Here is a 55,420-nt window from a genome sequence, read left to right as displayed (position 1 = left end):
TGCCTTCGAACCTCGTGTCTATATGCGGAATATCTTTGATATCCATAGTTTAGAATAGCTACCACTATGCGATCATAATTGAACCGAGACCAGTGAACCACCCGTTCAGAGCGTGTTGAACCACTCGATACCCGCTTCCAGCGGAGTATATTCACGTGTAGAACCGTTTTGCGTGATCGGTGGCCTCATTGATCCCTGCACTGGGACGCCACGATACCAACGAGCGGTCTTCACGCCATCCTCTGCAATACAAACTCCACCTTCCACTTTGGATACCAGTGTCTGGGCCGGATCAGACAACGCTTTTCGAAGGAGAACAGCAATAGCCGCTCCATCCGATCTACTACACATGGAGGCGACACTTATCGATGGGATCCTCGAGTCGCTCCGGATCGGCTTCGGGTTCCTCTGGACGGCGGCGTGGGCGATCATCATGGGACTCACGATCACGAGTCTCGTTCAGGTGTACGTCTCGAAGGAGCGAATGGCGAACGTTCTCGGGGAGAGCAACCTCACGAGCCTCGCGAAGGCGACGGCGTTCGGTGCGGCGAGTAGCGGCTGTAGCTTCGGTGCCGTCGCCATCGGTAAAGGACTGTTCGCGAAGGGCGCGCACGCGGTGAACTTCCTCGCGTTCATGTTCGCTTCGACGAACCTCATCGTCGAACTCGGATTGATGATCCTGATTCTGCTGGGCTGGGAGTTCCTCGTTGCGGAACTCCTCGGCGGACTCGTCCTCATCGCGGTCATGGCCGTTATCGTCCGCGTGACGCTCCCGGAGACGCTGTTCGACGAGGTTCGCACGGAACTCGAGCGACACGACCGCGACCACGGCGATATGACGGATCCGACCTGCGGCATGGAGGGGACGGACGAACACGCCATCGTGACCGACGGCGGCGAGACGCTGCGATTCTGCTCCGAGGGCTGTCTGGAGACCTATCGGCAGCAGACGGCGAGTAGCGGCGAGTGGTACGACGAACTCCGGTCGTGGGGCGGCTGGTACAAACTTGGGAACCAGTATCGCAAGGAGTGGTCGATGATCTGGAAGGACGTCGTCGCGGGGTTTCTCATCTCGGGCTTCGTCATCGTGTTCGTTCCGCAGTGGGTCTGGAACGCGCTGTTCCTCGAGGGCGATGGCCTGCTCGTGACCGCCGAAAACGCGATAATGGGCGTCGTGATCGCCGTCATTAGCTTCGTCGGGAGCATGGGGAACGTCCCGTTCGCGGTCGCCCTCTGGGGTGGTGGTATCAGCTTCGCCGGCGTCATCGCGTTCGTCTACGCCGATCTCATCACGATCCCGGTGTTGAACATCTACCGAAAGTACTACGGCTGGAACGTCATGCTGTACATCCTCGGCGTCTTTTTCGTGACGATGGCCTTCACCGGCTTTCTCATGGAACTGCTCTTCGACGCGCTCGGAATCGTCCCGAACTTGGCGGGCGGTGAGACGGCGACCGAGCAGCAGTACTTCGAGTTGAACTACACCTTCTATCTCAACCTCGTTGCGTTCGGGCTCTCCGGGTTTCTCCTGTACGTGTACCGTCGCGGCCTCGGTGCCCCCGGCCGGTACCGTGATCCGGTCTGTGGTATGCGAACCGACGACGACGGCCCGAACGCCACGTACGACGGCGAGACCTATTATTTCTGTTCGGCTTCCTGCAAGCGGGCGTTCGAGGACGCACCGGACGACTTCGCGGCGCACCCGCCACGGGTTTCGGACGCCGGCTCGTCGCACGACCATCACTGATCCAGGGCCCAAGGAGCGGCCGGCAGTGGCCGTTACAATACGAGTTCACCCGCTGCTCGAGTTCCGTCTACGCCGTTGCGTCGTAACCGGCGTCATTGACCGCGCTGACGAGATCCGCGGTCTCTGCATCCCCCTCGACTGTCGCCTGCTCTGCGTCGCGATCCACGTCGACCGACTCGACGCCCGCTACATCCTCGAGCGCGTCTTCGACGGTCTGCTCGCAGTGTTCGCAGGACATGCCTTCGACGGTGATCGTCTGACTCATACGAGAACGGAGGGGCCCCCGGACTTTGTGCGTTTCTGCTTTCGATTCTAGGACGATCGGGAACACGAGTTTCGATTCCAAAGGGGGAGGGCGGCACGCTCTTTTCACTCGAGTCCGAACGGGACGTATGCGCGACCTCGACGAGACCGACATGGAAATCCTGCGACTGCTGGGCGAGAACGCCCGCCGGCCCTTCAGCGACATCGCCGACGAGGTGGGACTCTCCGGACCCGCGGTCTCGGATCGCGTCCGACGACTCGAGGAGACGGGCGTCATCGAGCGCTTCACCGTCGACGTGGATCAGTCACAGCTCCGGGCGGGGGTGCCAGTGTTCGTCCGGGCGACCGTTCCTGCGGCCGACATCGACGACTGCAAGGCGGCGATCGCGGACGCCGACGCCGTCGAGCACGTGTTCGTCACTGCCGACGGCGAGGTGTGGTTCTACGCTCGCGCCCAGGTTCAGCGGGTTCGCGAGTGGCTCGAGGGCCTGCTCCCCGACGCGGACGGCGTCGACTACGACGTGACGCTGATGGACGACGCCGAGTGGACGCCCTCGCTCGACGGGACGCAGTTCGCCCTCACCTGTGCGGAGTGTGGCAACACCGTCGATAGCGAGGGCGAGTCGAGCCGCATCGGTGGGGAGGTTCACCACTTCTGCTGTTCGTCCTGTCAGAGCCGGTTCGAGGACCGATACGACCGCCTCGAGGAGGGGGTCTGAGTTTCGATCCGAAGCTACGCACCGCGCTGAACTTTGGATTTCGACCAGTAAAGGGGGTAAGGCGGGGTCACCTAGAGGTCACTAATGAGCACCCGGACCGCACACCTGGCCATCCGGGGCATGAGCTGTGCGAACTGCTCGCAGACGATCAGCGATGCCCTGGAATCCCTCGACGGCGTGGACGAGGCGAACGCGAACTTCGCCACGGACGAGGGAACCGTCGAGTACGACCCCGACGAGGTATCGCTGTCCGAGATCTATGCGGCGATCGACGAAGCCGGCTACGAGGCCGACCGCTCGAGTCGCTCGATCGGGATCTCGGACATGACCTGCGCGAACTGCGCGGAGACCAACGAGTCGGCCCTCGAGTCCGTCCCCGGCGTTATCGAGGCGGAGGTCAACTACGCGACCGACGAGGCGTCCGTCGCGTACAACCCGGCCGACGCCTCGCTCGGGGACCTCTACGCGGCGATCGAGGACGCCGGCTACACGCCCGTCCGCGACGAGGGTGGCGAGGGCGATGAGTCGGATCAGGAGCGCCGCGACGCGGCCCGACAGGCCGAAATCCGCAAGCAGCGTCGGCTGACGATCTTCGGCGCGATCCTGTCGGCCCCGTTCCTGTTCTTCCTCGCTAATAGGTTCCTGCTCGGCGGAGCGGTCCTGCCGGAGACGATCTTCGGCGTCGAATTCGGCTGGGTCGAGTTCCTGCTCGCGACGCCCGTCTACGTCCTGCTGGGCCGGGAGTTCCTCGAGAACTCCTACACCGCCCTCGTCAGGAACCGGACCGCCAACATGGACGTGCTGATCGCGCTGGGCTCGTCGACGGCGTACTTCTACAGCCTCGTGGTCCTGCTGGACCTGCTGGCGGGGAACCTCTACTTCGACACCGCCGCGATGATCCTCGTGTTCATCACGCTGGGCAACTACCTCGAGGCCCGCTCGAAGGGCCAGGCCGGTGACGCCCTGCGGAAACTGCTCGAGATGGAGGCCGAGACGGCGACGCTGGTCGACGAGGATGGCAACGAGACCGAGGTACCGCTCGAGGACGTCTCGGTCGGCGACCGGATGAAGGTCCGGCCGGGCGAGAAGGTCCCGACCGACGGCGTCGTCGTGGACGGTCAGTCGGCGGTCGACGAGTCGATGGTGACCGGCGAGTCCGTCCCCGTCGAGAAGGAGTCCGGCGACGAGGTGATCGGCTCGACGATCAACGAGAACGGCGTGCTGGTCGTCGAGGCCACCAAGGTCGGCGAGGACACGGCGCTGCAGGGGATCGTCCAGACCGTCAAGGAAGCCCAGTCTCGCCAGCCGGAGATCCAGAACCTCGCGGACCGTATCTCGGCGTACTTCGTCCCCGCGGTCATCCTCAATGCGACGTTCTGGGGACTCGTCTGGTTCCTCTTCTCCGGGACGCTGGCCGGCGTCGTCGGCGCGCTGCCGCTGTGGGGACTGGTCGGCGGCGGTCCGGCCGCCCTCTCGACGTTCGAGTTCGCCGTCGTCGTCTTCGCCTCGTCCGTGCTGATCGCCTGCCCCTGTGCGCTCGGGCTGGCGACGCCCGCGGCGACGATGGTCGGCTCCACGCTGGGCGCGCAAAACGGCGTCCTGTTCAAGGGCGGTGACATCTTGGAGCGCGCGCGAGATGTCGACACCGTCGTCTTCGACAAGACCGGGACGCTGACGACCGGCGAGATGACCCTGACCGACGTGGTCGCGCTCGAGGACGAGGGCGACCGAGCGGCCGCCGACGGCGGCAATGCCGCGGCCGATGGAGGAGCGGTGGCCGCTCGAACGAGGCTCGATCGGGACGAGGTGCTCCGACTCGCCGCCAGCGCCGAGCGCGACAGCGAACACCCGCTCGCCCGAGCCATCGTCGAGGGTGCCGAGGAGCGCGGCCTCGCGCTCTCAGACCCCGAGTCGTTCGAGAACGTCCCCGGACAGGGCGTCCGGACGACCGTCGACGGTCGCGAGGTGCTGGTCGGCAACCGGCGGCTGCTCGAGAGCGAGGGCGTCGATCCCGCGCCCGCCGAGAGCGAGATGGAACGGCTCGAGCGCGAGGGCAAGACCGCGATGCTGGTCGCGGTCGACGGCGCGGTCGCGGGCGTTGTCGCCGACGCCGACACGGTCAAGGAGAGTTCCGCCGAGGCGGTCGGCGAACTGCGCGAGCGCGGACTCGACGTCATGATGATCACCGGCGACAACGAGCGAACGGCCCGCGCCGTCGCCGAACGGGTCGGGATCGATCCCGACAACGTTCGAGCCGGCGTCCTCCCCGAGGACAAGGCCGACGCGGTCGAGGACATTCAGTCGACGGGTCGCAAGGCGATGATGGTCGGCGACGGGGTCAACGACGCGCCTGCGCTGGCCGTCGCCCACGTCGGCACCGCAATCGGCTCCGGGACGGACGTGGCCATCGAGGCGGCGGACGTGACGCTGATGCGCGACGACCCCTTCGACGTGGTGAAGGCGATTCGCATCTCGGAGGCGACGCTGGCGAAGATCAAGCAGAACCTCGTCTGGGCGCTGGGATACAACACCGCGATGATCCCGCTGGCCTCGCTCGGGCTGCTCCAACCGGTGTTAGCGGCCGGCGCGATGGCGCTGTCGTCCGTCTCGGTCCTCTCGAACAGCCTGCTGTTCCGCCGGTACACGCCGAACCGCGACTACGAACTGCTCGGTCGGCTCCGGCGCTGATCGGCGCGGGACGATGGGCTGATCGGCGCGCGACGACGGGTTCCGACCCGTCGCGATCGTCCGCCGCGCGGTGTCGCTGGCAACGGCGTCCGTCGCACGGCGTCGGTCACGTTAATTTCCGTCCGCTCCCTCGCTGACGTCGCGAATCTCGACGTCGTCGCCCGTCCCGCTCTGGCTGATCACCGGTTTCAAGATGTACTTTCCGCTCTTGCCGGCCTTGTGGGGCGCGATGTCGTAGACGAAGTCGACCCGCTCGCCGTCCCCGACGGTGAACGTCGTGTGAAGCTGGAGCTTCTCGCTCGGCAGTTTCACCCTCGTCTCGCTCCCGTCGGTCAGGACGCCCTCGGTATCGCTGACGTAGAGGAACACCGTCTCGTAGTCGCCGGCGGGGAGATCGAACTCGTCGACCACGGACGCGTTCGCGCCTTTCAGTTCGGTGAGGTCGACCGTGCGTTCGTCGACGTCGTACTCGATCCAGCGCTCGTCGCTGCCGTCTCCGTCGTTTCCGTCGTCGCCGTTCTCGTCCGTTTCGGTCGCCGACTCGTCGCCGTCGTCGGACTCGTTCCCGCCGGCGGTCTCGTTCGCGTCACTGTCGCTCACCTCACCGGTCCGCTCGAAGCCGACCGCCGTGATCGTCACGTTGAGGTGTTCGAAGTCGTCGATCGCGTTCGGTTCGTCGCTGAGGTAGAACGCGACCGTTCCCGTCCCCTCGCTCGAGGAGCCGTCAGTCGATTCGTCGGTGCCGACGTTCCCACCCATCCCACCGGTACAGCCGGCGGTGACGACGAGGGCTGCAACGAGTACCAATCGGGCCGCACGTCTGTTCATGTGCAGTGACCGTCCGCTCACGGAGAAAAGGGCGACGACGATTGGGTCCGTTTACGATCGTTCATTCCCGGAAAACTAGCCGAAACGGCACGTCTGCTGCTGGGCGGAGTGACGGTCAAGCGGCGGTACTCATCCCCTCGAGTCGCTCGGCGAAGAGGGTCTCGAGGAGAACGGGCGTGACGAAGGCCTCGACCAGAGCAGCGACGACGAGCAGTAGCCAGCCGGCGAGGACGAGGAGCCCCGTCCGGTAGAGATAGGGCCTCGTGAAGACGGCGTCGCGGGTGCCGCGAATTCGCTGGCCGAACCGATAGAGGAGTCGGAAACCGACGCCGGCGGCGATGAACAGCGCCGGAAGCTCGAAGATCCCGTGGGGGAGCAGCCCCACGAGGATGTAATCGAGACCGACGTCCCTGGTGACGTACGCGCCGACGTTCCCGACGATAACGCCGTTGAACACCATCGCCCAGGCCGTCAGGAGGCCGAGGCTCAGCGCACCGACGATCGATAGCAGGAACGCACGGGTGTTGTTCACGAGCAGAAAGCGCGCCAGATCGACGTTGCTCTCACTACCGATGTCCGGGAACAGCGGTTCTCCGACCATCTCCTCGATGATCTCGAGCAGGTTGTAGCCCGCGAGCATGAGGAGGACGCCGACGACGATCCCGAACGCGAACAGACCGGCGGCGAACCCGACGTAGCGACTGTGTTCGTCCCAGGCGTCCGCGAGCGCCTCGCGGGGCGGATAGCCGCCGGCCCGGCGCTCGTGGTCGTGCTGTAGACCTGAATCCATATCGATACGTCTTCGAAAGAAACCATAAACCCGGCGACTCGTCTCGGCGCACTGACCAGTGTATCGACAGTATAAGGCCGCCTGAGGAGAACCCTGAGCCAATGACGACGCTCGCGATCATCGACGGACAGGTGCTTCGCTCCGATCTGACGGTGACGACTGCGGACGTACTGATCGATCAGGACAGCGGCGAGATCCGCGAGATCGGGGCCGATCTCGCGGCGGCGGCCGACGAGACGCTCGACGCGGCGGACTCGCTCGTCACGCCGGGGTTCGTCAACGGCCACTGTCACGTCGCGATGACGCTCCTGCGGGGGTACGCCGACGACAAACCGCTCGACGCGTGGCTGCAGGAGGACATCTGGCCCGCCGAGGGGGAGCTGACGGCCGACGACGTCCGTATCGGTGCCGAGCTGGGGCTGCTCGAGCTGATCAAATCCGGCGTCACCGCGTTCGCGGACATGTACTTCCACGTGCCCGAGGTCGCCGCCGCGGTCGAAACCGCCGGTCTCCGGGCCCGCCTCGGCCACGGCATCGTCACCGTCGGCAAGGACGGCGAGACCGCTCGCGAGGACGCGACCACGAGCCTCGAGATCACCCGCGAGTACGACGGCGCGGCCGACGGCCGAATCTCGACGGCGTTCATGCCCCACTCCCTGACGACCGTCGGGAGCGAGTACCTCGAGGAGTTCGTTCCCAGAGCGCGAGAAACGGGCGTTCCGATCCACTACCACGCCAACGAGACCGCAGACGAGGTCGCGCCGATCGTCGACGAGCACGGGGTCCGGCCGCTCGAGTACGCCGCCGATCGCGGTCTCCTCGAGCCCGAGGACTTCGTCGCACACGGCGTTCACGTCGACGAGACCGAGATCGACCTGCTCGCCGAGGCCGGGACCGGCGTGATCCACTGCCCGGCCTCGAACATGAAACTCGCCAGTGGGATGGCCCCAATCGAACGGATGCGCGAGGCAGGCGTCACCGTCGGTCTCGGAACGGACGGCGCGGCCTCGAACAACGACCTCTCCATGCTCGACGAGGCCCGCGACGCGGCCATGCTGGGTAAGCTCGCGGCGGACGACGCCAGCGCGGTGCCCGCCGAGGCCGTCGTCGAGATGATGACGCGGGGCAGCGCCGACGCGATCGGCCTCGAGTCCGGCCGCCTCGAGGCGGGCGCGCCGGCCGACCTCGCGGTGATCGACCTCGAACAGCCCCATCTCACGCCGCCGCACGACCTCGTGAGCCACCTCGCCTACGCGGCCGCGGCGGCCGACGTTCGCCACACCGTCTGCGACGGCCGGGTGCTCATGCGTGACCGCGAGGTACTGTCGCTCGAGGAAGCGGCGGTTCGAGAGCGAGCGCTCGAGGCGGCGGAATCGTTGGTCGAGCGGGCCGATGCCTAGTCGGTCCGTCTGACTGAACGAACAGTCGGACGGTCGGTGATAAACGTTCAGAACTCCCGATAAACGCTAAAAACGGTTTTCGGAGCGTCTACGCGGAGTGAAAACGGCGAGAACGTCCGTCGGGGTTTATTCAGGTATCCGTGAATATCCTGACTGGATGAAACATCATCGACTACTAACGATGGCACTGGTTGCCGCGATGCTCCTGTCCGCGCTCGCACCGCTGGGAACGGCGGCAGCGCAGACGGACGACGGCGACCTCGATATGGACGTCGACTACGAGGGCGATGACCTCGTCGTCACGATCGACGCGAACGAGAGCGTCGAAAACGCGACCGTCGACGTGACGGCGTTCGACAACGAGTCGTACGCGGGCGAGGGTAACTACACGACCGATGAGAACGGCACCGTCGTTCTCGACGCCCCCGAAGACTCGGTCAACGTCACGATTACCGCGTCGACCGACGACGGGAACGAGACCGACGGCGACTCGACCGACACGACGGTCACGATCGACGAGGACTCGGTCGAGGAAACGGAGTCTCCCGAGGAGGAGACTGAGGACGAACTCGCGGACAACGAGACCGCCGACAACGAGACCCTCGATAACGAGACTGAGGACAACGAAACCGACGACAACGAGACCCTCGACAACGAGACCGAGGACGAGCTCGAGGACAACGAGACTCTCGATAACGAAACTGCGGACAACGAAACTGACGAGAACGAGACCGACGAGAACGCGTCGAACTTCGGCGCGCTCGTCTCGGAGTTCGTCGAGGACGCCGACAACGAGTCCGACGGACCGGTCGGCATCTCCGTCGCGACCTTCGTCGTCGCGAACAACCCGGGTAACGCGCCCGACCACGCCGGACCGCCGGCCCACGCCGGTCCGCCGAGCGATGACGACGACCTCGAGGACAACGAGACCGAGACCGAGGATAACGAGACTCTCGACAACGAAACCGAGGACGAGGACGACCTCGAGGACAACGAAACCGAAGACGACGCTGACGACAACGAGACCGACGACGGCGACGACGATAGCGATGACGAGTCCGCCGGCGGTCCGCCGGCCCACGCCGGCCCGCCGAGCGATGACGACGCCGACGACGAGGACGACAGCGACGACGAGGAGACTGAGGACGACAGCGGCGAACAAGGTCCGCCGGACCATGCTGGCCCGCCGAGCGACGATGAACGAGGTCCGCCTGAAGACGCCGGTCAGTCCGGCGATGACGACGGCGACGCTGAAGACAGCGAGGAGGAAGCGGAAGACGACGCTGAAGACAGCGAGGAGGAAGCGGAAGACGACGCTGAAGACAGCGAAGAAGAAGCAGAAGACGACGCTGAAGACAGCGAAGATGAAGAAGACGACGACGCTGACGACAGCGAAGACGAAGAGGACGACGATGGCAACGATAACCGCGGAAACGGTGGCGGTCCGCCGGATCACGCCGGACCGAACTAACGGCCACCGCACTGATCCGTTTCGACCGGAACCGATCCGCGTCCGAGAGACGCCGCGATGATACCGGGTTGTCAGAGGCACGGTCTTCGACGGCGTCGCGAAACGGTCACAGCGCGACGATCGGCAGCGGGCCGCCGCTCGCGCCGCTGACCGGCGCGGACTCGATCGCTCTCGATTTTCACTTCCGTTTCACGCCGTGACGCGATGGCTTCGGTAGCGTTTTTGCCGCGCTCGCACTCAGTCGATCCATGACCGAGACCGAGTACCCCCCGATCAGCGAGCAGTTGGACGACCTCGAGTCCGCTCGCGAGGAGGGACGCCGGAAGATGGACTGGGCCGCTCAACACATGCCGATCCTGGAGCACGTCCGCGAGGAGTTCGTCGCCAACCAGCCGTTCGAGGGCGAGCGCATCGGCATGGCGATGCACGTCGAGGCCAAGACGGCGATCCTCGTCGAGACGCTCGCGGAGGGCGGCGCCGAGGTAGCGGTAACGGGCTGCAACCCGCTCTCGACCCACGACGACGTGTCGGCGGCGCTCGACACCCACGAGAACATCACCAGCTACGCCAAGCGCGGCGTCGACGACGACGAGTACTACGCCGCGATCGAGGCCGTCATCGCCCACGAGCCGACGGTCACCGTCGACGACGGGATGGACCTCGTCGCCGCGATCCACGAGGACTACCCCGAACTGATCGACGGCATCGTTGGCGGGGCCGAAGAGACGACCACCGGCGTCCACCGCCTGCGCGCGATGGACCGTGACGGGGCGCTTGACTATCCCGTATTTGCTGTGAACGACACCCCCATGAAGCGGCTGTTCGACAACGTCCACGGCACCGGCGAGTCCTCGCTGGCCTCCATCGCCATGACCACGAACCTCTCGTGGGCCGGCAAGAACGTCGTCGTCGCGGGCTACGGGTACTGCGGCAAGGGCGTCGCACAGAAGGCTTCGGGCCAGAACGCGAACGTCATCGTCACCGAAGTCGAGCCCCGCCGCGCGCTCGAGGCCCACATGGAGGGCTACGACGTCATGCCGATGGCCGAGGCCGCCGAAGTGGGCGACGTCTTCCTGACGACGACGGGTAACCGCGACGTCATCGTCGAGGAGCACTTCGAGAAGATGCAGGACGGCGTCTTGCTCGCCAACGCGGGCCACTTCGACATCGAGATCGATCTCGAGGCGTTAGACGACCTCGCGGCCGACCGCTACGAGGCCCGCGACGGCGTCGAGGCCTACGAACTCGAGGACGGCCGCAAACTGAACGTCATCGCCGAGGGCCGTCTGGTCAATCTCGCCGCGCCCGTCTCGCTGGGCCACCCAGTCGAGGTCATGGACCAGAGCTTCGGCATTCAGGCAGTCTGTGTGCGAGAGATGCTCGAGAACAGTGACGCCTACGACGCCGGCGTCCACGACGTTCCCGACGACCTCGACCGCGAGATCGCCGAGATCAAACTCGAGGCCGAGGGCGTCGACTTCGATTCGCTGACCGAGACCCAGCGCGAGTACATGGACTCCTGGGACCACGGGACGTAAGCGCTCCCGGGCGGATTTCGTCGAAGCGTTCACGCTGACGGCGCCGCGGTGGCGCGCGCTGCGCCGACGTTCGCCGCCGGCGAATCCCGGACCAAATCTGCCGTGCAAGCGAACTCTCGCTCTCCGCCGCCGATTCGACGGACAGCGACAGTCAGTCCTCGAGCCCGCTGCTTTCCTCGGCCTCGTCGACTACGACCACTAAACTTCCATCCTCGAGGCCGCCGAACTGAACCCGTGCCGCGAACGTCGCGCCCGTGGTCCGTCGACCGGTGCAGGTGCCGGTCCACCGCCACCCCTCCGCGATGGTCGGAATCGCCGTCGACTCGAGTCGCTCGACGGCGTCGTCGGTGAACAGGTCTCGCCACGAGACGCCGTGGAGGGCGTCGTGCTCGTAGCCGAACTGCATCGCGAACGAGCGGCTCGCGAACTGGATCTCGCCGTCGGGATCGACGATCGCAACGCCGTCACCGGCGAACTCGACGCTCGCGAGCGACCGTCGCGACAGCGCGGTCAATCGATGGCGCTCGAGGAGGTCGGAGACGCGGTCGGCGAGCCGGGCGCGCGTTTCGTCCCGTTCGATCACGACGGTCCAGTCGTACGACCGGACCGCGTCCGCGAGTTCGGGCGTCCGCTCGTCCGCGAGGACGACGACCGGCAGGTCCGGCGCGGCGGCTCTGACCGTTTCGAGACGCTCGTCCAGCGTTTCGACGTCGGTCTGCACCGGCGTCTCCGCGTCCGCCGTCGCCGCGGGCGGCGACGAGAGGACCAGACAGTCGGCCGCGTCGGTCTCGCGGTCCGCGACAGCGTCCGCGAGCGTGGGGGCAACCTCGACAGTGATCTCGATCTCGTCGTCAGCGAACGCCCGTTCGATGCGGTCGCGTATTCCGTCCTCGCCGACGACCGAGACGGTCAGCCGCGTCGGTCGCAGTCGAACGGCCGGTTCGGAGACCGCAGTAGGGAGCGTTAACATCGATACCGCCCTCGTTCGCGAGTCGGCCAGTAGACACACCGCTCGCGGTGACTCGAGCGGCCGGACCGCCGGGTCGGGTCGCCACGGTTCATCGTCGGCACCGCCTTGGGTCGCCGGCTATCGATTGCCATGGACTGTCCCGTCGACCGTGACGGTGCCGTCGCTTCGAACCCCGACGAGCAGCCCGTCGTACTCGAACTCGACGCTGACGGCGGCGCTCGAGTCGGACCGGAAGAGTTGGTCGAGCGCCTCGGGATCGACGACGTTGTACAGCGGCTCGAGTTCGTACGTCTCAGTGTCGGTCGCGTCCGCGAGCGCCTCGACGACGCGCAGACTGATCGAATCGCTGTGGTAGTCCAGTGTAGTTTCGGTCATCTTAGTCGGTGAAACGCGAGCGACCTGTATCGGCTTACCCGTTATACACGTTATCTCGTCCCCGACGAGACACTACGTGTATAGCGTCGCGGCGAGATCGCCCGCCCGCGTCGCGTTCTTTCTCGACGTCCGACGGTCGAACGGCTCGAATCCGATTTCGGCCGGCGGCCCGGACTGTACACGTGGTGTCCGATCCGCCGATCGCTTCTCGAACGGATCCGCCGACTATATTCGAGCCAATCACAGTGGAAGTAACCGCGCGTATCATTGCCGGTCGTTCCATAGGAGGGGCATGGTCGTTGCCGCGGTCTTCACTGGAACGCTCGCGGATGCCAGGAGGGCGGTCGCAGTACTGCTCGGGACGATCGTCGCGGTCGTCGGCGTCGGGATGGGGTTCCCCGACACGGCGACGCTCGGACTCGAGCTGGGGCCGGTGCCCGGATTGTTCGTCGGGCTCGCCGCGCGGAACGGCTCTGATCGGTCGGACGACATCGAACGACTGACCGATGAGCTCCGTCAGTTCGTCTCGCGTCTCGACGGCGACGCGCCCGCGTCGTTCGCCGATGACCCCGATACCGCGGACAGCGCCAATTCCATCGATTTCATCATCGATCGAGACGACGAGATCGGCCGACTGTCCGAGGCCGTCGACGAACTGGCGGCGACGGTGCGCGACCGAGAACGGCGACGCGCCGAGAGCGAACGCTACCGTCAGGAGCTTTACCGAATTACGTCGGACCCGGACCTCCGTGGCGAGGCGAAGATCCGCCGACTGCTCGAGCTCGGCCGCGACCGGCTGGGGGTCGAGACGGGGCTCGTCTCCCGGATCGACGAGTCGGCGGACCGGTACGAGATCGAGACGGCCGTCGGCCGCGAGAGCGATCTGGAGGGTACCGAACTCGATCTGTCGACGATCTACTGCCGAGACGCGATCGAGTCGGACGACGTGCTGGGGATCTACGACGCGGCCGCGACGGGATGGGAAGCGCATCCGGCCGCCGAACGCGGGCTCAGCTGTTACATCGGCGCGAAGATCGTCGTCGACGACGAACTCTACGGAACGGTCTGCTTCCTCGACCGCGACCCCCGGGACCGACCGTTCACGCCGGCCGAAAAGTCGTTCGTCGATCTGTTGAGCCGCTGGATCAGCCAGTCGTTCGAACGGCGGCGGTACGTCCGGACGATCCGAGAGCGGGAGCGTCGCCTCGAGCAGGCTCGGGCGTTCACCGACGACATGCTCGACGCCGTCGACGACGTCGTCTATCTGCTCGACGAGGACGGCGAGATACAGCGCTGGAACGAGAGCCTCTGTGCGGTGACTGGCTACTCGGACGACGAGATCGCCGGGATGCACGCGGCGGAGTTCTTCGACGAGTCCGACCGAGAGTTCATCTCGGACGCGATCGCGGATTCGATCTCGATGACCGATACCCGAACCGAGGCGGCGCTCCGGACGAAGTCGGGCGAACGGATCCCCTACGAGTTCGTCGCCTCGCCGCTGGAAGATCCGTCGGGCGAGACGGTCCTCGCCGGCGTCGGCCGCGATATCAGCGACCGCAAGGAGAAGGAGCGACGGCTCGAGCGTCACGAGGTGTTCATGAACGACGTTCTGGACGCGTTAGACGACGTGTTCTACATCCTCGAGGAAAACGGCGATCTCCGGCGGTGGAACGAGACGCTGGTCGAGGTATCGGGATACTCGGACGCCGAGATCGAGTCGATGGACGCACTGGAGTTCTTCGACGAGGCGAACCGGGCGGTGATCCGCGACTCGATCGTGGAAGCGTTCGAGACGGGCGACACGCACGTCGAAGCGGAACTGGAGACGAAATCGGGGGAGCAAATCCCCTACGAGTTCATCGCGTCAGTGCTCGAGGATCCGGACGGAAAGCCGGTCGAAGTCGGTATCGGTCGCGACATCAGCGACCGCAAGGAAACCGAGCGCCGGCTTCGGGAGCGCGAGGCCCGCCTCGAGCGGACCACGCACATGCTCGAGCAGTCCCAGCGGCTGGCGAACGTCGGTGCCTGGGAACTCGACGTGAGCGAGGAGCCGTACAAGCCCCGGTGGACGGCCGAAGTCCACCGGATTCACGGCCTGTCGCCCGACGAGGAGATCGATCTGGATCAGGCGCTCGAGTTCTACCACCCGGAGGACCGGTCGCTGATCGAGGAGGCGGTCGAGCGCGCGATCGAGGACGGTGAACCGTACGACCTCGAAGTCCGTCTGCTCACCGACGAGGGAGAGCTGCAGTGGGTCCGAACGATAGGCGAGTCCGTCGAGGAAAACGGAGAGGTCGTCAAACTTCGGGGCTCGTTCCAGGACATCACCGAGCGCAAGGAGCGCGAACGCGAACTCGAGCGGTCCGAGACCATTATTCAGGCGCTGGACGAACTGGTGTACACGATCGACACGGACGGGCGCTTTACATTCCTGAACGACGCCCTCACGTCGATCACCGGCCACGAGCCGGACGAGCTGATCGGTGAGCACGTCTCGACGGTGATGGCAGAAGGGGACCTCGAGACGGCCCGCGACCGGGTCCGCGACCTGCTCCGCGCCGGCGCTCCCTCTCAGACGTTCGAGATGGATCTCGAGACCGTCGACGGCGACGTGATCGATGCCGAGAACCACATGGCGCTGTTACCGATGCCCGAGGGCGAGTTCGCCGGCACCGCGGGCGTCATCCGGGACATCACCGAGCGCAAGGAACGGGAGCGCGACCTCGAGCGCTTCGAGACGATCGTGCAGGCGTTAGACGAACTCGTGTACACGCTGGACGAAGCGGGTCGATTCACGTTCTTGAACGACGCCGTGACACCAATCCTCGGGTACGAGCCGGACGAGCTACTCGGCGAGCCCGCGGCGACGGTGATACCGTCTGACGACGTCGAGCGGGCACAGGCCACGATTCGCGAACTGCTCCGGTCCGAGGAACCCTCTCGGACCACCGAAATCGTTCTCGAGACCGTCGACGGCGACGAAATCGACGTCGAGAATCACATCGCGCTCCTGCCCATGGCGGACGACGAGTTCGCCGGCAGCGCGGGCGTCATCCGAGACATCACCGAGCGCAAGGAGCGCGAACGCGAACTCGAGCGGACGACGGAACTCCTCAAACAGGCCGAACGACTCGCCGGCATCGGCGGCTGGGAGCTCGACGTCAGCACCGAGCCGAATGCGGTGTCCCTGACGGACGGGTTGCGTCGACTGTACGACCTCCCGCTGGACGCGGACGTCGGTCCCAGACTGGCGTCCTCGTTTCCGCATCCGGACGACCGGCAGGCCGTCCTCGAGACCGTCGACGCGGCGCTCGAGGACGGCGAGAGCTACGAGATCGAACACCGCATGCGGACGGCCGAGGGAGACGAACGATGGGTCCGTTCGATCGGCGAACCCGTCCGAGAGGCCGGCCACCGATCCGACGGCAGTCCCCCGTCCGCCGACATCGTCGGCGTCCGCGGGACGATTCAGGACATCACCGAGCACAAGGAACGTGAACTGGCGCTCGAATCGCTCCATAGCGCCGCCCGCGACCTGCTCGGGTCCGAGACCCACGAGGAAGTCGCGGAACTGGTCGTCGACACCGCCGCGGAGATCCTCGAGGCCTCGGGCGTGGCCGTCTATCGGCTTGATTCCGACGTGAACCGGCTCGAACCAGTCGCCTATACGGACGGGTTCGCGACGCTCTGTGACGGCCCGCCGTCAGTCGCCGTCGGTGACGGCGACTCCGTCCTCTGGAACGCCTACGTGACGGGAACGGGGACCGTGGTCGACGATCCGGCGTCGTTCGATCGGTCGCAGGTCTTCGGTCCGACCGTCGAGAGCGGAATCGTCGTTCCGATCGGCGATCATGGCGTCTTCGCAGTCGCGTCGGGCGAGAAGCCGATCGACGCCGACGCTCGGCGGCTGATCGAGACGCTCGTCGCCACGACCGAGGCCGCGTTCGATCGCCTCGAGAGCGAGGCCAGCCTCCGCGAGCGGGAAGCGGAACTCGAGGAACGGAACCGGCGGCTCAACCGCCAAATCGAGAGTACGGAACTCATTAGACGGATCGACCAGTTGCTCATCGGAGCCGACAGCCGGGAGGAAATCGAGCGCACCGTCCCCGAACGGTTGCTCGAGGCCGAGAACATCGCGTTCGCGTGGATCGGGACTCTCGACGCCAGCGGCACGCGACTCGAGCCCCGCACCTGGGCCGGGCAGCGACAGGCGTATCTGGACGACGCGTCGCTCGCGTACGACGCGTCTACAGAGCCGGCCGTCCGGACCGCGCGGAGCGAAACGACGACGGTCGTCTCGAACGTCGTCGAGGGGTTACAGAGCGAGGGGTGGCGGCGACACGCCCTGGATTGCGGATTCCAGTCGGTCATCAGCGTCCCGCTCTCCTACGCCGAATACACCTACGGCGTTCTCACCGTGTACGCCGACGAGCCCGACGCGTTCGGCGACCTCGAGCGGACGGTGATAACGGAACTCGGGGAGGGGATCGCGAACGCGATCACGGCGGTGAAAACGCGGGAGGCGCTCCACGCCGAACGGCTGCTCGAACTCACGCTCCGGATCGAGGACGCGGACGACCTCCTCTCCCGGATCGCGACGGCGACGGGAGCCCGCGTCGAGTACGAGGGGCTCGGCTCTCACTCCGGCGACGAGACGCTGTTGTTCTTCGAAACGAGCGGCGTCCCGGCGGACGATGTGCGGACGGTCCTCGAGGACCTCGTTTCGGTCACCGAGTACCGCCTCCTCAGCGAGACGGACGGAACCTGTCGCTTCGAGGCGACCGTCGCCGGCGACGTCGTCGCCTCGCGGCTGGTCCGTCACGGCGCCAGCCCGCGCTCGATGCACGCGACCGGCGACGGCATGGAGGTCACCGTCGACGTCCCCACGGGAACCGACGTTCGTGAGTTCGTCGAGACGCTTCGAGAGCAGTACGCGACCGTCGAACTGAAGGCTCGCCGACACGTCGAGCGCTCGATGGGAACCCGAAGCGAACTCGTCACCTCGCTGTTCGACGTGCTCACCGACCGGCAACTCGAGGTGTTGCGGACGGCCTACTTCGCCGGCTTCTTCGACTGGCCCCGGGAGAGCACCGGCGAGGAGATCGCCGCCATGCTCGGCGTGACGCAGCCGACGGTCAACCGGCACCTGCGGATCGGCCAGCAGCGGCTACTGGCGCAGCTGTTCGAGGACGAGCTGCCGTCGACCGCGGGGTGAACTCTTCGAAACGGGGACTCGCCGTCGGCCGACCCGTTTCGGGGAGAGGAACGCCCAAGAGGCCGGTGGTCGTAGCCCCGTTCATGGAAACAGCAGACCGGCAGCGTCAGGACGGGCCGCTCCGATCGACACTTGTCGCCGTCGGGCTGACGGCCTTCGGCCTCCTCGCCGCGAATTTGGCCACGCTCCCGGCCTTCGCGCTCGATCCGTCGCTGATCGAGTCGCCGGCGGACGCGTCGATCACTGCCCGAACGGTGTTCATGATCCTGAACTTCCTCGGGTTCGCCCTCGCCGGCGGGCTCTATCTCGCCGTGACCGATCGCGGTTGGTCGTACGTCGACCTGCGGGCCCCGACGAAACGGGGCTGGGCGTACGTCCTCGGCGGTATCGTCGGCATCATCGCGTTCTACATCCTCGTCAACGTCGTCGTCCAGACGCTCTCCCTGCCGTCCGCGGACAATCAGGTCATGTCGCTCATCGATAACGACCCGCAGATGGTGCTGATCATGATCGGCATCGTCTTCTTCTTCAACGCGCCAGCCGAGGAGTTCCTTTTCCGGAATGTCGTCCAGAAGCGGCTCTACGACGCCTTCAGCCGGTCGAGTGCGATCATCATCGCCAGTGCGATCTTCGCGCTCGTCCACCTGCTGTCCTACGCCCTGCTGTCCGGGTCACTGCTCGCAACCGTGGTCCCCATCGTCGTCGTCTTCGGCGGCGCGATCATCTTCGGCTACCTCTACGCCGAAACGGACAACCTCTTCGTTCCGATCGCCGCCCACGCCGCGTTCAACGCCCTCCAGTTCGGGCTGCTCTACATCGCCCTTCAGTACGACATCCAGGAACCGGAGGCCGCTACGTCGCTGCTCGTCGAGTTCCTCGCGACTGCCTTCCCGTAATCGCCCACCGGGATCGGGTCCGATTCTTTAATATCGCCGGACAGTGAGGGAGTGGTATGTCCCAGGCGAAGGGTGACCGTCGCGAGCGGGAACTCGTCAACGAACTCGACGAGGCCGGCTTCGCGGTGATGCGTGCGCCCGCCAGCGGCTCCGCGACCGAGCGGGAACTCCCCGACGTGCTCGCCGGCGACGGCGAGCAGTTCTACGCGATCGAGGCGAAATCGAGTTCGGGCGATCCGATCTATCTCACCGGCGAGGAAGTCGAGGCGCTGACGTTCTTCGCCCGGAACTTCGGCGCGAAACCCCGCATCGGCGTCCGCTTCGACCGCGAGGACTGGTACTTCTTCCATCCCGGCGACCTCTACGTCACCGACGGCGGCAACTACCGCGTCAAGAAGGAGACGGCGCTGGCGGAGGGAACCGACTTCCCCGAGTTCACCGGCCAGTCCGAGAAGGTCACGCTCGAAGAGGTCGGCGACGACGACCGCAACGGTCCGGACGAAGAGATCGTTCGAGTCCTGAACGCGGTCGAACAGGGCGTCATGGACGTCGACGAAGCCGCGGGCCTGCTCGAGTGACCGCGCGACGCGGCCCTGAGCTGAGTGACAGAACCCATTTCGTCCGCGCTCGAGCGCCTCGTTCCCGTCACCTAATCGGTTAATTTATTGGCTGTAGTTGGAAGTCCTACGTATGTCGACGGAAACCGGATGGGGAGCACCGGTCGTCAGCGCCGTTTCGGTCGTGGCGTACGCGCTCGCGATGATCGGGGTGGCTGTGGCCTGCTGGATCGGGATTTTTCTCCTGTGGGGCGTCGCGATCGGTCCCGATTCCGCGCTGGCCGCGGCGACCGCGATCGCCGCCTGTCCCGCACTCGCGCTCGGCTATGTCGCCGTCTCGATGGATGGGAACCCCACGCTGGCGATGGCCGCCTACGTGGTCTGCCTCGCGGGTGCGACGGCTACCTTCCTCGCGGCCGTCTGGGCGACGGTGTTCCTGTTCACCGTGATTCCGCTCGGGTTCGACGCTGCGGCGACCGTGGCGGGGCTCGTCACGCTCGCACTGGCGGCCACCGCCGCGGCGGTCTCGGTGGGAGCGCTCACTGCGGTCGGGGAGGCGACGGACTGGACGCTCGCGTTCCGAATGGCCGTCGCGATACTCCTGCTCGTCCTCATCACGATCGGCTTCCTCGCCGCGATCTGGCTCGTCGCGTTCGTCCTGTCGTCCCTCTTCGTCGGACCGATCCTCGGGGTGTACGCGGCCGGCGGGATCACCGTCCTCGCGACGGCCGTCCTCGGTTACCATGAGTACACACAGGTCGCGTCCATCGAGCAGCGGGCGGACGCGACGCCGACGACCGCCGACGACCTGCCCGGAATCCACGCGACGACGACGAAGGTCGCCGCCCAACTCGGCGTCCCGATGCCGACGATCGCCATCTCCGAAACGCACGCCCCCGAGGCGATGGTCGTCGGATTCCGACCGAGCGAGATGCACCTCATCCTCTCCTACGGTGCCGTCACGGCGCTCACCGACGCCCAACTCGAGGCGGTCATCGCTCACGAACTCGCCCACGTGGCGAACAGGGACGCGATGGTGATGACGGCCGTCTCGGCGCCCGTCGTGCTCGCCGACGGCCTGCGAGCGCGGGTCCGCGACGACGTGTGGCTCCACGGCGGCCGGGAGCGAGACGACGAGGAATGGGAGCCGCCCGCGGAGAGACCTGATCCGGACGAGGAATGGGGCGACGACGAGATTTTCGGGCCGAACGACGAGTGGCGGACGATGACACAGCCGTCGAAGTCAGACGATGACGACGCGAACGAGAGCGACGGCTGGCTCATCAGTCTGGTCCTCTTCGTCGTCGCGACCGTCGCATGGGTCGTCAGCCGGGCGATCACCGCCGTCCTCTCGCGAGCCAGGGAGACGGCCGCCGATCGCACCGCTGTCGAGGTGACCGGGTCGCCGGCCACCCTCGCCGGCGCGCTGCGGGCGCTCGACGACCGCATTACGCAGACGCCGACCCGGGATCTGCGCGAGGTCGCGAGCGTCTCCTCGCTGTCGATCCTGCCACTCGAGCCGATGGCGACCGACCCGGGCGACCCCGATTCGATCTTCGGCAGGGCTCGGAACCGGCTCCACCGGCTTCGCGTCCGGCTGTTCCGATCTCACCCGCCGACCGAGCGACGCCTCGCCGACCTCGAGACCCTCGAGCGGGAGCGCCGCTGACCGGTCGATCGACGGTGGCGAGTCGGAATCCCTCGAGAGGACCTGTCTCGGCTTCCGATTGGGCTCGCGCTCGAAGACAATACTTACCTTACATATTCCATTCCGACACCGTATGGACGAATCCGCGATCGTCGCCCGCCTGAATCTCATCATCGCGCTCCTGGCGGTCATCATCGTGATACTGGTCTGGCCGATCCTGCCGACGCTGCTGTTCTACGCGTTCCTCGTCCTCTTTTTCGGCCCGCTCGCCGTGCTGATCTGGGTATGGATACGGTCAGTCTAAATACGGTGACGAAGTGCTCGCAGTGGGAGTGCCGACGATCACGCCGAGTCGGTGACTCGTCGCAGCCGCGTCCGCGGGAAGACGTAAACCTTCAGCGACGAGGGGACGACGCCGTTCCTGGCCACGGTGGCGTGATGGTAGACCGCGCCGACGACGGGCACGTCGGGATCGTAGTCCTCGTTCGTCCCGTACTCGGCGACGGTACAGTCGGCCGCCTCGAGTTCGACGGCGTCGGCCCGCAGTTCCGAGACGTCGACCACGGTGAGGCGGTCGCCTGTCTCGCGGTCGACGACGGTGTCGCCCGGGACGATCGCGTGCTCGTCGCAGTAGAACGGCGCGGTCGCGTCCTCGTCGACGAAGATCGCCTCGTCGCAGTCGTGACACGCGACGGCGACCTCGCCCGGTGGCGGGGTCCGTCCTTCCGTGATCTCGATCGCGACCCGCCGAACGTGCTTACAGCGGGCCTCGCGGAAGACGTGATCCGGACAGGTACACCTGCCCGCCTCGAGATCGACGAGGTAGGTGTGGTCGCTCGCGGACTCGACCTCGTAGAGGCCGTCGCCCAGCGGAAGCACCGACATCGGCTCGGTGCGCGCCCGGCGTGATCGCTTCGTGAGGTGGTCCGGAGACGGTACTGGCAGCGGTGCTTTCGGTGACGCTGTTGTTTTCATCGGTGCGTCGAAGGGGAAATTCGCTAATCGGCTGGCTATTCGACATTGGTAGGTGACCGAGGGCAATAACGCCCTCGCCTGCAGACGCAAGTAGACCGTTTAACGGCGGCAATCACTGTGACACGATCGGTTCCGGCCGCCGCTCGAGGCCCCCTTCGAAGCGCTTTTCACCGGGCCGAAGAAAGCGATCAGTCAATGGTCGAACGCGAACAGGTCATCGAAATCGTCGCGGCCGTCGGTGCCGTCGCCATGATGCTGGCGGCCATGGTCGCCATCGGATCCTCCTACGGAGCCGAGAACAGCACGCTCTCGCCCGAAGGTGGGCAGATGCTCGTCGGCGTGATCGTCGGCTTTATCCTCCTGATGGTCGTGGTCGGGATCGGGCTGGCCTACACCCTGAACGAGTCCGAGGACGACCTCGAGACGAACGACGACGACGACAACGGAGACGCCCAGGGAACGTTCTGAGACCGTCGGTACGCTTTTCTAATTGGGAAGTTGACATTCGGTATGGAGCGTTCCCACGACACTTCGACGCGACGATATCGATCCCGACTCGGCCGAGTCGCCACCATTGTCACGGTCGTGTTGCTCGGTTCGTCACTGTTCGTGCGATCGACATCGATCGTCGACCCGGTCACCGTCATCGGCGGGTTGATCGTCTTCTCGGCGCTCGCGATCGGCCTCGAGTGGCGACGAGCCGCGACCGACGATCCGTCGTCCGCTGACGAGTCCGATGACGAGGATCGCTCGAACGTCTGGGACGCGATTCCGCCGTGGCAGTACGGGGGCCGTCACGTCGAGTCCGGCGGTATCGCCCGCGGCGAACAGGAACGGGCGCTGCGGGACATTCAACGACGAGCCGACGAACTATCCGAGGAGTCTCCCCAGGAGTGACCGATCGGTGCCGTGTCCGATTCGACCGCGAACGGACCGTTCGCGTGCTCAGTCGCCGCTCGCTGACTGGCCGTCGTCATCGCTCTCTCGCCAGTCTTCTAGTTCCTCGTCGTCGGCGTCGTCGATCCGCTGCTCGTAGTACGCCATCGGGTGGGGAATGCGCTCACAGAGGTCGTCCTTGTTCACGCAGTCGCCGTAGGATTGCATGGTCGCACAGGAGGGCGCGGAGTACTCCGTCGGCGAACTGTCCCCGCGGATATGATCCGTCTGATAGCGGGTCATCTCCTCGCCGAACGACGAGTTGACCCGGTAGAGGTCGACGATCTCGTCGGTAGTCATGCCGATGCTCGTCAGGAAGGCGGTGATCGCGAAGCGAGAGTGATGGGGGAGGTGTTCGCCTTTCTGAATCTGGTCGAGCAGCGCCGTCATACACGGCGGGAAGAGATCCGGAACGACGGTGTCGATGTCCTGGGTCATATCGAGATCGGCCAGTACCTCGCGGATCTCGTCGGCGTCGTCCTCAAGCGCGGTCGCGATGGCCTCGGGGACCTCGAACGGAAGCCCGTCCTCGATACGGCCCCGAATCGCCTCTCGCAGGAGCGTGAGGAGTTCGTCCTCGTCGACCGGCACTTCGCCCGCCTCCAACGGCTGATTAACGAGCCGCCACTCGTCGTCCCACAGGTCTTCGGCCAGCGGCAGGTAGGTGCCGACGTCGATCCGATACTCGTCTCCCGTTTCGCGGACGTCGTCTCCCAGGTCGAACTCGGTGAGCAGGTCCTCGAGCGCCAGCCCCGTCGTCTCGACGCTCTTCAGTTCGGTGGTGTCGGTCATGTCCGCGGTGAACCGCTCGTAGGCCGTCGCGGCCTCGGCGCGGGCGTACTTGCGGACGAGCACGCGTTCGCCGACCATCGAGACGAGCACCCGGGCGACCGGGTAGGAGAGCAACTCGATGCGGGCGTCACGGTGTTGGTCTCCGGTCTCACCGCCCTCGAGCGCGGTAATCACTCGCTGGCGCGCGCGGTCGACGACTGCCCGGTCCTGCTCGACGACCGTCGCTAAATCGACCGCCTCCGTCGCGACGGACTCGCGGGCCGCCTCGAGAAACGGGTACCGGGCGTGGAGTCGCTGCATCGGTAAGACGATTTTACTCCGGCGGGATAAACGCGCTGATTATCCCAATCGTCTTTTATCAGCGGCGTCCGGTCCACCGATCCGATATCGAAATCGGTCGTCGCCGTCACCGCCGGCTCCCGGCCGCCGCGACGGGGGTAAAATCGTATTACCGACGATCGGGGACCGCTTCGACTGTCGCGAGGATCGATTTCAAGGGCGTTCGACACGTCATCCGGAGTATGCCACAGGCGACGAGAGACGGCGTGTCGATCTACTACGAGTACGAACGCAGCGACGGTGACGGTCGGTCGCCCGTCGTCTTCGTGCAGGGACTCGGATTCGGGCGGTGGATGTGGCGCTGGCAACGCGAGGCCGTCGCCGACGAGTACGACGTCGTCGCCCCCGATAACCGGGGCACCGGCCGCTCGGACACCGGCCTCCCGCCGCTCGTTCCGCGGCTTCCCGGGACGCTCCGCGGTCTGGTCCTCCTCAAATTGGCCGGCTACTCGATCGGCGGGCTGGCGGCCGATCTCGAGGCCGTCCTCGACGACGCGGGGATCTACGACGCCCACGTCGTCGGCGCGAGCATGGGCGGGATGATCGCCCAGCGCTACGCGATCGAGTACTCCCGGGCGAAGTCGCTGACGCTCTTCTGTACGAGCCACGGCGGCCCCGACGCGGCACCGGTGCCCGACGAGACCCAAGAACACATGTTCGACACGCCCGACGGGGCCAGCGAGCGAGAGACGCTCCGCCACCGGATGCGGCCCGCGTTCAACGAGCGGTTCACCAACCGGAACCCGCACCTGATCGACCGGATCCTCGAGTGGCGACTCGAGCAGGACGCCGACGACCCCGCCCGCGAGGCCCAGGCCGCTGCCGTCCAGAACTTCGACGTCAGCGACCGCCTCGACGGGCTTCGGGTGCCGACGCTGATCCTCCACGGAACGGCCGATCAGGTCGTCCCCGTCGAGAACGCGCGGCTGCTCGAGGAGAAGATCGCGGACAGTCGCCTCGAACTCGTCGAGGGCGGCTCGCACCTCTTCTTCATCGAGGACGCCGATCGGGTGAACGAGACGCTGCTCGAGTTTCTCGAGGAGCGGGACTAGAAGGCGAGTCCGTCGGCGGCTCGACCCGGCGCAGACCGACTCGAGTGCGATTCCGTTCGCGCTCAACTGGCGACGGTCGCGTTCCGGATCCGGATCTCGCCGTCAGTTCTGACACCGACGTCGAACCCTTCGTAGGTGAACCACACCCGGTGGGTGCCGGCGTCGGCGGCCCGCTGGGCGTGCTCGACGAACGAGTCGAGCGCGTCCGGATCGACGACCTCGTACAGCGGCGGGAGCTCGGCCGGCTCCGATTCGCACAGCGTCGCGACGGCGGTGACGACGGCCTCGCTCGGCCGGTCGTCGTCGGGATCGAACGTCGAAACGAACCCGGCGTCTCCTGGCTCTGACTCCGACTCGTCCGTCGAATCGTTCGGGGAGGGCATGAGGTGGCATACGACGAGTCGCCGGGTAGCCACTCACCTTCCTATATCGTATTTTTAAATAGTCGCCGACGCTGACCGCTACTCGCTCTGGATGCGCGGTGCGAGCATGTAGGTGACCTGTCCCTGTCCCTCCGCGAAGCCGAAGTAGATCTTGACGGGGAACTCCTCGCCGAGATCGAGGGTGACCTCGGTGTCTTTCGGAATCGCCTTGTTCATGTCCTTGAGATAGTCGAGCGAGAACAGCGAGTGAGCGGGACCGATCTGGATATCGATCAGATCCTCTTGGGTGAGCTCGAGGTGGACGTCGTCGGTGTCGCCCTCCGCGTCGACGTAGAAGTACTCCTCCGTCTCGTCGACGCCGAGCGCGATGTGATCGGAGACCATGTCGGCCGCGGTCACCGAGCGGTTGACGTCGTTCCCCTCGAGGACGACCTCTGCGGGCAGATCGAGATCCGGAATATCGGGTTCCTGGCGGATCGAGTCGGGATCGATGAGCGCGAGCGTGTACTCGAGCCCGTCGATCTGGATGTGGAGCTTGCGGGTCTCCTCGTCGAGCTCGAGCTGGATGAGCTGGCCGGAGTCGGCCATGCCCGCGATATCCTCGAGCCGCGAGAGGTCGACACCGATCAGCCCGCCGTCCGCTTCGTAGGACTCGAAGGCAGCCGCATCGAGCGAGAGGTCGACCATCCCGACGTTCGCGGGGTCGACGGCCCGGATCTCCAGCCCGTCTTCCTCGAGGTGGATCTTGCACTCGTCGACCAGAACGCTCACCGAATCGAGCGCGCTGGTGAGCGTTTCGGCGCTCACGATGGCCTTGAACATATAGCTCGGCGTACGGACGGTTGCCATAAAAAGCCACCCTTTACGCGCGACCGGGGACTCGCGGTCGGCAGATTGCGGGCCGTTTCGGTCGGTCGTTTGACAGCGGATCGGTTCCCCGTTACTACTCACTACTCTCCGCGCAACCGGATCTCCTCGTCGGTGATCTCGCCGATCGCGTCGGTCCGGAGCGGGTACCCGCTCTCGGTGTCGCGCCGCGAATCGTTTTCAGCAGGTCTTTCCGCTTCTGGTCCGTATCCGTGGTACGAATACGACGACCGTCCCGAGTGACGGAACCCGGTTCGGGTCGTCAGCGATCTCCGCTCGGAATCGCGAGAGACCGCGACCACGTGAGGAACGACTCATGGCAAAAGATCACTACTACAACAAGGCGAAACAGGAAGGCTACCGCTCTCGAGCGGCCTACAAACTCAAACAGCTCGACCAGCTCGAGAACGTCATCGATCGCGGCGACACGGTCGTCGACCTGGGCGCGGCCCCCGGCGGCTGGCTCGAGGTCGCCGCCGAGGAAGTCGGCTCGGACGGGAACGTCATCGGTGTCGACTTCCAGCGGATCAAGGAGTTCGACGACCACGACAACGTCGAGACGCTCCGCGGGGACATGACCGAAGACAAGACTCGCGATCGGGTCATCGACGCCGCCGGCGGCTCCGTCGACGTCGTGATCTCGGACATGGCACCCAACATGTCCGGCGAGTACTCGCTCGATCAGGCCCGCTCGCTGCACCTCGCGCGGCAGGCCTTCGAGACCGCCGTCGAACTCCTCGACAGCGGCGGCGACTTCGTCGTGAAGGTCTTCGAGGGCCCGGACGTCGACGACTTCCGGGCCGACGTCGAGGAGGAGTTCCAGTACGTCCGCGCGACCTCGCCGAAGGCCAGCCGCGACGAGTCCTCCGAAATCTACTTCATCGGGAAGGGACGGCTCACCGCCCCGGTGCGGTCGGGCGACGAACTCGAGGTCGAGATCGAAAGCGTCGGGAACGAGGGCGACGGTATGGCCTCAGTCGACGGCTACCGACTATTCGTCCCCGACACTGCAGAGGGCGAGACCGTCACCGTCCGCGTCGAGGACGTCAAACCGAACTTCGGGTTCGCCCAGCGGATCGACCGGGACTGACTGACCGACTACTCCTCCGTCTCGAGGCGGTCGTGACGTTTGTCGATCTCGTCTAAGATATCCAGATTCTTCCGGATCGACGAGCGGATCGCGTCGCTGCGGTTGACGAACTTGCCGTCCTCACCGACGTGATCGTCCAGATCGTCGAGGAGTTCCTGCGGGATTTCGACGCTGATCTTGGGCATCAGTCTAGGTAGTCGTTCGCACGTCCCCGACTTAAGAGGGTTGATCACACGGTTTCGATCAGGGCTGTCGCCTCGGGACGGTCCCCGAGTCGGCCGGGATACCAGCCAGGCGAACGACGGTTCACTCCGGACGGGTCGACTGATATGTGATAGTGCGTGCTGTCGGCGAGGAGCGACTATCGTGAGACCGTCACTCACCCGTGCCGCCAGCGCAGCGGAACACGCTCCGTTACCGCGCGCTTCGTTAGTCACCGATCCGTTCTCACTGTCCGAGCGTGACGACGGCGTCCGTCGCTGGACGATCGTCCCGTAACTCGTCTATCAGTTCGAGAACGGGCACCAGTTCGTCGAACCGAGGTCCTTTCGTGACGACGTGATCGTCTCTGTTCCACTCGATGAAGCGGTCGTCAGCGAGCTTTGGGATGTGAACGAGGTGCATACTGATGCGTTCCGTGTCGCCCGCGCTGTTCTCTCGAGTGGTGGACAGGTACTCGCGGAGGAACCCCCGGTTCGCTTCAGCGATTTCCTGAGAACTGTCGGACAACTCTGGAACGTCATATCGGCCGGATCCCAGTACTTCGACTAACAACTCGCGTCGCTGACCGTCGGCCAACGCCTCGAACGCTTCGTCGTTGCGCATCATCGAGCGGTCTTCACGTGTCAGTGTTCGCGTCATTCGCAGACACCGCGCGGCGTAATCAGTGCCCGCAGGTCCGTGTCCAGTCCGCCGGTCGCGGTCCGAACCTGACCGGTCTCGGTGTCGTACGCTATCAGTCCGGAATCCTCCAGCTTCGGGAGATGGATGTGGTGGAGTGCTGTGCGGACGCGCCGTCGCCGTTCGTCGTCCGGCACCTCTCCGTTTCGAAGCGCTTCGGCGACCCGGTCCGTGAGCGCGCTGACCGCTATCGCGTTTCCATCGGTACGGTCCAGCGATCGAAGCACGGCCCGGCGGTGTTCGCTGGTGATTGCCGAGAGAACGCTATCGGAAGGGATCGACGTCCGCTGTTCGGCTGTACTGTCCGTCATACGTGCTCTCCATTGACGACTCGTCCTCGTCCCTGTTTCCGGCTCATATTCACTGATTACTTTGCGAGCCCCGTGTGGATTCGCCTTGATACACAAGGGAACGAGACGCTTCAGACCGCTGATTCGGAGTGGACGAGCGTATACGTGACGAGCGACGCGATCGCACGACGGAGCCGTTCCGTCACGGCCTGATCCGAAATCCCGAGCTCGTCCGCGAGTTCCTTGGTCGTACAGTCTCTCGGGATGTCGTAGTATCCCATCTGTACGGCGAGCATGATCGCTTCGCGTTGGAGTTCGGTCAACCCGTACCACGGACCCGCGTCGGGTTTCGTCGGGTTGTACACGCGCCTCACCTCCAGTGAAATCTGCGCGTCCTCACAGTGTGTTTTGAACTCGCTGAGGGCGTCGTGATCGGGAAATCGCAACTCGAACTCCCACGTCTCGGGCGTTCCGACGGCACTCAAGAGCTGTCCCCCGCTCTCGCTGATCCCTTCGAAAAGGTGATCGTGGTTCGCGTCCCAGTCGAGGGTGACGAGCGTCCTGTCGTCGAACACGTCTACCTCCGCCGCGCTGGTGACGGCTGGGTGGCGTTGGACGGACTCGAGAAACGAGTCTCGCGTCGAGTTGTGGATCCAGAAGAGCGGAACGGTCGCCTCACCGATCGGGACGAGATTCTCGAGTTCGATGGATGTGATCCCCTCGACGTCGAGAATCCGTCCGAGTTCGAAATCCGCAGATGGTATCCGAAATTCTGCAATCACGCTCATTACTTGCTCTCGCTTCCTTGGTAGGCCACTTTCTGATAAAACGAGCCGGCATGGTCTACCATGCCCGTACGAAATCGGACGGGTGTCACTCTCTCTCACCCTTGCGCGGCGGCTTCGAGCGCGGGACGTGACCGTCGGTGCTTGGTACACCACCCACGCGGGTTATCGGCCTTCGCGGCGAACCGTCGGTATGGCCACCGTGATGGAGTTCACGAGTCCGGCGGACGAGTTTCCACTGGGGACGGTCTTCGAAACCCTCCCCGAGGTAACGATCAGGATGGAGCGACTCCTCCCGCAGGAGGACCTGATAATCCCGTATTTCTGGGTCCGCGGCGCGGCCGCCGAGGACATCGAAGCCGCGTTCGAAACCCACGCTGGACTGGCCACCACCAAACTCATCGACAGCGTCGACGAGGAGTATCTCATGCGTGCAGAGTGGGAACCGGAGTACTTCGGCATCTTGAGCGCCCTCGCCGAAACTAACGTCTCCGTGCTCTCCGGCGTCGGGACGAAAGACGGGTGGGACTTCGAAGTCCGCGGTGAGAGCCGCGAGGCGATCAGCGAGTTCCGCACCGAATGCCAAACGCACGAAATTCCCATCGAGATCACCGCAGTCCACCAGTTGCTCCCGATACAGGGTGACGACTACGAGCTGACTGACGCCCAGCGAGAAGCGCTGGTGTTGGCCTACGAACACGGCTATTTCGATTCGCCGCGCGAGGCCTCGCTCGAGGATATCGCCGCGGAGATCGGAATCACGCAGCAGTCGCTCTCGTCTCGGCTCAGACGCGGTCACCGGCGGCTCATCGGTGGGACGCTTATCAATCAGTAACCCCGAGAAAACTCTGTGGTAGTATTAAAACCTCCTGTATAATCAGTAGCCGTGTTAAACCGACGCAGACCGCTAGAGGAACATAGATATCTATGACTGCCAGTTTAGCAAGTTCCGAGTTAGAATCGCTGGAATTCGACCGGGAGTCGGGCACGTATCGCGCCCAGTACGATCGGGACGCGACCGCTGCGAGCATGGCCGTCATCGCCGCAGTGTCGAACGTTCTGAGCGTCGATCCGGTCGAACTGGACCCACTCCACTACACGGTCGATACCGATGCTCTCGACGAGCTAGTCCGACGTCGAGACACGCCGCACGGATCGGTCGACGTTTCGTTTACGATCGAAGGGTGCGAAATAACCGTATCCAGTAACGAGGTAGTGACGCTCTCCCCACCGGACTCCGAACGGGCAGCCAGCGAGACCGCCGGAATCACACGCCGATGACCTCCGGCGAGACGCCGCCCTCGTCCGAAGCGGAGTTACGTGCCGAACTGAAAGCGCTCCTTCGTCGTGCGTACGACAGCGATCTCGAGATCGAAGGCGGATGGGACTGTCGGAACGGAACCGACTACCCGGACTGGGACGTGATCGTTACCGAAGTACGAAAGAACGAGGAGTCGGAGATTCCGCCGACGAACGAGTGAGAGAGGACACGTGCCGCGTGTGAAACGGTTTCTCCGAGCGGTGATTGAGTCAGCGGCTTCTTCGGGCGGGATCAGGTGACGAAGCGTCCCCATCGCGGCAACAGGCAATCGCCACGTCCTCCCCAGCCGATTTCTCCTGAGAGGGGTCGAAGACCCGTCTGCTCACGGCGGCCATGAGGGTTGGCGGTCTGAGCGGGTAATCCCCTATACGAAGCAGCTGCAAGACTGAGCGAACGACGAAACGCCGGTGGAGGAGCAGTGAACGTGCGGTGAACACCGTCACTCCGTCGCGCTCGCACCGGTATCTTCGGCGTCCGGTGGAGCCGCCGAGCCGCCGCCACCGCCGAACAGCCGGCCGCCGCCGGTGAGGACGTAGAGGACGGCGAGGCCGAGCAGGTAGGTGAGCGAGATCGGGATCGCGAACATGAGCATCATGAGGATCCCCTTCGGGCTGAAGAAGGCGGCGACGACGAAGATGCCGACGACCAGCGGCCGCCAGCGCTCGAGCATCGAGCGGTAGCTGACGATGCCGCCGACGTGGAACAGCGCCATCGTGACGATGATGTTCAGCAGGAAGCCGATCCCGACGGTCGTGAAGATCACGAGCCAGAAGAAGCTCTTGATCCGGTAAGAGATGACCATCCCGTTGCTGATCGCGTCCGAGACCAGATACGAGATGATCGTCGGCGCGACCCAGAAGAAGCCGAAGTAGGTTCCGACGGCGAAGCCGGCCAGCAGGCCGCCGCCCCAGACGACGAACGTCCGACGGTCGCCGTAGACCAGCCCGCGCTCCTTGGCGGGCGGCCAGGCGTAGAACAGGATCACGGGTAACGTGGCGACGAGGCCGGCCAGGGCGCTCACCTTCGCCTCGAAGATGAGCACCTCGACCGGGTGCAAGGCGACGACGATGTCCATCGCCTCGATGAGTTCGGCGAGGCTCATCGTGCTCGGATCGGCGCCCTCCGCGACGACTTCCTCGAGCACGTGACGGGGAACCCGATCGAGGAAGAGCCTGAGGACGTCGCCGAGACCGCCCGAGTAGAGCCAGAAGAAGGTCCCGCCCATGACGACCATGAAGAGCCCGACGATGCGGAACACCTTCGAGGTGAGACTGTTGAAGATGAAGGCGATGTCGTAGGCGTAGCCGCCGATGTCGTCCTCGTCCGTCTCCTCCTCGGTGAACGGGTCGAGCATGCCGGCAGCGGTGCTCGCGAAGAGACTCTCGTCGTCTCCGTCTGCATCGGCCCCGCCCGCTGCAGCCGCGTCTCCCGAGGCCGCCGACTCGCCTTCGGACTCCATCTCCTGGATCGAATCGAAGCGGTCGAGGATCGCCTCGGCTTTCGCCCGGTCGTCGTCGTACATGGCCTGCCGGGAGTAGTCCAGGGCCTGTTCCTCGCTCATCGTCTGGAAGACCTGCGTCGACACGTCCTCGACGTCGTCGACCGTGAGCGTCTCGAAGTCGACGTCCTCGTGGGTGTCCGCCCGTCGGATGTCGTCCTGTCGCGGGTAGACGGGCTGCTGGAGCACGTGAATCGTGTAGCCCAGCAGGACGACGAAGCCGACGGCGGCGGCGACGAACAGGCCGACCGCGACCTCTCCGAGGAGGCCGTGTTCGATCGCTATCGTCTCGAGGCCGGTCGTTCCGCTGGGTCGCAGCCACGACGGGAACGTGGGATAGACCGACTCGCGGAGGTAGCCGAAGCCGCCCTGGTTGACGGCGGCGGTGATCCCGAGAGCGACGACGGCGAGGACGCCGCCGAACTGGAGGAGCCGACGCTTGACGTGGTCCGTCCCCGTCCCGGCGGATTTCGCCGCGCCGCGCCGTCGGACGTTGGTGACCACCTTGGCCAGCCCGAGGCTGAAGACGTAGAGGACGACCATCGGCATCGCCCACATGACCTGCGTGAACGGGTCCGGCGGCGAGAACAGGGCCCCGAAGACGACGATTCCGACGACGGCGTGTCGCCACTTGTCGCGGAACGTCTCGTAAGGGATGATCTCAGTGTAGGACAGCACGCCCATCAACAGCGGCAGCTGGGCGGCGAGTCCGAACGAGAGCGTCAGCAGCGCCATGAACTCGGTGAACTCGGTAATCCCGTAACTGGGTTTGACGCCGGCGCTGACGGCGTTCCCCGCGAGAAACCCGAAGGCGTACGGGAAGAAGATGCTGTACGCGTAGATGACGCCCGCCATGAACAACGACAGCGCCATCACGATGAACCCGGCAATGTACCCCTTCGAAACCGGGACGGCGCTGGTGTAGCCGCGGCGGCGAAGCGCTTTCCGAGAGAAGAAGAGCAGAGCCGGGAGCGCGACGATGATCCCCGCGATCATGCCGATTTTGGCCTGAAGCAGGATCACCTCGAACGGCGTCCGGGTAATGATATCGGTCGATCCAGCGATTTCCTGGCCCATCTGGGCCTTCGCAGTCGCCTCGAGGAAGTCCCAGACGACCACGCGCAGCGCGTAGAAGGAGCCGACGAAGCCCACGAGAAAGACGATGAACACCTTCTGAAGGTGCTGTTGGGCGCCCGAGAGTAGTGCGCCGATCGTCTCCCGGCCGGAATTGAGGGCCTTGGCAGTGTCCTCGTCGACGGCAGAACTCATTGGGTAGAGGGTAACTGACATCCAGTTATCAACCTTTCGAGTGGGTACGCGGTTCGAGGGCCGCTCGAGCGGCCGTCTCGCTTTTCGGCGGGGGGTCCGTAAGAAAAAGGCCTATAACCGGTGGCCTATCAATATCCTGTAGATGTCGGACGAGCCGGGCGACGACCGCGATGTCGAGGGCCCTCGAGAGTCGGGGGACGACCCTGACGAGCGACGGCCAGTCGCCGCCGACGCGTCCGACCCCGATTCGGGAGACGGACTGACCGAGGGTGACGACGCGGACGGACCCAGCCTCGAGACCGACGGCGAAGGCGTCGTCGGTGATCGGCACAACCCCGAGCCGACCTATCCCGACTCCGACGACGATATCGGCGGGATCTCGACGCCGCCGGACGACGAGGAGATGCCGCTGGCGGACCACATCGAGGAGATGGTCCTCCGACTGGCGGTCGTCCTCCTGTTCGGAGCCGGCGGGACGGCGATCGGCCTGCTGTGGGCCTCCCAGGCCATCGAGTTCGTCTGGTTCAACGTCTTCCCCTACGAGGTCAGCGAGGTGCCGCCGCCACACGTCTACCATCCGCTCGAGCTGTGGCTGACGCGGATCAAGATCTCCTCGCTGTTGGGGATCATGGTCGCGCTGCCGGCGTTCGTCTACGAGTGTTACCTGTTCATGCGGCCGGGACTGTACCCCAACGAGCGCAAGTACTACCTCGCGGCCGTGCCGACGAGCGTCGTGCTGGCGGCGGGCGGGATGGTGTTCTCGTACGTCCTCGTCCTGCCGATCCTCTTCGAGTACTTCACCTACTATGCCGAGGGCAGCGCGGAGATCGCGTACGCGCTCGGCGAGACGTTCGATCTGATCATCACGCTGACGGGCTTTCTCGCGATCGTCTTCCAGATTCCGCTGTTCATCATGCTGGCGATCATGATGGGCGTGACGACCCGCCGCTGGCTGGCCCAGAAGCGGCTGTACTTCTGGGCGGCCTTCGCCGGGCTCTCGTTCATGTTCACGATCGATCCGACGATGATGGCTCCCATCCTCGTCGCCGTCACGATGATCCTGCTGTTCGAGGGGACGTTGTTCGTCCTCAAGTGGGTCGGACGGGAGTAATCCCGCTCGAGTCCATCACTGTTCGCTCACCCGCCGTCTGACCGCGCTAATCAGTCACAATGTTCGCGATTTCGTGGACATTCGTCTGCCCGATAGCAGGTAAATCCGCCATATAATGGCCTTATATTGTTTCTATCCGTCCGCATATTGCGGACTCTCCGTCGTTTCTGCTGGAAAAATCATAGTTCGTAAACGATCACCGTTTAGTAGTTGCATATGTTCTCCTAATCTGTGAAAGTTTGAATGATGTTGCGCCAATCTCTTTCAGATGGGTGTGATTGTAAATCACGTTCCCCCATTCAGCCCGAGACGGCGGGGTGGACGCCGTGACCGACCTCGTACCGACCACATGTATGCGGTGTGCGGTCGGCTGTGGTCACGTCCAGCAGACCCCCGAGCGGGGGTACGGGCTCGAGACCGTCCGCGGCGACCCCAGTCACCCGGTCAATCAGGGGCTGGCGTGTCAGCGCGGCGTCAGCGAGACCGCCGATCCCGACGGCGAGTGGCTGACCCGGCCGCTCGTGCGCGAGGACGGCGAACTCGTCCCGACGACGTGGGAAGCGGCGCTTCAGCACGCGGCGGAAGGGCTCGGTACCGCACTCGCCGACGGCGGCGACAGCGTCGCCGTCCTGGGAAGCGGCCAGCAGACCAACGAGGCCGCCTACGCCCTGGGCAAGCTCGCTCGCGGCGGCTTCGGGACTCGGTACTACGACGCCAACACGACGCTGTGTATGGCCTCGGCCGTCACCGCCTACTACGACGCCTTCGGCAGCGACGCGCCGCCGCCGACGTACGACGACATCCCCGACGCCCAGAGTCACGTCGTCTGGGGTGCGAACCCGGCGGCCGCTCACCCGGTCATGTTCCGCTGGATCCGCCAGTCCGCGGACGACGACGACTCCGAACTGATCGTGGTCGACCCCGTCCACAGCGAGAGCGCCGAAGTCGCCGACCACCACGTCCCCCTCGAGCCGGGCGGCGACCTCGCGCTCGCACGAGCCGTCCTCGCCCGCGTGATCGAGACTGACGGCGTCGACGAGGAATTCGTCGACGAGGCGACGGTCGGCTTCGAGGAGCTCCGCGCGGAACTCCCCGACGCGGCCGAGGCCGCCGAGATGGCCGGCGTTTCGATGGCCGACGTCGACCGCCTCGCGGACGCGCTCGAGGACCCGTCCCTGCTGTACTGGGGGATGGGAATCAACCAGAGCGTCAACGGGACCGCGGCCGCGGGCGCGCTGATCGATCTGTGCCTCGCAACCGGCAACCTCCGGCCGGGGTCGGGACCGTTCTCGCTGACCGGGCAGGCCAACTCGATGGGGACCCGCGTCTGCTCTTCGAAGGGTTCCTGGCCGGGTCACCGCCCGTTCACGGATCCGGACCACCGCCGCGAAGTCGCCAAGACGTGGGACGTACCGGTCTCGCGATTCCCCGACGACCCCGGACCGGGGCCGGTCGGTATCGTCGACGCCATCGGCGACGACATCGACGCCGTCTACGCGGTCGCGACCAACCCCGTCGCGGGCATGCCCGACGCCACGCGCGTCCGCGAGAAACTCGAGGACTCGTTCCTCGTCGTCCAGGACGCGTTCCACAGCGAGACGGTCGACTGCGCCGACGTCGTCCTGCCCGCGGCGACCTGGGGCGAGTCCGAGGGGACGACGACCAACATGGAACGGACCGTTTCCCGAGTGCGAGCCGCGACGGAGACGCCCGGCGGGGTCCGGACGGACCTCACGCTGATCGGCCAGCTCGCCGATCGCCTCGTTCCCGGCCTGTTCGACGAGAAGCCCGAACCCGACGCGGTCTTCGACGAGTTCGCCGCGCTGACCGAGGGGACGCCGGCCGATCTCTCGGGGATCAGCTACGAGCGCCTCGAGGGCGAGACCGCGGTCCGCTGGCCGGCACCCGAGCCGGACGTGTCGGGCGGCTACCGGTACTACGAGGCCGAAGACGGCGGCGAGGACGATGCGGACGACACCGCCGCCGAACCGACGGCCGAATCCTGGTCGTTCTACACCCAGTCCGGCCGTGCGCGGTTCTCGACCGGCGAGGCCCGCCCGCTTCCCGAACCGACGGACGAGTCCTACCCGTTCACGCTGACGACGGCGCGTCGCCCGGACGCCTACAACACCGGCGTTCGGACCCGCGAGGACGAACCGCCGACGGCCAGGGTCAGCCCGGCGACGGCCGCCGCCTTCGCGGACGAACTCGAGTCTCCGGCCGATGAGCTCGAGGACGGCGACGACGAACAGTACGCTCGCGTCGTCTCCCGGCGGGCGTCGGTCACGGTTAGCGTCGAGACCGACGAGGCGATTCCCGACGGCGTCGTCTGGCTGCCGATCCACCACCCCGATGTGAACGATCTCACGCTGCCCGATGTCGACCCGCGCTCGAACGAGCCGAACTTCAAGCAGTGTGCGGTTCGTCTCGAGCCACCGCGGGAACGGGACGTCAGGGCGGTCGCGGAAGCGAGCGCCTGAACGCCAATGACGACGAGATCGACTTCCGAACCGGCCGGCGAGGACATGCCCGCAGTCCGGGGGAGCCCGCGGCGAGGCGTCGCGTCCGCCACGCTGGGGTTCTTCGTCGGCTTCGCGGGCGTCGTCCTCTACGGTCCCGTCGCGACCGAACTCGAGGGGGCGATGGGTCTGTCCGGGCTCGCGCTCGGCCTGCTGGTCGCCGCGCCGCAGTTGACCGGCTCGCTGCTTCGGATCCCCTTCGGCGCGTGGGTCGAGGACGTGGGCGCGGCGAAGCCGTTTCTGGTCCTGCTGAGCTGTGCCGTCGTCGGGATGGCCGGCCTGTCGACGATTCTCGTGACGCTCGGGACCGAGGGGTTGACGATGGCCCACTACCCGCTCGTCTTCCTGTTCGGCGCGCTGTCCGGCTGCGGGATCGCGACGTTCTCCGTCGGGGCCGCCCAGACGTCCTACTGGTCGCCAGAGGACCGACAGGGGACGATGCTCGCGGTGTACGCGGGGCTGGGAAACAGTTCGCCGGGGATCTTCACGCTGCTCGTCCCGATCGCGCTCGCCGCGCTCGGCCTGACGGGTGCGTACCTCGTTTGGTTCGGCTTCCTCGTCCTCGGGACGTTCGTTTACGGCATCGTCGCCGTCGACCCGCCGTCCTTCCAGCTTCGGAAGCAGGGGCTCGAGGCCGAGGACGCGAAACGGGCGGCCGAAGCGCGGGGCCAGGACCTGTTTCCCGGCGGCGACGCGATGGCCTCGATCCGCGAGGCGGCCAGCATTCCGCGAACGTGGGTGCTCGTCGCCCTGTTCTTCACCTCGTTCGGCGGGTTCCTCGCGCTGACGACCTGGTTCCCGTCGTACTGGACGGCCGTCCACGATCTCGACCTCCAGCGTGCCGGTGCCCTCACGGCGGTCGCGTTCACGCTGCTCGCGGCGCTCATTCGGGTTCCGGGCGGCGTCGTCAGCGACCGGATCGGCGGTGAACGGACGGCGATCGCGAGTTTCGTCGTCGTCGGGATCGCTGCGCTCGGTCTCATGACGGCTCGAACGGTTCCGATCGCGATCGGTGCGACGGTCCTGCTCGGGATCGGGATCGGCGTCGCGAACGCGGCGGTGTTCGGCCTCGTTCCGAAGTACGTGCCCGAGGCCGTCGGCGGGGCGTCGGGGCTGGTCGGCGGCCTCGGTGCGTTCGGCGGTTTCGTCATCCCGCCCGTGCTCGGCCTGTTCGTCGACCTGCAGGGGACCGCCGGCTACGCCAACGGCTACGTCGTCTTCCTCGTCCTCGCGATCGTCTCGATCGGCCTGTCCGGTGGACTGTACCGCACTCGAGTGGAGTCGACTCCGAACGGGCCGGTTCCGACCGACGATTGAATCCGTCCACGTTTCTCGCTTCGTTTTGCTCGTTCGTCGAGTTCGAACTACCCACTGAATGGCGTCGGCGACGGCCGTTTCGCGCGCCGTGTGCGGAACCGCGTAGTTCGGAGGGGAGCGTCGACGTTCTCCGCCTCGAGACGGGGCCGAATCGCGTCGATCGCGGTTGAAATCGCCCATTCTCCGCCCCGCTCACACGTGATATACGTCCTTATACAGACCATATTCCATTGCAGATACCACGTCCGGCACTGAATGTGCGCTAGAAATAGCGTTTTGTAAACGATTACTGTTATATAGTTTAGGACCATGCCATCAAAACGTGAATTACGACATGTTTGGCGAGGAACTTCGCGATTTCGAGTCCGATCGTACGGTCGGTGAGGTGAGCTGCGATGGCGCATAAGAAAGAAGAACTCAAAGAGGGCTGTTACGGCGACGAGGTCCGCGAGCACATCCTCGAGTTCGCCGAAAACGGCGGCTACGAGTCGATTCCCGAGGACGAACGCGAGAAGTGGTTCACCCGCTTCAAGTTCTGGGGGCTCTTCCACCAGCGCGACGGACAGGAGTCGTACTTCATGATGCGGCTGACCAACGCCAGCGGCATCTTAGAGCCCGACCAGCTCCGAGTGATCGGCGAGGTCGCCCGCGACTACGCGACGGGTCCCGTCGAGAACCCCGAGTTCGGCAACGGCTGGATCGACCTGACGACCCGCCAGTCCGTCCAGTTGCACTGGCTCAAACTCGAGGACGTCCCCGAGATCTGGGAGAAACTCGAGTCCGCCGGCGTCCACTCCCGCTCGGCGGGCGGCGACACGATGCGCAACATCTCCGGCTGCCCGCTCCACGGCAAGGCCGAGGAGTTCGTCGAGGCTGGCCCCCTGCTCGAGCGCTTCGAGGAGGACCTCCGCAAGGACGACGCGCTCGCGAACATGCCCCGGAAGTTCAACATCAGCGCGTCGGGCTGTACGGTCGGCTGCGCGCAGGATTCGCTCAACGACATCGGGTTCGAGCCGGCGACAAAGGAGATCGACGGCGAGGAAGTTCGCGGATTCAACGTGTGCATCGGCGGCGGGCTCGGCGGTCGCCAGCCCCGCGCCGCGACCCCACTGGACGTCTTCGTCCGGCCCGAGAACGCCTACGAGGTCGGCCGCGGCTTCGTCGAACTCTACCACGACTACGGCAACCGCCAGAACCGCTCGAAGAACCGCGCCCGGTTCTTCGCTGAGGACTGGGGGATGGAGAAGATTCGGGAGACGCTCCAAGACGAGTACGTCGAGTTCGAAATGCACACGGCGGGCGAGGACTTCCGCGAGGAGTACACCTACAACGCCGGCCGCCCCGTCGAGGACGGTCAGCACGACCACGTCGGCGTCGGCGACCAGAAGGACGGGCAGAACTACGTCGGACTGAGCGTTCCCGTCGGCCGCCTGCCCGCCGAGGACGCGATCGGTATCGCCGATCTGGCCGACGAGTACGGCTCCGGTGAGGTCCGCCTGACCCGCCGCCAGAACCCCGTCATCGTCGACGTCGCCGACGAGGACCTCGAGGATCTGCTGGCCGAACCGCTGCTCTCCGAGTACCCCGCCGAGCCGAGCCCCTTCGAGCGCGGTGCGATGGCCTGCACGGGAACGGAATTCTGCTCGATCGCGCTGACCGAGACCAAGGGGCGGATGGCCCGCATGCTGCGCTGGTTCAACCAGAACGTCGAGTTGCCCGACGACGTCGGCAAGATCAAGATGCACTACTCCGGCTGTACCGCCGACTGCGGGCAGGCGATGACCGCCGACATCGGGCTGCAGGGGATGCGCGCCCGGAAGAACGGCGAGATGGTCGAGGCCTTCGACATCGGCGTCGGCGGCGGCGTCGGCGAGGACCCCTCCTTCATCGACTGGGTCCAGCAGCGCGTGCCCGCCGACGAGGCCCCCGGCGCGATCCGGAACCTGCTCGAGGCGTACGCGGCCCACCGTTCGGACGGCCAGACGTTCCGCGAGTGGGTCGAGGCGACGGCCGAGGAACAGCTCGTGGAGTTCTGCGAGCCCGAGGAGACGGACTTCGAGGCGCCGTACATGGCCGACGCCAAGCAGTCGTGGTACCCCTTCGCGGAGAGCGAGTCCGCGGCGGCCGCAGCGGCCGACGAGTCCGCGGCCCCCTCGGACGACTGAGACGCAGACGACTTCTGTTTAGCGGCGGTATCGACCCGAGTTCTCGAGCGCGTATTTATCAGTTCACGGATCGTACCGTTGCGTATGCCCGAAGAAGTGCTCTTCAAGTCAGAGACCGAGCAGAGCCGAGCGGAGATCGCATCGCTGCTCCGTCGCGTCGCGGACAATCTGGACGACGGCGACTCGATCACGCTCACGGCCGGTTCCGAGTCCGTGACGCTCGAGCCGCCCGCTCGGCCCACGTTCGAGGTCAAAGCCGAACGCGAGGGACCGGCGGACGGCCCCGGCGAGTTGAGCGTCGAGTTCGAACTCGAGTGGGACGAGGTCGAGGAGGGAGAGGACGGCGGTGGCGGGCTCGAAATCGAGTGATATCGCTGCTCGACGGGGACGTGCGGTCGCTATCCGGCTCTCCGTAGTCACATCCGTACTGCGCCGTCAGCGATGCTCGCGCGTCCGCTCGTAGGCGTAGTCCAGCGCGTCCTCGAGCGAGCCGGGGCCGTCGTAGCTGGCGGAGAACAGGTCCATGAAATCGCTGGCGATCCGGTTGCACCGTTCGAACGTCAGGACGGTTCTGACCCGCATCGTCTCGGAGAGATCGAGCCCCGGGTAGCTCGTCGCCGTCAGCGCATAACCGGGGTGGTCTTCGCCGTCGAGCGAGGCGGGCGCGACCTTCAACCGCAGATCACCTGATTCGTGGAGATACGTCCGATACTGCATTTCCCGGTCGGTGTCGGCGGGGGTGTAGGTCCGACACTCTTCCGTGTTCCACTCGAGCGGCACGTCGGCTTCCATCGATCACTGATACCGACTCTAGTGCTACGTTCGTATCGCAATGAGCAATATTATCGAACGATAGTCCAGACACTTCACCAATGGTGGGTTCTCTGCTCGAAACGCGGTTATATTTTGGATATATGTCTCTATTAGTGGGAATTACCTGACCGATTGGTGAAAGTGTATGCGCTCCGACAGTCGATTTCTCGCACGGATCCCGTGATCGGCAGACGGACCGCAGTCGATAGCCGTCGTTCGCGCTCGTCACTCGAGGACTCGCCGTCGGTATCTCCGTGAACGCTCTGCGCGAACGGCCGTGCTGGCCGGGAACGGGGCTCGAGCGGATGCGAGGGCCCCGTGACCATACGGAAGAGCAAGCTCTTCCGAGCATCGCGGAAGCGAAGCTTCCGCTCAACGGGGAAGGGCAGGCAGTTCACCGAGACTTGCCGCGAGCGAAGCCGACGGCTGAGCGAGCGGGCCGACGACTGACCCAGAAGCCGCGCTCGGCGCGGCTGACGGGGAAGGAGGAGTGCTTTTGATCGAAACTGAGCGGGATCAAAGATCCCGCGAGGTCGTCGGCGCTTCGCGCCGACTGCAAGCGATTCCGAAGGAATCGCACAGTCCAAAAGAGCGCGTAGCGCTCTTTTGAAGATTTTGCCGAGGGCCAGCTGTGCTGGCCCGCAGCGCAAAATTTCGGTTCTAGTCCCCGCTCGAGGATCCCGCCCCGACGACGGACTCGTCGTCGTCGGTCTCGGGACTGACGCTTCCGGTCCGGTAGCCGTGGAGATCGAGCGTGACGTGGTCGAAGCCGAGCTCGGAGAGTTCCGCCCGGACCGTCTCGACGAATTCGCGGTCAAGCGCTCGCTCGAGTTCGTCGGGCGCGACCTCGATGCGGGCGAGGCCGTCGTGGTCGCGGACGCGGAACTGGTCGAACCCCCACTGTCGCAGGAGCGCTTCGGCCCGCTCGATTCGCGTGAGCCGGTCTTCGGTGACGTCCAGCCCGGTGGGGATCCGGGAGGAGAGACAGGCCATCGAGGGTTTGTCGGCGACCGAGAGGTCGTAGCGGTCGGCGATTTCGCGGACCTCGTCCTTCGAAATATCGTGCGCCAACAGCGGCGAGTGAACGTCCAGTTCCTCGACCGCCTGCAGCCCGGGTCGGTGGCCCGCGCCCGGATCGTCCGCGTTCGTCCCGTCACAGACCGTCCCCACGCCGAGTTCGCGGGCGGTCTCGAGCATCTCGCCGAGGCGCATCGTCCGACAGTGATAGCAGCGGTCGTCGTCGTTCTCGACGAAGGCCTCGCTCTCGAGTTCGGAGAAGGAGACGATCTCGTGGCGGATGCCGATCTCGCTCGCGACCCGCTTGGCGTCCTCGAGTTCGGCCTCGGGGAGCGTCTCGCTCTTTGCGGTGCAGGCGACCGCGTCCTCGCCGAGCGCGTCGTGGGCGATCGCGGCCACGGCGCTCGAGTCGACGCCGCCGGAGAAGGCGATGACGACCCCGTCGCGAGCCGCGAGATCCTCGCGGGCGGCCTCGAGTTTCGGCTCGACCGTTGTCATGGCCCGAGGTTCGAACCGAACAGGCAAAAGGACGTTGCGTCGGCCGAGGCGACGGTTCGACGGGTCGACCCCTCGACGGTCCGACGATTCGGCGGGACGACGGCGTACGCGGCGAGGGCGCGCTCAGCTATCGAGGTCGACGGGACGGCCCCGCTCGTCGCTTTCCAAGAGGGCATCGAGGACTCGCATGTTCGCAATCGCTTCGTCGCCGTCCGTCCGCGGGGTCCGGTCGGCGGCGACGCAGTCGGCGAAGTGATCGATCTCGAGGCGGAACTGGTCGACCGGATCGAACGTCTCGACGCCGTGACGGCCGTCGATCCGGTACTCGAGCGACAGTTCCCCTTCGGGGATGTCGAACGCGTCCTGGACCTCGACCCAGCCGTTGGTCGCCTCGATGCGGTAGCGCTGGACGGTCTCCGTATCGAAACTCGACGAGACTCGGCCGGTCACCCCGTCCGCGTACTCGAGGAGTCCGGTCAGCTCCGTATCGACGCCGGCGTCGCGGGTGTCGGCCGCGGTCGCGTACACCCGCTCCGGCTCGCCGAGGACCTGACGGACCACGGAGACGGCGTAGCAGCCGACGTCCATCAGGCTCCCGCCCGCCAGCTCGGGCGAGAGGCGAATGTCTTTCGTCCGGTCGAGCCGGTACTTGAACGTCGCCGTCACCGAGCGCACGTCCTCGAGTTCGTCGCGCGCCAGGGCGAACGCGCGCTCGGTTCGGGGGTGGTACTGGTACATGAACGCTTCCATCAGGGTCACGCCCTGCGCCGCGCAGTGGTCGACGACGTCGCGCGCTTCCGCCGCGTCGACCGCCAGCGGCTTCTCACAGAGGACGTCGAGCCCGGCGTCGGCCGCACGTTTCGTCCACTCCGCGTGCAGGGCGTTCGGCAGCGGGATATAGAGGGCGTCGACGTCGGCGTTCGCGATGAGGTCGCCGTAGTCGCCGTAGGTCTCTCCGATCCCGTACTCGGCCGCGACGGCGCGCGCGTCGGCTTCGTCACGGGACGCGATTGCCGTCACAGCGTGGTCGCTGGCTTCGATTCCCGGGAGGAACGCCTTCTGTGCGATACCCGCCGTACTGAGGACACCGAAATCCATGTCCGTGTGTTTCGGGAACGCGTATAAATATTCCAGCAGTCGGCGGTGAGCGGTAATCGCCGCGACCACCGAATCGCCGCAGCCGAGCCGATCCGTTGACGGCCGGGACGCGGGAACCAGTAAACAGCGCGCCGGACGGTTAAGGCGGTGTCCGTGGTAGGATCGGTATCCGGACCATTATGGCTGTATCAGATCGATTGCGTTCCATCACCGAAACCGAGGGGCATACTAGCGACGTCGACGAACACTCCCGCGAGGAACACCTCGCCGACGCGGTGGCCCGCGGGATTCAGGGCGGGTTCGTCGCGACGCTGATCATGACCGCCTTCCGACTGCCGCTCCTGCGATCGCTGCCGCCGTCGGCGAACTTCTGGTCGCAGTACGTCGCCGACGGCGATCCCGACGACCACCCCTTGGCCGGCCTCGTCCTGCACCTGGTCTACGGCGTCAGTTCGGGCGCGATCTTCGGCGGGCTGTTCTCCCTGTACACCGCCGGCCGGTCCATCGAGCCGGAACAGCGCGGGCTCGTCTGGGGATCGATCTACGGGATGATCCTGTCGGCCTTCGGCGCACAGGTCATGCTGGGGAAACTGCTCGATATCCGCCTCGACGCGGACGAACTCGCGCTCTTTCACGCCGGCCACCTCGTCTACGGTCTCTCGCTTGGAGCCTGGGTCGGCTCTCGGACCGAGGGCGTCGAGGATCCGGAGCGGGAGTACGAGTACGATAACGGCAACTAACCGTCGGCCTCGCTCAGCGTCTCGACGTCTTCTTCGAGCCGACTCGCGTACTCGAGTCGCAGGTCGCGAGCGTCGGCGTTCGTCACGTACTGGCGGCCGTCGATCCGCGTCGAGATCGGGTGGTAGTCGCTGACGGTGAACCCCATCCGCTCGAGGTAGCCCGCGACGGCCGCCGACGCGAGGCCGTCGCTGATCGCCGATTCGGCGAGGTCACGGACGGTCTCGAACGCGGGGAGGGCGATCCCCTCGCTCGTGACGTGACCGGGGCGAGCGGTCGGCCCACTGCTGCCGCCGTGACCGAGGCCGACTCCGCTGCCGTCGCTCTCCGCGCGCTCGTCGCCGGCCCCGCGGCCGTCCTCGGCGTCAATCCGCACGTCGGTGTGGTGGAGCCGTTCCATCACCGTCTCGATCTCGTCGGTCAGCCGGAGCAACTGGCTCGGGAGGGCGGCGTCGGGCGAGCGCCACTCGACGGTCGGCATCGAATCGCGTAGTCGGATCGGCGTCCAGACCACGTCGTCCGGCGAGAAGTGCTCCTCGACCGCCACCGGGTCGACGCCGGCCTCGACGGCCGCCGCCTCGAACTCCTCGTAGCGGTGCTCGAGCCGCCGGTGCCACTCGCCGACGTTCTCGACGTAGCGCCAGAGCTGGCCGTGTTTCGGGTACGCCTCGTAGCTCTGCTTTCGGTAGCAGTGAGCGCGGGCTCCGTTGGCGACTCGCTCGCCCCGATAGTACGGCGACGAGTTGACCAGCGCGAGCGCCGGATCGAGGGCGATGAGGGCGTTGAGCTGGTCCGTGACGTTTCGCTTCTCGACGTGGATATGCGTCCCGGCGCAGTGTTTCGCGTAGTCGAAGTTCTCGCCGATGACTGCCTTCTGGATACGACCCCGTTCTCCGGGGCGGCGGTCGATCGCGCCGCCGTTGATCGGCGTCCCCAGCGGGACGAGGCGCTTGTCCAGCTCCGCCGCCGTCGAGAGGACCGCCTCGAGCTCGTCAACGAGCGCGGTCCGGAGTTCCGCGACCGACTCGCAGGGCGGCGTTTTCAGCTCGAACAGCGGCTCGACGAACTCCCGCTCGGTTCGATCCGAAACGTCCGCGAGCGGACCCGGCTCGGTGAGGGCCCCGTCGCTGTCGACGACCCAGTACTCGACTTCGATGCTCGTTTTCATTGTCGGGATTGCGTCTGCACTCGTCGGTCGGCCGGTCGGTTCGGGTCGGTTGTACTCGCTTCCACAGAAGACGCGATTCGGGCCGTTCGGCCGGCTCGAGTTCCGTTTCTCCGTTATTTCCACGATCGACGCGTTTTCCCGAAGGGGCCGTGCCTGCAGCCGCCTGCCGTATTTCTCTCGCTCGCGGTCGCCGTTGGGTTCGGTGCGACGGTTCGGCAGGCGCTGACCACCGTCGCCGCACCGGTCGGTCGGCTCGTCGGCCGTCGCGCTCGCTACCCCCGGTACGGCGTGCGTCCGCCCGCCGTCGCGGAGCGGTAGCCGAGAACGGGGCGTCGCGTCCGACCGCTCGCTACGCGCGCCCCGTTTCCAGCGAGTCGACGATCGAGATCTCGGTCTCGAGGTCCTCGAGTCGCTGGAGCGTCGTCCGCTCTTCCTCGAGCGTCTCCTCGAGCGGTTCGACGATATCGGCCGCGTAAGCGAGTCGACCCGCGAGCGTGACCAGTCCCTCGTAGGTCCGGATCTCGAGGCGCTCCGCCGCGAGGCCGATCTCGAGGTCGACGTACTCCGGCGGCGACTCGCCGTCGGTCGTGCGGGTCCGTCGCGACTCGGCGAGGCCGTCGGCCGTCCGCGAGCGACTCGCGCGCGGCTGCCGACCGAGCGCCTCGAAGACGTCCTCGAGGCGCTCGACATGTCGTTCGGTTTCGTCGCGGTGGGTCGCGAACCGGTCCGCGAGGTCGTCGTTCGCGGCGTCGGCCGCCATCTCCGCGAGCAGTTCGACGTGGGTGCGTTCGACGTAGTAGGCGCGCTGTAACTGGGAACCGAACAGGTCCTCGAGCGTTTCGATATTCATAGTGAGATCGGAGCAGTCATCGTCGATCGAGTGAGCCCCGACTGGCCTCGCCGACCGGGGTCGCCGCGAGCAGCATCTCGACGGCGTCGCCGTCGGACAGCGACTCGAGTTCCGTTCGCATCGCCCGTTCGTCGTCGTAGTTCGGGCGCAGCGCGTCGACGACGCCCTCGCCGTCCTCGCCCTCCAGCGAGTTCGCGAGCGCCATCGCCGTCTCGTAGACCGTACACTCGAGCGCCTCGAGTTTCAGGGCGGTCTCGAGGTAGTACAGCGGCCGGAGTTCGTCGTTCAGGACGACGTTATTGAATTTCTCCTTGTCGGCGAGCAGGCCGTCGAACTCGGGGACCCGCCGGGTCGTGGGCTCCTCGCCGAGCGCGTCGAAGGCCCGCTCGATGCGCTCGCAGTGTCGCTGGGTCTCGTCGCAGTGGTCGTCGATGGTCTCGCGAAGCTGCTCCCGACAGTCGGTCGCTCGGCCGTCGTCTAACACGTCGACCGAGACGTCGGCAGCCAGCGTCTGGAGTTCGTCGCAGAGCTCCCGCTCGACGTAGTAGAGGCGTTCCAGTTCGGTCGCGAGTGCGTCGTGGGGTGTCGTCGTTGTCGTGCTCATGGCTCGCGTGATCGGTGGTCGGGCGCTCAGAACGACTGTCGCGGTCGCATGTGGTCGTCGGTGTCGTTCGGACTGTCGCCGCGGTCGCTGTACCGCGGTCGGCCCACGGCGTTTCGCCCGACGCCGTTCAGGATCGCCAGTTCGAGTTCGTCTCTCGTTTCGTAGGTCTCGTGGCCGGACGTCTCGAGGATCGTCCGCAGCGAATCCGACTCTCGAGGGTAGGTGATCTCGACGTCGGCGTACTCCGCGAGCACCTCGTCGGTCGTCATCGGGAACGTCGCGTCGCCGAACAGCTGGTTGATCTCACCGACTCCCAGCGACCTGATCTCGTCTGCGTCCTCGTCGATGTGGCTCATCGAGCGCTCCTATCCCGATTGGGCGGAAAGTAGTATAGCCTGCAGGCGACGACCGTGATCCGGAGACCCGCTCCTGGCCGGCCGTACCCCGTCGCTGTCGGCCTCTCGTCAGTTCATCTCTCTCGATGTGATTCAGCCGAGCGACACCGCGACGGCTTGCCGGCAGCCAAACCCATAGGCCGATCCGCGAAAACGGCCACACGTGAACTATCGACGACTCGGTTCGACCGGACGGGACGTCTCCGAGGTCGGCCTCGGAACCTGGAATATCGGCGGCGACTGGGGGGATGTCGACGACGAGACCGGCCGCGACGTCGTCCGCGCCGCCATCGACGCGGATATCGACTTCGTCGACACCGCGGACGTGTACGGCGACGGCCGCAGCGAGCGCCACATCGGTCACGTCCTCGACGAGCGCGACGCCCACGACGACGTGTTCGTCGCGACGAAAGCGGGACGGCGGCTCGACCCGCACGAGGCCGACCGCTACGACTACGACCACCTCTCTTCGTTCGTCGACCGGAGTCGGGAAAACCTCCGCGAGGAGACGCTCGACCTCCTCCAGTTGCACTGTCCGCCGACCGAGGCCTATTACCAGCCGTCGACGTTCGAGGCGCTCGAGCGACTGAAAGACGAGGGCGAGATCGCCCACGCGGGCGTCAGCGTCGAGCGAGTCGAAGAAGCGCTCAAGGCTGTCGAGTACGACGTCGTCGAGACCGTCCAGATCATCTTCAACCCGTTCCGCCAGCGCCCGACAGAATCGTTCTTCGAGCGCGCTCGAACGGAAGACGTCGGCGTGATCGTCCGCGTGCCGTACGCGTCGGGCCTGCTGACGGGCGCGCTCGAGCGCGAGCAGTCGTTCCCCGAGGACGACCACCGGAACTTCAACCGCGAGGGCGAGGCCTTCGACGTCGGCGAGACGTTCGCCGGCGTCCCCTACGAGACGGGCCACGACGCCGTCGAGGCGCTCGAGCCCCACGTCCCCGAGGGGCTGTCGCTGGCGGAGCTGACGCTCCGGTGGATCCTCGATCACGAGGCGGTCTCGACGGTCATTCCGGGGACGACCTCGCCGGACCACGTCCGGAGCAACGCGGCAGCCTCGGAGCTGGACCCCCTCTCGAATCGGGTTCACGGCGCCGTCCGGGACGTCTACGAGGAGTACGTGTTCGACCACGTCCACCATCGCTGGTAGCGCGGTCGGCGGCGCTCCGAGCCGGTATTTCGGTGGCCGCTATCGCGGCTCTCCAGTGCCGATCCGAGTCGGGCTGATCAAACTGATCGGACTGACCGGGCCGGCCGGGTCGCCACTCGAGTGCGCACGCGAACAGGCTGCTAATGCAGGGACTAAGTCGATTCCGTCGGTCCGCGTCGGTTCACGTGTGACCGACTACGAGATGCACGAACCCGAGTTCTCGGGCACGACCACCGAGGAGTGGGAGGAACCGCAACTCGAGGACTTCGATACCGACGACCTGGGGGAGGTCGCGGACCACTTCATCCTCTCGTCGTCGGGGTTCCCGCCGGAGAACTTCACGGATCTCAAACTTCCCGTGGTCGATCCGGACGGCGACCTCAACAAGAACGCGCTGCAGACGGCGAAGAGCGGCGGGCACGGCGTCGGCGCGGTCGAGGACCTCGACGACGACAAGCGAGACGATATCGAGGATATGATCGACGACCTCGCGAACGAACACTTCGAAGAGGCCGATTTCGGCGACTGATCCCGCTACCGGCCGACGAGTACGAGGTTCGACCCGCTCATTCCGGATCGAACCCGCCGACGAGGTACTCGAGCGCGAACAGGGCGATCGCCCCGAGCGCGGCCCACGCGGCCGTCATCGCGATCGTCTCCGTCGTCCAGGCGTGCGTTTCGCCGATGTTGTGCAGGGGAGCGGGGACCGAACCGGCGATGAGGCTCACCAGGAAGACGAGCGTCAGCCCGCGGTTGCGGGCCAGCGCGGTGCGGACGACGCGGGCGATCGTGACGAGGCCGACGACCCCGCCGACGACGAACAGGGCGACGGTCGTCCCCGGGTCGATCACGGCCGCGAGCGAGCCGTCGCCGACCAGATCGCCGATCGCGCGGACGAACGCGCTCAGCTCGTTGGAGAGGAAGACGTACTGGCCGAACAGGATCAGGAGCAGCGAGCCGGAGACCCCCGGCAGGATCATCGCGCTGACAGCGATCGCACCGGCGATGACGATGACGATCGGGCCGCTGCCGGGGAGTTGCACGATATCGGCGGCGACCAGTAATGCGAGCGTCGCCCCCACGACCGCGGCACCGATACGGGTCGGCGAGTCGAACTCGAGGCTCCGGCCGAGCGTCACCGCCGAGGCGGCGATCAGTCCGGTGAAGAACCCGAAGATCGCGACCGGTTGGGACTCCGCGAGCGACGAGACGATGTCGGCGATCAGGACGACCGAGGTAATCACGCCGACGCCCAGCGGGAGCAGGAACTGCAGGTCCAACTCGAAGACCGCCTCTCGGGCGCGCGTCCGCCGCTCGGGGCGGTAACCCCTGAGGATTGCGACGGCCCGACGCGGCGTGAACGCGGTGACCGCGGCGATCAGACGCCCGTAGAAGCCTAGGAGGAGCGCGACGGTCCCGCCGGAGACCCCGGGGAGGGCGTCGGCCGCGCCCATGCAGAGCCCGTAGCCGTAGGCCCGCAGCAGTTCGAGGCGATCGACCGCGACGTCGGTTCGGTCATACTCCATGCGTTCGCCCCTGCGATACCTGTCTCGAGTCGCGGGCGGCTCGCGCTCGACGCCACCGGCTCGCGCCCGACGGACCGGGCTGTCGTTTCGGCTGCATGCTCGATGGGGCGATGTGCGGCCGTATAAAAGTAGGACAAGGGCGTCAGCGCGTGTTGCCCGCCGAACACGCTCGCTCCGAGAGCCGACTCTCAGTCTCAGGCCGGCCGTCCCAGCGTGTACAGGAACAGCGGCGTCTGTCCCCCGGCTCGCGGCGCGAAGAAGTCCGCGACGACGTCGTCGTAGAACGTCAGTCCGGTTCCGCCGAGCGCCCGATGCGCGTAGGTTCCCAGATACAGCCGGCCGGCCGTCAGCGACGCCTCGAGCTGTGCCGCGCGGTAGCCGCGATCGCCGAACGCGTCGACGAGTTCCGCGAGGTCGGTCAGGAAATACACGCAGACCGCGGCGTCGGCGGCCAGCCGCTGGTCCAGCGCGAGGTGGCCCGCCTCGCTGCGGTACTCGCCTGTCCGGAGTCGCTCGAGGTCGCCCGCGGCCGGGTGATAGTGATAGGTGCCGGACTCGAGGCCCTCAACGCCGTTAACGATCAGATAGGGGTCGACGAACGAGAGCGACGGATCGTCCTCGCTCCGCTCCGCCCTTTCCCCTCCCGCTCGCGTCTCCGCGGACTCGCGTCGAACGTCCATCGGAACGCCCCGAACGGCCCGATCGAGCACGGTCGACAGCTTCCGGAAACTGACGGACTCGCGCTCGTACTCGCGGCAGGAGCCGCGGCGACGGATCGTCCGATGGAGCGGCCGACTCGAGGCCGTCTCGGCGTCGACCGGCTCGAGCGCGATCCGCTCGCCGTCGCCGGGTTCTCGAGTGCCGATCGTCCCCGACGGCCGTCCGGCTCGCCAGGAGTCCGCCGCGGCACCGCTCTCGAGGGTGCCGGCGCGCCAGGCCTCGTAGATCAGCGGAAACTGCCGCTCGTTCGGCGAGAGGGGTTCCGTCTCGGGATCGATCGATTCGAAATCGGCGGGATCGGAGCCGGACTCGGGAACGGTGTCGCCCGCGCCGATCGGGACGATCTCGAGGGGCGCTTCGCGCTCGGGCTCGACGCCGAGCAGGTCGGCGACCGGCCGGTCCGCGAAGCCGGTGACGACTTCGGCGCGGTAGTCGAGCGCGTGGGCCACCGCCAGCAGGTTCGCGAGGTGCGTCCCGGAGTCCCAGAAGGCGTGCCGGAACGTCCGATCGCCGTACTTCCAGGCGTTTCGCCACCACGTCGAGGTCGCGACGATCGACAGCGGTGCGTCGGCGACGCCCGCGTCGCCGCTGGCGCTCGCGAGCACGCCGCGATAGCCTCCCTCGCGGAGGACGTCCAGCGACAGCGTCCGCGGATCGAAGTGGTAGACGCCGGCCGCGAGGTCGGATGCAGCGCTCGAGCCGCTGCGCTCGTCGGTGCCGCCCTCGAGGTCGCCGCAGACGACGTACAGATCGACGTGGTAGAGCGCGCCGGTGGTCGCCGCGGCGCGGAACAGCAGGCTGCGACCGCGTCTGTCGATCTCTTTCGTGATGCCCGCCGTGTAGTAACACAGGGTCGTGACGGTCTCGAGGTCGGGCCGCCTCGCTCGCCTCGAGTCGCCGTCGGGCGTCGACTCGGCGATCGCCGACAGCGCCGGCTGTCGGGGCGGTCGAATCCGCTCGGCGAGCGGCCGCGCGGGCAGGTCGGTGTACTCCTTGTACGGCCGCGGTTTGTTGTCGAAATCCAGCCCGTGACCGCCCTCGCGGACGCTTTTGGGCGAGTGTTTCGTCCGTTCGTGATAGTCGATCGCTCCGGTCGGCATGCGCCGGGCTACCACGCCGGTCACGAAAAGCCCGGGCGGGAGGTTTTTCTCGCTCCGGTTTGATACGCACCTCGAGAACATGGACCTCGAGTCGATTCCGGGCGTCGGCGAGAAGACGGCCCGAGCGCTGTCCGAACTCGACGATCCCGAGCGCGCGCTGCGGACGGGCGACGTGGCGGCGATCGCGACCGCGCCGGGGATCTCTCAGGGTCGGGCCGCCCGCATCGCGCGCGGCGCGATCCGGCTCGAGCACGACGATCCCGGCGGGTTTCTGGCGACCGACCGGGCCCGCGAGGTCTACCGCGAGGTCCTCTCGCTGCTCGAGGCGCGGACGGTCACCGACTACGCCGCCCAGCGACTCGAGACGATCTATCCGAGTCCCCGTCGCTCGCGCATCGAGGAAGTGCAGGCGTTCGCGGGCGACGCCCTCGAGCGCGAGCCCGACCCCGCGGTGCTCGACGCGCTCGAGGGGGTCGAACCGCTCCGGGAGCCGGGCGACGTGCGGGTCCGAGAGCGCTGTCTGGCGACGACCGACGCCGAACGCTACTCCGAGGCCCGCGAGGCGATCCCGGAGCTCTCCGTCGAGGTCGTCGAGGACGCACAGGGGCTGGCCGAACTCGCGCGGGGGTACTCGACGGTGATCGCCCTCGACGAGTCCTTCGCGGGCGTCACCCTCGAGGGGGACGTCCAGGTCCGACCCGACGCCCTCGAGAACCCTGCTGAGGTGGTCCCCGAGCGGCCGCTCGCCTTCTTCGCGCGCAATCGGGATCGCCTGCAGGCGGCGATCGAGGTCCATCGCACCGCCGGCCTCGAGGCCCCCTGCGACCTCGAAGCGCTCGAGGACGGCCTCTCGCGGTTGACCGAGGACGGGACGGTCGCGGGCGACGCGGAACTCGATCGACTGACGACGGCGATCGACGACCTCGACGCGGCGGCGGGTGCGGCCGAGAGCGTCGCCAACGACCACCTCCGGGAGGCGATCCGCGAGCAGGACGTGACGATCGAGGGCTCGGACCTGCTGTCGCTGGTCGAGCGCGGGGCCGGCGTCGACTCGCTGCTGTCCCGCGAACTCGCGGACGAGTACGCGCGAGCGGTCGCGGCGGCCCGCGATCACCTCGTCGACGCGCTCGATCTCGAGCAGGGCGAGAGCGAGATCGCGCGCCGCGCGTTCAGCGACGAGCCGGCGTTTCCGGTCGAGCGCGACGAGGACGTCGTCAGCCGCCTGCGAGAGGAGCTGACGGCGGCCAAGGAACGGCGCGCCGGCAGACTGAAACGCGAACTCGCGGCCGATCTCGCTGGCCAGCGCGAGGGGGCTCGCCGGCTCGTTCGGGACGCCCTCGAACTGGACGTCGAACTCGCGATCGCCAGGTTCGCTGACGACTTCACGTGTGCGATGCCGGCCTTCGTCGAACCGGCCGATATCGAGGACGGAACCGACGAGGCCGTCGGCTTCGCGATCGAGGGCGGCCGTTCGCCCCTGCTCGACGAACCGCTTGAGCGAATCGATCCCGTCGACTACGAGGTCTCGGGGGTGGCCCTGCTCTCCGGGGTCAACAGCGGCGGGAAGACGTCCACGCTGGATCTGGTCGCGAGCGTGGTGATTCTGGCACACATGGGACTCCCGGTCCCCGCTGACGGCGTTCGCCTGCGTCGGTTCGAGGACCTCCACTACCACGCCAAGACCCAGGGGACCCTGGACGCGGGCGCGTTCGAGTCCACCGTTCGGGAGTTCGCCGACCTCGCGCAGGGCGGCGAAGGATCGCTGGTGCTGGTCGACGAACTCGAGAGCATCACCGAACCCGGCGCGTCGGCGAAGATCATCGCCGGCATTCTCGAGGCGCTCTCCGAGAACGGCGCGACGGCGGTGTTCGTCTCGCATCTGGCCGACGAGATCCGCGAGATGGCCGAATTCGACGTGACCGTCGACGGGATCGAAGCCGTCGGGCTGGTCGACGGCGAACTCGAGGTGAACCGCTCGCCGGTCAAAGACCACCTGGCGCGGTCGACGCCGGAACTGATCGTCGAGAAGCTGGCCGACGAGGCTCGAGCGGAGGAGATAGCGGCCAACGGCGGCGCTCCCGACGGCGGCGAGGGCGACCCGGAGCCGGTCTTCTACGACCGGCTGCTCGAGAAGTTCGAGTAGCGTCCCTCAGTCGGTGACCGACGACCGGAGCCGGTGTCCGCTCTCGGCCGCCCGCCAGTTCGAGTCGAATCGACACCGGGCGCTATACTCCACCGGGGTATGCAAGTGCAATACCTACGACGGCCGATGGCTTGTGCTAATCCATGCCATATGAGTTCCAGTGTCCCAGGGACGGGTGTTCCTTCGAACTGCGCTGCGATGCCGATTACGAGGCGGCGCGGCTCGCTCGAGCCCACGCTCGTGTCGCACACCGCACCCGAATCGCGCCGGCGGATCTCGATCGGTGGCTCGAGCGGATCGAGGCTGCCTGAGCGGGTTCGACGAGTCGTTCGATTCTCCCGTCGCTACTCGTGCCACTCGAGGATCCGGCTGTGTCCCCACCCCTCTCGGTTGTCGCCCGGCCTGCCGACGCTGTCCCTGAGCGAGTCGGCATCCTGATCCTCGAGGAACGCGGCGAGTTCGTCGGCGTACGCCGCGATCACCATGAGGGTCTCCTCGTCTTGGAGTGCGAACGACTCCAGCAGCGAATCTGGCATCTCGTCAGGAGCCACGTACGTGTCCCGTCGGGCGTAGTCGGCGACTCCCTCCAGCGTCTCGGGAGAGAGGTCGTTGAACTTCTCGAGCAGGAAGTCGGGAATCGCGTCCGGGGATTCCGGTGGCCTCATTTCTGTGACCTAAATCGATATAATGAATATTAACTCTTGTGACTGTGTCAAACACTAACAGTTGTCAGGCCGTCTGACCGCGGGAACGTGGGTCGTGTTTAGTTTGTAGCATTGTGCCAGACGGCGAAGGCTTGGAGCCACGATTCAGCTGTTGACGGTTGTGCGTGACTGAAACAGTTTGAGAACGAAGAAGTACGTCGTTTTATCTCACGGAAGA

Annotated in this window: 52 protein-coding genes and 1 pseudogene; 28 read left to right on the top strand and 25 right to left on the bottom strand. The window is 66.0% G+C overall.

Annotated features, from left to right (window positions below; genetic code table 11):
- The first annotated feature begins 349 nt into the window (after window positions 1-349).
- Window positions 350-1,747 (top strand): permease, encoded by a 1,398-nt coding sequence (locus LDH66_RS15925; RefSeq protein ID WP_226482078.1) that lies wholly within the window; start codon window positions 350-352, stop codon window positions 1,745-1,747.
- Between the two features lie 67 nt (window positions 1,748-1,814).
- Here the strand turns inward: LDH66_RS15925 and LDH66_RS15920 are convergent, their stop codons facing one another.
- Window positions 1,815-2,012 (bottom strand): CopZ family metallochaperone, encoded by a 198-nt coding sequence (locus LDH66_RS15920; RefSeq protein ID WP_226482077.1) that lies wholly within the window; start codon window positions 2,010-2,012, stop codon window positions 1,815-1,817.
- Between the two features lie 127 nt (window positions 2,013-2,139).
- Between LDH66_RS15920 and LDH66_RS15915 the strand changes: the two genes are divergently transcribed.
- Window positions 2,140-2,730, top strand: a complete 591-nt coding sequence (locus tag LDH66_RS15915) for an AsnC family transcriptional regulator (RefSeq protein ID WP_226482076.1) — start codon at window positions 2,140-2,142, stop codon at window positions 2,728-2,730.
- An 84-nt stretch (window positions 2,731-2,814) separates the two neighbouring features.
- Window positions 2,815-5,418: a heavy metal translocating P-type ATPase gene (locus LDH66_RS15910; protein WP_226482075.1), complete on the top strand. Its 2,604-nt coding sequence runs from the start codon at window positions 2,815-2,817 to the stop codon at window positions 5,416-5,418.
- Between the two features lie 111 nt (window positions 5,419-5,529).
- Here LDH66_RS15910 and LDH66_RS15905 read toward each other — a convergent pair whose 3' ends face one another.
- A complete protein-coding gene (locus LDH66_RS15905; RefSeq protein ID WP_226482074.1) occupies window positions 5,530-6,246 on the bottom strand; it encodes a DUF4382 domain-containing protein in 717 nt (238 codons plus the stop codon).
- 115 nt (window positions 6,247-6,361) lie between these two features.
- Window positions 6,362-7,036 carry a stage II sporulation protein M gene (locus tag LDH66_RS15900; protein ID WP_226482073.1) on the bottom strand — a complete coding sequence of 225 codons (675 nt, stop codon included), beginning with the start codon at window positions 7,034-7,036 and terminating at the stop codon, window positions 6,362-6,364.
- Window positions 7,037-7,137: 101 nt separating this feature from the next.
- Here LDH66_RS15900 and LDH66_RS15895 point away from each other — a divergent pair, with 101 nt between their 5' ends.
- From LDH66_RS15895 to LDH66_RS15885, 3 genes are all read left to right on the top strand, one after another.
- Window positions 7,138-8,436: an amidohydrolase gene (locus LDH66_RS15895; protein ID WP_226482072.1), complete on the top strand. Its 1,299-nt coding sequence runs from the start codon at window positions 7,138-7,140 to the stop codon at window positions 8,434-8,436.
- A gap of 181 nt (window positions 8,437-8,617) precedes the next feature.
- Window positions 8,618-9,907: a hypothetical protein gene (locus LDH66_RS15890; protein WP_226482071.1), complete on the top strand. Its 1,290-nt coding sequence runs from the start codon at window positions 8,618-8,620 to the stop codon at window positions 9,905-9,907.
- Between the two features lie 248 nt (window positions 9,908-10,155).
- Window positions 10,156-11,445 carry an adenosylhomocysteinase gene (locus LDH66_RS15885; protein ID WP_226482070.1) on the top strand — a complete coding sequence of 430 codons (1,290 nt, stop codon included), beginning with the start codon at window positions 10,156-10,158 and terminating at the stop codon, window positions 11,443-11,445.
- Between the two features lie 151 nt (window positions 11,446-11,596).
- On the opposite strand, the gene LDH66_RS15880 is transcribed toward LDH66_RS15885, so the two are convergent.
- The gene (locus tag LDH66_RS15880; protein ID WP_226482069.1) at window positions 11,597-12,415 is read right to left on the bottom strand and encodes a PAS domain-containing protein; all 819 of its coding nucleotides are present in this window, start codon (window positions 12,413-12,415) and stop codon (window positions 11,597-11,599) included.
- A gap of 117 nt (window positions 12,416-12,532) precedes the next feature.
- Entirely contained in the window at window positions 12,533-12,790 is a 258-nt protein-coding gene (ddfA, locus tag LDH66_RS15875) for a DdfA family disk-determining factor (RefSeq protein WP_226482068.1), read from the bottom strand.
- A 292-nt stretch (window positions 12,791-13,082) separates the two neighbouring features.
- Here ddfA and LDH66_RS15870 point away from each other — a divergent pair, with 292 nt between their 5' ends.
- From LDH66_RS15870 to LDH66_RS15850, 5 genes are all read left to right on the top strand, one after another.
- Window positions 13,083-18,005, top strand: coding sequence for a PAS domain S-box protein (locus LDH66_RS15870; protein WP_226482067.1), 4,923 nt, complete (start codon window positions 13,083-13,085; stop codon window positions 18,003-18,005).
- A gap of 83 nt (window positions 18,006-18,088) precedes the next feature.
- Window positions 18,089-18,901 (top strand): CPBP family intramembrane glutamic endopeptidase, encoded by an 813-nt coding sequence (locus LDH66_RS15865; protein ID WP_226482066.1) that lies wholly within the window; start codon window positions 18,089-18,091, stop codon window positions 18,899-18,901.
- Window positions 18,902-18,957: 56 nt separating this feature from the next.
- On the top strand, window positions 18,958-19,479 hold the full coding sequence (gene hjc, locus LDH66_RS15860) for a Holliday junction resolvase Hjc (protein ID WP_226482065.1): 522 nt from the start codon (window positions 18,958-18,960) through the stop codon (window positions 19,477-19,479).
- 112 nt (window positions 19,480-19,591) lie between these two features.
- On the top strand, window positions 19,592-21,127 hold the full coding sequence (locus LDH66_RS15855; protein ID WP_226482064.1) for a M48 family metalloprotease: 1,536 nt from the start codon (window positions 19,592-19,594) through the stop codon (window positions 21,125-21,127).
- A gap of 112 nt (window positions 21,128-21,239) precedes the next feature.
- The gene (locus tag LDH66_RS15850) at window positions 21,240-21,410 is read left to right on the top strand and encodes a hypothetical protein (RefSeq protein ID WP_226482063.1); all 171 of its coding nucleotides are present in this window, start codon (window positions 21,240-21,242) and stop codon (window positions 21,408-21,410) included.
- A 38-nt stretch (window positions 21,411-21,448) separates the two neighbouring features.
- On the opposite strand, the gene LDH66_RS15845 is transcribed toward LDH66_RS15850, so the two are convergent.
- Window positions 21,449-22,081 carry an SWIM zinc finger family protein gene (locus LDH66_RS15845; protein WP_226482062.1) on the bottom strand — a complete coding sequence of 211 codons (633 nt, stop codon included), beginning with the start codon at window positions 22,079-22,081 and terminating at the stop codon, window positions 21,449-21,451.
- Between the two features lie 195 nt (window positions 22,082-22,276).
- On the opposite strand from LDH66_RS15845, the gene LDH66_RS15840 reads away from it, so the two are divergent.
- Window positions 22,277-22,549 carry a DUF7472 family protein gene (locus LDH66_RS15840; RefSeq protein ID WP_226482061.1) on the top strand — a complete coding sequence of 91 codons (273 nt, stop codon included), beginning with the start codon at window positions 22,277-22,279 and terminating at the stop codon, window positions 22,547-22,549.
- A gap of 42 nt (window positions 22,550-22,591) precedes the next feature.
- Window positions 22,592-22,978 (top strand): hypothetical protein, encoded by a 387-nt coding sequence (locus LDH66_RS15835; protein ID WP_226482060.1) that lies wholly within the window; start codon window positions 22,592-22,594, stop codon window positions 22,976-22,978.
- Between the two features lie 48 nt (window positions 22,979-23,026).
- Here LDH66_RS15835 and priL read toward each other — a convergent pair whose 3' ends face one another.
- Complete coding sequence (priL, locus tag LDH66_RS15830; RefSeq protein WP_226482059.1) at window positions 23,027-24,109, bottom strand: DNA primase regulatory subunit PriL; 1,083 nt, start codon at window positions 24,107-24,109, stop codon at window positions 23,027-23,029.
- 221 nt (window positions 24,110-24,330) lie between these two features.
- Here priL and LDH66_RS15825 point away from each other — a divergent pair, with 221 nt between their 5' ends.
- Window positions 24,331-25,200 (top strand): alpha/beta fold hydrolase, encoded by an 870-nt coding sequence (locus LDH66_RS15825; protein ID WP_226482058.1) that lies wholly within the window; start codon window positions 24,331-24,333, stop codon window positions 25,198-25,200.
- Window positions 25,201-25,262: 62 nt separating this feature from the next.
- On the opposite strand, the gene LDH66_RS15820 is transcribed toward LDH66_RS15825, so the two are convergent.
- A complete protein-coding gene (locus LDH66_RS15820; protein WP_226482057.1) occupies window positions 25,263-25,583 on the bottom strand; it encodes a HalOD1 output domain-containing protein in 321 nt (106 codons plus the stop codon).
- 78 nt (window positions 25,584-25,661) lie between these two features.
- Window positions 25,662-26,405 carry a DNA polymerase sliding clamp gene (locus tag LDH66_RS15815; RefSeq protein ID WP_226482618.1) on the bottom strand — a complete coding sequence of 248 codons (744 nt, stop codon included), beginning with the start codon at window positions 26,403-26,405 and terminating at the stop codon, window positions 25,662-25,664.
- A gap of 361 nt (window positions 26,406-26,766) precedes the next feature.
- Between LDH66_RS15815 and LDH66_RS15810 the strand changes: the two genes are divergently transcribed.
- Window positions 26,767-27,540: a 23S rRNA (uridine(2552)-2'-O)-methyltransferase gene (locus LDH66_RS15810; protein WP_226482056.1), complete on the top strand. Its 774-nt coding sequence runs from the start codon at window positions 26,767-26,769 to the stop codon at window positions 27,538-27,540.
- 8 nt (window positions 27,541-27,548) lie between these two features.
- Here the strand turns inward: LDH66_RS15810 and LDH66_RS15805 are convergent, their stop codons facing one another.
- The 4 genes from LDH66_RS15805 to LDH66_RS15790 all read right to left on the bottom strand — a co-directional run bounded on the left by LDH66_RS15805 (window position 27,549) and on the right by LDH66_RS15790 (window position 29,518).
- Window positions 27,549-27,725 carry a ribbon-helix-helix domain-containing protein gene (locus tag LDH66_RS15805; RefSeq protein WP_226482055.1) on the bottom strand — a complete coding sequence of 59 codons (177 nt, stop codon included), beginning with the start codon at window positions 27,723-27,725 and terminating at the stop codon, window positions 27,549-27,551.
- Between the two features lie 262 nt (window positions 27,726-27,987).
- Window positions 27,988-28,401 carry a DUF7344 domain-containing protein gene (locus tag LDH66_RS15800; protein WP_226482054.1) on the bottom strand — a complete coding sequence of 138 codons (414 nt, stop codon included), beginning with the start codon at window positions 28,399-28,401 and terminating at the stop codon, window positions 27,988-27,990.
- A complete protein-coding gene (locus LDH66_RS15795) occupies window positions 28,398-28,751 on the bottom strand; it encodes a DUF7344 domain-containing protein (protein WP_226482053.1) in 354 nt (117 codons plus the stop codon). Before LDH66_RS15795 ends, LDH66_RS15800 begins: the two co-directional genes overlap by 4 nt.
- Before the next feature lie 110 nt (window positions 28,752-28,861).
- Window positions 28,862-29,518, bottom strand: a complete 657-nt coding sequence (locus LDH66_RS15790) for a helix-turn-helix domain-containing protein (RefSeq protein WP_226482052.1) — start codon at window positions 29,516-29,518, stop codon at window positions 28,862-28,864.
- Between the two features lie 190 nt (window positions 29,519-29,708).
- Here LDH66_RS15790 and LDH66_RS15785 point away from each other — a divergent pair, with 190 nt between their 5' ends.
- The 3 genes from LDH66_RS15785 (at window position 29,709) to LDH66_RS15775 (ending at window position 30,996) form a co-directional block, all read left to right on the top strand.
- The gene (locus tag LDH66_RS15785; RefSeq protein WP_226482051.1) at window positions 29,709-30,350 is read left to right on the top strand and encodes a helix-turn-helix domain-containing protein; all 642 of its coding nucleotides are present in this window, start codon (window positions 29,709-29,711) and stop codon (window positions 30,348-30,350) included.
- 92 nt (window positions 30,351-30,442) lie between these two features.
- Complete coding sequence (locus LDH66_RS15780; protein ID WP_226482050.1) at window positions 30,443-30,796, top strand: HalOD1 output domain-containing protein; 354 nt, start codon at window positions 30,443-30,445, stop codon at window positions 30,794-30,796.
- Window positions 30,793-30,996 (top strand): hypothetical protein, encoded by a 204-nt coding sequence (locus tag LDH66_RS15775; RefSeq protein ID WP_226482049.1) that lies wholly within the window; start codon window positions 30,793-30,795, stop codon window positions 30,994-30,996. Before LDH66_RS15780 ends, LDH66_RS15775 begins: the two co-directional genes overlap by 4 nt.
- A gap of 279 nt (window positions 30,997-31,275) precedes the next feature.
- Here LDH66_RS15775 and LDH66_RS15770 read toward each other — a convergent pair whose 3' ends face one another.
- The gene (locus tag LDH66_RS15770) at window positions 31,276-33,603 is read right to left on the bottom strand and encodes a twin-arginine translocase subunit TatC (RefSeq protein ID WP_226482048.1); all 2,328 of its coding nucleotides are present in this window, start codon (window positions 33,601-33,603) and stop codon (window positions 31,276-31,278) included.
- 142 nt (window positions 33,604-33,745) lie between these two features.
- Between LDH66_RS15770 and tatC the strand changes: the two genes are divergently transcribed.
- The 5 genes from tatC to LDH66_RS15745 all read left to right on the top strand — a co-directional run bounded on the left by tatC (window position 33,746) and on the right by LDH66_RS15745 (window position 41,084).
- Window positions 33,746-34,714, top strand: a complete 969-nt coding sequence (tatC, locus tag LDH66_RS15765) for a twin-arginine translocase subunit TatC (RefSeq protein WP_226482047.1) — start codon at window positions 33,746-33,748, stop codon at window positions 34,712-34,714.
- A 353-nt stretch (window positions 34,715-35,067) separates the two neighbouring features.
- Complete coding sequence (nasA, locus tag LDH66_RS15760) at window positions 35,068-37,194, top strand: assimilatory nitrate reductase NasA (RefSeq protein WP_264182509.1); 2,127 nt, start codon at window positions 35,068-35,070, stop codon at window positions 37,192-37,194.
- A gap of 6 nt (window positions 37,195-37,200) precedes the next feature.
- Window positions 37,201-38,550 (top strand): MFS transporter, encoded by a 1,350-nt coding sequence (locus LDH66_RS15755; RefSeq protein ID WP_226482045.1) that lies wholly within the window; start codon window positions 37,201-37,203, stop codon window positions 38,548-38,550.
- A gap of 395 nt (window positions 38,551-38,945) precedes the next feature.
- Entirely contained in the window at window positions 38,946-40,715 is a 1,770-nt protein-coding gene (locus LDH66_RS15750) for a nitrite/sulfite reductase (RefSeq protein WP_226482044.1), read from the top strand.
- A gap of 84 nt (window positions 40,716-40,799) precedes the next feature.
- Window positions 40,800-41,084 (top strand): amphi-Trp domain-containing protein, encoded by a 285-nt coding sequence (locus tag LDH66_RS15745; RefSeq protein ID WP_226482043.1) that lies wholly within the window; start codon window positions 40,800-40,802, stop codon window positions 41,082-41,084.
- Between the two features lie 66 nt (window positions 41,085-41,150).
- Here the strand turns inward: LDH66_RS15745 and LDH66_RS15740 are convergent, their stop codons facing one another.
- The 3 genes from LDH66_RS15740 to LDH66_RS15730 all read right to left on the bottom strand — a co-directional run bounded on the left by LDH66_RS15740 (window position 41,151) and on the right by LDH66_RS15730 (window position 44,141).
- Window positions 41,151-41,507 (bottom strand): hypothetical protein, encoded by a 357-nt coding sequence (locus LDH66_RS15740; RefSeq protein WP_226482042.1) that lies wholly within the window; start codon window positions 41,505-41,507, stop codon window positions 41,151-41,153.
- A 681-nt stretch (window positions 41,508-42,188) separates the two neighbouring features.
- A complete protein-coding gene (larE, locus tag LDH66_RS15735) occupies window positions 42,189-43,043 on the bottom strand; it encodes an ATP-dependent sacrificial sulfur transferase LarE (RefSeq protein WP_226482041.1) in 855 nt (284 codons plus the stop codon).
- A gap of 123 nt (window positions 43,044-43,166) precedes the next feature.
- On the bottom strand, window positions 43,167-44,141 hold the full coding sequence (locus tag LDH66_RS15730) for a Gfo/Idh/MocA family protein (RefSeq protein WP_226482040.1): 975 nt from the start codon (window positions 44,139-44,141) through the stop codon (window positions 43,167-43,169).
- 179 nt (window positions 44,142-44,320) lie between these two features.
- Here LDH66_RS15730 and LDH66_RS15725 point away from each other — a divergent pair, with 179 nt between their 5' ends.
- Complete coding sequence (locus LDH66_RS15725; protein WP_226482039.1) at window positions 44,321-44,881, top strand: DUF6789 family protein; 561 nt, start codon at window positions 44,321-44,323, stop codon at window positions 44,879-44,881.
- Here LDH66_RS15725 and LDH66_RS15720 read toward each other — a convergent pair.
- From LDH66_RS15720 to LDH66_RS15705, 4 genes are all read right to left on the bottom strand, one after another.
- On the bottom strand, window positions 44,878-46,047 hold the full coding sequence (locus LDH66_RS15720) for a glutamate-cysteine ligase family protein (RefSeq protein WP_226482038.1): 1,170 nt from the start codon (window positions 46,045-46,047) through the stop codon (window positions 44,878-44,880). The genes LDH66_RS15725 and LDH66_RS15720 overlap by 4 nt on opposite strands.
- A gap of 349 nt (window positions 46,048-46,396) precedes the next feature.
- Entirely contained in the window at window positions 46,397-46,897 is a 501-nt protein-coding gene (locus tag LDH66_RS15715) for a YciE/YciF ferroxidase family protein (RefSeq protein WP_226482037.1), read from the bottom strand.
- A gap of 16 nt (window positions 46,898-46,913) precedes the next feature.
- A complete protein-coding gene (locus tag LDH66_RS15710) occupies window positions 46,914-47,501 on the bottom strand; it encodes a YciE/YciF ferroxidase family protein (protein WP_226482036.1) in 588 nt (195 codons plus the stop codon).
- A gap of 26 nt (window positions 47,502-47,527) precedes the next feature.
- On the bottom strand, window positions 47,528-47,857 hold the full coding sequence (locus tag LDH66_RS15705) for a DUF5789 family protein (protein WP_226482035.1): 330 nt from the start codon (window positions 47,855-47,857) through the stop codon (window positions 47,528-47,530).
- A 202-nt stretch (window positions 47,858-48,059) separates the two neighbouring features.
- On the opposite strand from LDH66_RS15705, the gene LDH66_RS15700 reads away from it, so the two are divergent.
- Window positions 48,060-49,049 carry an aldo/keto reductase gene (locus tag LDH66_RS15700; RefSeq protein WP_226482034.1) on the top strand — a complete coding sequence of 330 codons (990 nt, stop codon included), beginning with the start codon at window positions 48,060-48,062 and terminating at the stop codon, window positions 49,047-49,049.
- Between the two features lie 187 nt (window positions 49,050-49,236).
- Entirely contained in the window at window positions 49,237-49,578 is a 342-nt protein-coding gene (locus tag LDH66_RS15695; RefSeq protein ID WP_226482033.1) for a hypothetical protein, read from the top strand.
- Window positions 49,579-49,615: 37 nt separating this feature from the next.
- Here the strand turns inward: LDH66_RS15695 and LDH66_RS15690 are convergent, their stop codons facing one another.
- Window positions 49,616-50,575 (bottom strand): DUF368 domain-containing protein, encoded by a 960-nt coding sequence (locus LDH66_RS15690; protein ID WP_226482032.1) that lies wholly within the window; start codon window positions 50,573-50,575, stop codon window positions 49,616-49,618.
- A 194-nt stretch (window positions 50,576-50,769) separates the two neighbouring features.
- Window positions 50,770-52,395, bottom strand: a complete 1,626-nt coding sequence (locus tag LDH66_RS15685) for a SagB/ThcOx family dehydrogenase (RefSeq protein WP_226482031.1) — start codon at window positions 52,393-52,395, stop codon at window positions 50,770-50,772.
- A gap of 79 nt (window positions 52,396-52,474) precedes the next feature.
- Here LDH66_RS15685 and LDH66_RS15680 point away from each other — a divergent pair, with 79 nt between their 5' ends.
- A complete protein-coding gene (locus tag LDH66_RS15680) occupies window positions 52,475-54,538 on the top strand; it encodes a MutS-related protein (protein WP_226482030.1) in 2,064 nt (687 codons plus the stop codon).
- Between the two features lie 143 nt (window positions 54,539-54,681).
- Complete coding sequence (locus LDH66_RS15675; RefSeq protein WP_226482029.1) at window positions 54,682-54,849, top strand: hypothetical protein; 168 nt, start codon at window positions 54,682-54,684, stop codon at window positions 54,847-54,849.
- A 33-nt stretch (window positions 54,850-54,882) separates the two neighbouring features.
- On the opposite strand, the gene LDH66_RS15670 is transcribed toward LDH66_RS15675, so the two are convergent.
- Window positions 54,883-55,203: a hypothetical protein gene (locus LDH66_RS15670; RefSeq protein WP_226482028.1), complete on the bottom strand. Its 321-nt coding sequence runs from the start codon at window positions 55,201-55,203 to the stop codon at window positions 54,883-54,885.
- A 98-nt stretch (window positions 55,204-55,301) separates the two neighbouring features.
- Window positions 55,302-55,420: pseudogene (locus LDH66_RS15665) on the bottom strand (IS6 family transposase); the annotation flags it as partial.

The organism is Natrinema amylolyticum, from assembly GCF_020515625.1.
GTDB classification, from domain to species: domain Archaea; phylum Halobacteriota; class Halobacteria; order Halobacteriales; family Natrialbaceae; genus Natrinema; species Natrinema amylolyticum.
This window is presented reverse-complemented; position numbering and strand designations above follow the sequence as displayed.

Excerpts from the sequence above, each read along its gene's own strand:
- LDH66_RS15900 (WP_226482073.1), bottom strand. The coding sequence starts at position 7,036 with ATGGATTCAGGTCTACAGCACGACCACGAGCGCCGGGCCGGCGGCTAT.
- LDH66_RS15870 (WP_226482067.1), top strand. The coding sequence starts at position 13,083 with ATGGTCGTTGCCGCGGTCTTCACTGGAACGCTCGCGGATGCCAGGAGG.
- LDH66_RS15915 (WP_226482076.1), top strand. The coding sequence starts at position 2,140 with ATGCGCGACCTCGACGAGACCGACATGGAAATCCTGCGACTGCTGGGC.
- LDH66_RS15770 (WP_226482048.1), bottom strand. The coding sequence starts at position 33,603 with ATGAGTTCTGCCGTCGACGAGGACACTGCCAAGGCCCTCAATTCCGGC.
- LDH66_RS15715 (WP_226482037.1), bottom strand. The coding sequence starts at position 46,897 with ATGAATATCGAAACGCTCGAGGACCTGTTCGGTTCCCAGTTACAGCGC.
- LDH66_RS15905 (WP_226482074.1), bottom strand. The coding sequence starts at position 6,246 with ATGAACAGACGTGCGGCCCGATTGGTACTCGTTGCAGCCCTCGTCGTC.
- LDH66_RS15880 (WP_226482069.1), bottom strand. The coding sequence starts at position 12,415 with ATGTTAACGCTCCCTACTGCGGTCTCCGAACCGGCCGTTCGACTGCGA.
- hjc (WP_226482065.1), top strand. The coding sequence starts at position 18,958 with ATGTCCCAGGCGAAGGGTGACCGTCGCGAGCGGGAACTCGTCAACGAA.
- LDH66_RS15925 (WP_226482078.1), top strand. The coding sequence starts at position 350 with ATGGAGGCGACACTTATCGATGGGATCCTCGAGTCGCTCCGGATCGGC.
- LDH66_RS15790 (WP_226482052.1), bottom strand. The coding sequence starts at position 29,518 with ATGAGCGTGATTGCAGAATTTCGGATACCATCTGCGGATTTCGAACTC.
- LDH66_RS15685 (WP_226482031.1), bottom strand. The coding sequence starts at position 52,395 with ATGCCGACCGGAGCGATCGACTATCACGAACGGACGAAACACTCGCCC.
- LDH66_RS15805 (WP_226482055.1), bottom strand. The coding sequence starts at position 27,725 with ATGCCCAAGATCAGCGTCGAAATCCCGCAGGAACTCCTCGACGATCTG.
- LDH66_RS15855 (WP_226482064.1), top strand. The coding sequence starts at position 19,592 with ATGTCGACGGAAACCGGATGGGGAGCACCGGTCGTCAGCGCCGTTTCG.
- LDH66_RS15730 (WP_226482040.1), bottom strand. The coding sequence starts at position 44,141 with ATGGATTTCGGTGTCCTCAGTACGGCGGGTATCGCACAGAAGGCGTTC.
- LDH66_RS15745 (WP_226482043.1), top strand. The coding sequence starts at position 40,800 with ATGCCCGAAGAAGTGCTCTTCAAGTCAGAGACCGAGCAGAGCCGAGCG.
- LDH66_RS15680 (WP_226482030.1), top strand. The coding sequence starts at position 52,475 with ATGGACCTCGAGTCGATTCCGGGCGTCGGCGAGAAGACGGCCCGAGCG.
- LDH66_RS15865 (WP_226482066.1), top strand. The coding sequence starts at position 18,089 with ATGGAAACAGCAGACCGGCAGCGTCAGGACGGGCCGCTCCGATCGACA.
- LDH66_RS15785 (WP_226482051.1), top strand. The coding sequence starts at position 29,709 with ATGGCCACCGTGATGGAGTTCACGAGTCCGGCGGACGAGTTTCCACTG.
- LDH66_RS15810 (WP_226482056.1), top strand. The coding sequence starts at position 26,767 with ATGGCAAAAGATCACTACTACAACAAGGCGAAACAGGAAGGCTACCGC.
- LDH66_RS15825 (WP_226482058.1), top strand. The coding sequence starts at position 24,331 with ATGCCACAGGCGACGAGAGACGGCGTGTCGATCTACTACGAGTACGAA.
- LDH66_RS15895 (WP_226482072.1), top strand. The coding sequence starts at position 7,138 with ATGACGACGCTCGCGATCATCGACGGACAGGTGCTTCGCTCCGATCTG.
- LDH66_RS15780 (WP_226482050.1), top strand. The coding sequence starts at position 30,443 with ATGACTGCCAGTTTAGCAAGTTCCGAGTTAGAATCGCTGGAATTCGAC.
- LDH66_RS15725 (WP_226482039.1), top strand. The coding sequence starts at position 44,321 with ATGGCTGTATCAGATCGATTGCGTTCCATCACCGAAACCGAGGGGCAT.
- LDH66_RS15775 (WP_226482049.1), top strand. The coding sequence starts at position 30,793 with ATGACCTCCGGCGAGACGCCGCCCTCGTCCGAAGCGGAGTTACGTGCC.
- LDH66_RS15800 (WP_226482054.1), bottom strand. The coding sequence starts at position 28,401 with ATGACGCGAACACTGACACGTGAAGACCGCTCGATGATGCGCAACGAC.
- nasA (WP_264182509.1), top strand. The coding sequence starts at position 35,068 with ATGCGGTGTGCGGTCGGCTGTGGTCACGTCCAGCAGACCCCCGAGCGG.
- LDH66_RS15845 (WP_226482062.1), bottom strand. The coding sequence starts at position 22,081 with ATGAAAACAACAGCGTCACCGAAAGCACCGCTGCCAGTACCGTCTCCG.
- LDH66_RS15690 (WP_226482032.1), bottom strand. The coding sequence starts at position 50,575 with ATGGAGTATGACCGAACCGACGTCGCGGTCGATCGCCTCGAACTGCTG.
- tatC (WP_226482047.1), top strand. The coding sequence starts at position 33,746 with ATGTCGGACGAGCCGGGCGACGACCGCGATGTCGAGGGCCCTCGAGAG.
- LDH66_RS15750 (WP_226482044.1), top strand. The coding sequence starts at position 38,946 with ATGGCGCATAAGAAAGAAGAACTCAAAGAGGGCTGTTACGGCGACGAG.
- LDH66_RS15850 (WP_226482063.1), top strand. The coding sequence starts at position 21,240 with ATGGACGAATCCGCGATCGTCGCCCGCCTGAATCTCATCATCGCGCTC.
- LDH66_RS15835 (WP_226482060.1), top strand. The coding sequence starts at position 22,592 with ATGGAGCGTTCCCACGACACTTCGACGCGACGATATCGATCCCGACTC.
- LDH66_RS15840 (WP_226482061.1), top strand. The coding sequence starts at position 22,277 with ATGGTCGAACGCGAACAGGTCATCGAAATCGTCGCGGCCGTCGGTGCC.
- LDH66_RS15890 (WP_226482071.1), top strand. The coding sequence starts at position 8,618 with ATGGCACTGGTTGCCGCGATGCTCCTGTCCGCGCTCGCACCGCTGGGA.
- LDH66_RS15820 (WP_226482057.1), bottom strand. The coding sequence starts at position 25,583 with ATGCCCTCCCCGAACGATTCGACGGACGAGTCGGAGTCAGAGCCAGGA.
- LDH66_RS15675 (WP_226482029.1), top strand. The coding sequence starts at position 54,682 with ATGCCATATGAGTTCCAGTGTCCCAGGGACGGGTGTTCCTTCGAACTG.
- LDH66_RS15910 (WP_226482075.1), top strand. The coding sequence starts at position 2,815 with ATGAGCACCCGGACCGCACACCTGGCCATCCGGGGCATGAGCTGTGCG.
- larE (WP_226482041.1), bottom strand. The coding sequence starts at position 43,043 with ATGACAACGGTCGAGCCGAAACTCGAGGCCGCCCGCGAGGATCTCGCG.
- ddfA (WP_226482068.1), bottom strand. The coding sequence starts at position 12,790 with ATGACCGAAACTACACTGGACTACCACAGCGATTCGATCAGTCTGCGC.
- LDH66_RS15740 (WP_226482042.1), bottom strand. The coding sequence starts at position 41,507 with ATGGAAGCCGACGTGCCGCTCGAGTGGAACACGGAAGAGTGTCGGACC.
- LDH66_RS15705 (WP_226482035.1), bottom strand. The coding sequence starts at position 47,857 with ATGAGCCACATCGACGAGGACGCAGACGAGATCAGGTCGCTGGGAGTC.
- LDH66_RS15885 (WP_226482070.1), top strand. The coding sequence starts at position 10,156 with ATGACCGAGACCGAGTACCCCCCGATCAGCGAGCAGTTGGACGACCTC.
- LDH66_RS15670 (WP_226482028.1), bottom strand. The coding sequence starts at position 55,203 with ATGAGGCCACCGGAATCCCCGGACGCGATTCCCGACTTCCTGCTCGAG.
- LDH66_RS15720 (WP_226482038.1), bottom strand. The coding sequence starts at position 46,047 with ATGAAAACGAGCATCGAAGTCGAGTACTGGGTCGTCGACAGCGACGGG.
- LDH66_RS15815 (WP_226482618.1), bottom strand. The coding sequence starts at position 26,405 with ATGTTCAAGGCCATCGTGAGCGCCGAAACGCTCACCAGCGCGCTCGAT.
- LDH66_RS15710 (WP_226482036.1), bottom strand. The coding sequence starts at position 47,501 with ATGAGCACGACAACGACGACACCCCACGACGCACTCGCGACCGAACTG.
- LDH66_RS15755 (WP_226482045.1), top strand. The coding sequence starts at position 37,201 with ATGACGACGAGATCGACTTCCGAACCGGCCGGCGAGGACATGCCCGCA.
- LDH66_RS15795 (WP_226482053.1), bottom strand. The coding sequence starts at position 28,751 with ATGACGGACAGTACAGCCGAACAGCGGACGTCGATCCCTTCCGATAGC.
- LDH66_RS15920 (WP_226482077.1), bottom strand. The coding sequence starts at position 2,012 with ATGAGTCAGACGATCACCGTCGAAGGCATGTCCTGCGAACACTGCGAG.
- priL (WP_226482059.1), bottom strand. The coding sequence starts at position 24,109 with ATGCAGCGACTCCACGCCCGGTACCCGTTTCTCGAGGCGGCCCGCGAG.